We start from the raw sequence: 57,671 nt of genomic DNA on the forward strand, positions 1-57,671 counted from the left end.
AAGGTCTGATTATAGCTAAATATCCGTGAAATACCTTCTTTGGGAGTAATTTTGTTGAGTAATGAGCTAACTCCTGGCAATAAAGCGCCTGTTCCCAAACCAAATAAAAAACGTAGAATCCCTAATTCTATCGGTGTTCTTGCCCAAGCACAGAGAAAGTAAATGACAAAGCTATATAAAAGAGCCATGAGTAATAAACGATGGTTTCCCATTTTATCGCCCAGTTTTCCTAAATGACTAGAAGCTAGAATACTTGAAATCCCCATAGCTGAGACGATTAAGCCTGATATAAACATTAAGTTCTCACTTTGTCCCATGGATCTAATATAAAGCGTCAGTATAGGAGCAATGGATTGCGCTACCATCTGAATAACCATACTTGTTAAAAATAAGCCAAACAAGATTGATTTTTGTGGAATTTTGGCTAACAGTTCTTTGGTGCCTAACTGTTTTTCTTTGCTCATCGGTTGAAAATCCTCTCTGACTCCAAAGATCGTCAACAAAGTAACAAGCGCAAGAAAGAAACCAACTAATAAAAAGACATCCCGCATCCCTAATGTTTGTGCAATAACTCCTCCAAGCAGAGGCCCCATTAAAGTTCCTGCTACCACTCCCGTTGATAATGTACCCAAGGCATAGCCGGAGTATTTCTTCGGCGCTTGACTGGCAATTAATGCTGTACTATTTGGGACATAGCCCGAAAATACACCATTTAAAAGACGTAAAGCAATAAGCCAAAAAATATTTGGCACAAAGGCCATCCCTCCCATAGTAAAAGTCATGGCTAAAGCAGCTCGGATCATCATTGGTTTTCGTCCATACTTATCTGCTAAACTTCCCCAAACTGGCGAGAGAAAGGCAGCTGTCATAGCTGAACTAGATACAGCAATACCTGCATATAAATCAACCATGTGTCCTTTCACACCCAATTCTTCTACAAATAAGGACATAAAAGGAATGACCAAAGAAAGACTTGCACCTACAAAAAAGTTGCCCAGCCAAGCAATCCATAAATTATGCTTCCAATTGATTTGACTTGTTATACAATCATCCTCTTTCTAATTTCTGCAAAGCATCGCGAATCTGCTGTCGAGTTTCCTCAAGCGAGCCATTATTATCTATCAGCACATCCGCTCTTTTTCGTTTTTCTTTGAGAGATAGCTGAGCTGCTATGCGTTTTTCTGCTTCTTCCTGACTAAGAGCATTTCGAGACATCAGGCGACTGAGCTGAGTTTCTTCCGTCACATCCACCAGCCAAATCTGGTCAAACCAGTTCTCATAACTCAGCTCAAATAAGAGAGGAATATCCATGAAAAAGATATCTTCCGTCTCTGCCAGCAAATCTCGTCTGTCAGCCAGTTCCTCTCGGATTATCTGATTTTGGATTTGACTGGACTGTGCCAAGAGTTCGGGATTCCCAAAAATCATAGCTCCTAGCTTGGGCCGATCCAAGTGGCCATTTTCCTGTAAGATAGCTGATCCCAAAGCAGATAGAAGAGCTTGATAGAGGCTACCACCAGGCTCTTGCAGCTCATGCACTACCTGATCCGCATCAATGACCTGATAGCCTTGCTGCCTCAAAAACTCTGTCACTGTTGACTTACCCGAGGCAATGCCGCCAGTGATACCAATAATTCTTGCCATGACAGCTACCTCGCTTTCTGGCAATGAGGACAGAGATGTGTACCTCGACCGCCCAGTTTTATTTTTTCAATCGGGCTGCCACATCTAGCACAGGGTTGTCCAGTCTTTCCATAGACCTGCAGAAAATCCTGCATCGTGCCATCTTCACCCAAAGCATTGCGGTAGGTCCGAATGGTCGATCCCCTCTTTTCGATCCCAAGTTGCAAAACTTCTATAATCTGCTCACGCAACAGCTTGACTTCAGCAGGCTTCAGACTAGCTGCTGGCCTTGCTGGATGAATCCGCGCCCTCCAAAGTGCCTCATCTACATAGATATTGCCCAGACCAACGACCAAGGTCTGCTCCAGCAAATAGGGTTTGATGGGCTTCTTGGAGCAACACAAAGCTGCTACAAAAGGCGACAAAAGAAAGTCCGCCTCTGTCGGCTCAGGACCAAGCTTTCTGGCAGCGAAATAAGCCTCTAGCTGATCCTTTCTCAACAGCTCCATAGTCCCAAACTTTCGGACATCCTCATAAACAAGCGTCCCACCATCTGTCATCTGGAAAAAGACATGAGCATGCTTACGCTCAGGCACCGCATCAGCATAAAAAAGATACTTGCCTTCCATTCGCAGATGGGAAACCAGCACCCCGCCTGTCAGGTAAAAGAGCAAATATTTGCCCCGACGACCGATCTTTTCAATGGTCTGACCTGGTAAATCATGAATGAAGCCATCCACTCCCGTGCCAATCATCTTGGCATAGCGAACCCGCACCTGCTCAATCGTCTTCCCAACAACCAGACGCTCCAAACCACGCCTAACCGTTTCCACTTCAGGTAATTCAGGCATAAAGCTCCCTTCTTATTCTTTCTTATCTCAATGCCCCATAGCAAAGCTATCCGAGAAATACTCATCCAGCATCAGGCGGTGTTTATCCGATACATTTTCCAGCTCTGCTATTTCTTCTTTAGAAAAAAAGCCTAAACGCAGTGTTTCCTCATTGTGAAAATTGGAAATATCAACATTCTCCAGCGCCTGCAATTTATACAGAAAGACAACCGTCTGCACTTTGTCACCATTAGGATAGGATTCATTAAAATTCGTATAAACATTCAGCAAGCGCTTGGCTTCAACAGCAATGCCCGTCTCTTCGTAAAATTCACGCACGGCTGCTTGCAGAGAAGACTCCCCGAGCTCCATAACTCCACCAGGAATCGCCCATGTTTTCTTATCGCCTCGCAACTGCAGAAGCACACGACCTTCCTCGTCTGCCAGAATCCCACCAGCAAAATTCAGAATAACCTTATCATGCCCCACCTTGGAGCGAATATAGGAAATATAGTCTTGATTCATTCCATCTTCCTATCTACGATTCAAACAACCATCAAAAATAAAAGTTCCAGCTATTTTAATATTCCTTCTCATTATAACCAAAATCCGCCAAGTCCAGCTTCTTGTCCCGCCAGTTTTTCTTGACCTTGACCCAGGTTTCTAGGAAGATCTTGTCCCCTAGCATGAGCTCAATATCGCGCCGAGCCATGGATCCGATTTTCTTCAGCATGGATCCGCCTTTACCGATGATAATCCCTTTTTGGCTGTCACGCTCCACCATGATAGTCGCTCGGATATGAACCTTGTCTGTCTCCTCGTCTCGCTTCATACTGTCAACAACAACAGCAACAGAGTGAGGAATTTCCTCTCTCGTTAGCATCAAAACCTTCTCCCGAATCATCTCTGACACAAGAAAGCGCTCTGGGTGGTCAGTAATCTGGTCTTCTGGGAAATACTGGAAGCCTTCCTCCAGATTCTCACTAAGGATGTCAACCAGATGAGAAACATTATTGCCCTGCAGGGCTGAAATCGGCACAATTTCTTTGAAGTCCATCTGCTGACGGAAATCATCAATTTGTGCTAAGAGTTGATCTGGATGGACTTTATCAATCTTATTTACCACCAAAATAACGGGTACCTTAGCCGCTCTCAGGCGCTCGATAATCATGTCATCTCCCTTACCACGTGGCTCATCAGCCGGCACCATAAAGAGAACGGTATCCACCTCACGCAGGGTGCTGTAGGCTGCTTCTACCATAAAATCTCCCAGAGCAGTCTTGGGCTTATGGATTCCCGGCGTATCGATAAATACAATCTGCTCCTTATCTGTCGTATAAATCCCCATAATCTTATTGCGAGTAGTCTGAGCCTTATCACTCATGATGGCAATCTTTTGTCCCATAACATGATTCAAAAAGGTTGATTTCCCAACATTAGGGCGTCCCAAAATAGCTACAAAGCCTGATTTAAATGTCATTATTTTACCTCTATTAATTTCATATAAAAGATTTGAAAATCGGCAGTCTCCCCCGATTTTCAAATCTTTAAAAAATCCAGTCCCAAATCTTAGGAACAAAAATGATTAGTCCCGTGATAACTGCAAAACCAGAAATCACCAAAACAGCGCCAGCAGCCATGTCTTTTGCGTTCTTGGCCAACATAGAGAAGTGATAGTCACTAGCCAAATCCACCACATTTTCAATAGCAGAATTGATAATCTCAAACGAAACGACCAAAAAAACACTTAGCAGTAAAAACAGCCACTCTACTGCTGAAACCTGAAAAACAAATCCAGCAATAACAACAAGAAGCGCAGAGAGTGCGTGCTTTTGCATATTACGCTCTTCTTTGATTGCTGTGAAAATTCCAGTTAGAGCAAATTCCAAACTAGATACTAGATCACGGTTTTTCCATTTACGTTGATTATTGTCTTGTGAGTCCATAAGCCGTTAAAATTTCTTCCTGTAAACCAAACATTTCTGCCTCTTCTTCTGGCGTATAGTGATCATAGCCATTAATGTGCAGAAATCCATGCACTGCCAAAAATCCCATTTCCCTCTCAAAGCTGTGACCATACTCTTCAGCCTGCTCACGCGCTTTATCCACCGAAATAAATAGCTCACCGATATAAGCGTCAAAATCCTCCAGCATCTCAGCCAACTCAGGATTCTTTAGCAAATCCTCTTCATCAACCGCAATGTCCAGCTCTGGTTTATACTCTAAGCTGATCACATCCGTCGGCCGATCGGTATCTCTATATTCCAAGTTGAGTTCATGGCTACGCTCATTGGTCACAAAAGTCACAGCCATTTCCTTCTTTTCCTTGCCCGTCTTCTGAGCTGCAAATTCCAAAATTTCCTGAGTCTGCTTGAGAATCTCTTCTGAGACCTGACCCGTTTCATCTACCATTTCAATATACATACTACACCTACTTTACTTATATCACTCTTATTATATCATAATCAAGGCCAGATAATAGCTCAGAATTTTCATTTTTCAAAATAGCAGAGCAGCTAGTTTCCCTTAGCTACTGATATAAAAGAATACTAGTTTACTAATCCCATCTTTGGCATTTTAAATCTCATATTAAATCTAACTCATTTTTTAAGAAATAGCATCTAGCTTCACAAAACTTTCATTTCAGCACTACCAAGGATTTCTTCTACTAATAAATCGATGATTTTTAGTAAAACATTTCGCTTCCAGTGACTACATATGGTTTCTCTCCCTATCTGGTAGAGTAGTAAAAAAGTATAAGTCCATCAGAAATATTTCCCAAAAATTTAGGAACATATTTAGGTGAATTCATAACAAAAGAGAGTGGGACAGAAATCGGTAATTCGTTAGAATTCGATTTCGTCGTCCCACCTCCGCACAGTTGAGTAGGGCTGTAAAAGCTGATGGAATCAGCGTAATAGAGCCCACTCAACCACTGCGTCTTGCTCGACAATCCAAAGACAATTAAGAGGCTAGGACCTTTGTCCCAGCCTCTTAATTATGGATTTATGCTAATTGCCGGGATCGAACCGGCGACCTCATCCTTACCATGGATGCGCTCTGCCAACTGAGCTAAATCAGCGTACCTATCTACTATACCATGCAGATAGGTGCTTGTCAATACTTGCAAACTCATTTATCCGCAAAATATTGCTCTTTGGTAAGACCATAGTATACTCGCGTCACTAGGCGGCCTTTTTCATGTTTGTCCAAGCTTGCATAAGGTTCCTCGTGAGAAAAAACCATTCCGGATTTTTGCATCACACAGCCAGAGGCCGGATTATCTTTATCATGGACTGCTACTAGTTTATTCATTCCGATTTCTTCAAAAGCCAGCCTTATCACAGCACGAGTTGCTTCTGTCGTATACCCTTTATTCCAGTAAGCCTTATGGATGATATAACCAATTGCTCCTGTTTTCATATCCAAGTTAAGTTTATGGAGGTCAATGGTCCCTATGAATCTTCCACTATCTTTCAATTCGATTCCCCAACGGCCCAAAGGACTAGCCAAGTAAAACTGCGCAATATTATTACGGGTTTCTTCTAAGCTGGTATTGGTCGCAAAAGTATAACGAGTATTTTCCTTGTCTGAAGCATACTCATACATTGCTGGCGCATCATCCAGAGTTACCGGACGTAAAATAAGTCGCTCGGTTTCTATTTTAGTATGACGAGCTAATCTGACATAGATATTTTCCATTAAAGTCTCCCTGTAGTATTTCTCTCAAAAATCCTATAAAAAAATGCAGATTTGTTTTATACTCTTTTTATCACTCAGCTTCTTCAGAGTGCACAGATGCTACTTTTACAGGGCTTGTTTCATAAGCCCTGATAATCTCCGCCACAACTGGATGGCGAACGACATCCTTAGCTGAGAAATGCACAAAGTCAATCTGGGAGATATTCTTCAATTTCTCCTGAGCATCAATGAGGCCCGACTTAACATTGCGAGGCAGGTCAATCTGACTGATGTCTCCATTGACAATCATCTTGGACTGGAAGCCCAGCCGCGTCAGAAACATCTTCATCTGCATGATAGTAGTATTTTGTGCCTCATCTAGAATCACAAAGGCATCATCCAGCGTCCGTCCCCGCATATAAGCTAGAGGAGCAATCTCAATGATTTCTCGCTCCATGAGACGCGTTGTCTGATCCTTCCCCAAAATCTGGTACAAAGCATCATAAACTGGACGAAGATAAGGATCTACCTTTTCCTTAAGGTCACCAGGCAGAAAGCCCAAACTCTCACCAGCTTCCACTGCTGGGCGTGTCAGGATAATTCGTTTGACCTGACCTCGCTTGAGAGCTGTCACCGCTAAGGTCACCGCCAGAAAGGTCTTCCCTGTACCAGCCGGCCCGATACCAAAGACAATATCGTGATTTTTAACACTATCCACATAGATTTTCTGACCGAGTGTCTTGACCCGAATTGGCTTGCCATAGCTGTCCTTGATAATCTCTTCTTCGTAAAGAGCTACAAACTTATCAATCTCATTATTTTTGACCATGGTAATCGCTGTCACTACATCAGGCGTACTGATGGTCATACCACGATTGACCAAGATCAAAAGAGCCTGAATGACCTGTCGAGTCTCTTCACAGGCAGTCTCTTCTCCTAAAATCTGCACAATTTCAGTACGAGCATGAATCGTCACCTTTAATTCCTGCTCCATCAGACGCAAGTGTCGTTCATTCGAACCAAAAAGATGAAACGAATCATCTGGATGAGTCAATTTAATTTCTACTGAATGTTCTTGCAAACAAAAAACCTCTCTTACCGTTTTTTATATTATAGCAAAGCAACTAAAAAAATACTATTCTTGCCTTTCTAATGATCTTGGTATTCTTCCCAAATGGCATCAAAATCGCCTAGATTAAAAGAAAAATCAGCATGCTCTTCCAAGAAACGGCTGACCTCATCAAAATCATCCGTGTGCTTTGGAAAAGCTGTGTCCTGAAAAGCTAGATCAGCTAAAATGGCTTTTGGTGTATTACTCTTTGGGTTTCGCTCAATCATGAGCCAACTATAAAATGATTTTCTCACATGAATCCTTTCTGTCATCATTCTATCGAATTGCGCCTATCTCAAATATACTATCTATTATATCAAATAAATCAAAAGAGGCTGGGACAAAAGTCCTAGCCTCTCAATTGTCTTTGGATTGTCGAGCATGACGCAGTGGTTGAGTGGACTCTAATACGCTGATTACATCAGCTTTTACAGCCCTACTCAACTATGCGGAGGTGGGACGACGAAATCGAATTCTAACAAATTACCGATTTCTGTCCCACTCTCTTTCTCTGATTATTTACCAAGGTAGTACTCTTTTACTACGTTCAATTTTTCGTCGAATTCAAATACCAATGGTGGGAAGTTTGGAATTTCCACATCCATGATTTCATCGTCAGAAAGTTGTTTGATGTGTTTCACAAGGGCACGGATAGAGTTACCATGAGCACCTACGAATACATTTTTACCATCTTTAAGCGCTGGAGCGATTTTATCTTCCCAGAATGGAAGGGCACGTTCCAAAGTTACTTTCAAGTTTTCAGCATCTGGAATAACTGAGTCATCAAGTGAAGCGTAACGACGGTCAGTATGTGCTGAGTACTCATCATCACGTGGCATTGCAGGAGGCAATACATCGTATGAACGACGCCAGATATGTACTTGCTCATCACCAAATTGCTCAGCTGCTTCCGCTTTGTTCTTACCAGTCAAACCACCGTAGTGACGTTCGTTCAAGCGCCATGATTTTTCAACTGGAACCCAAAGTTGATCAGCAGCTTCCAGTGCCAAGTTTGTTGTTTTGATTGCACGTTTCAATACTGAAGTATAAGCTTGGTCAAATTCGATACCAGCTTCTTTGATCAATTTACCAGCGTCAATCGCTTGTTGTGTCCCTTTTTCAGACAAATCAACATCAGCCCAACCAGTGAAAAGGTTAGCTTTATTCCATTCAGACTCACCGTGGCGAGCAAAAACCAATTTTACCATTAGATGGATTCTCCTTTAATTTTTGAAAACTGTCATACAGTTACCATTATATTTTACAAAATTTTTCCTTAAAAAGCTAGCTGTAAACATGGATTTTTATTAAGTTCTAATCTGTAAACTCTTTTAAAAACTACAGATAAATAGACCATTTATTATCCTTATTTACGATTGGCAATTTGGACAAATACCATAGACAACCATCTGAGATTTTGTTATCTGGTAACCTGTCTGCTCAGAAGCTTCCTGTCCAACATCAGGAAGGTCTATATCCATATCTGCAATACGACCACACTTTTCACAAATGACATTGAGGTGCTGATGCCCCATAAAATCAAAATAGGTCGTTGTGTCATTGCGGACCTTGAGTTCTGAAACAAATCCCTCATCAATCAAAACCTTGAGATTATTGTAAACCGTCGCTAAGCTCATATTGGGGAAATTTGGCAAGAGTGCCTGATAAATCATCTCCGCACTTGGATGATCCTGGCTATGAATGATAAAATCAATCACCGCTTTTCGAGTTTCTGTGATGCGGACACCTTTTTCTTTCAAATGGTTCAACACATCTTGATAATACTGTTTATTTTTACCTGCATGGTGGTTACATTCTAGCATAATTTTGTCTTCTCTATTTCTTACTAACTACCTACATTATAACACTTATGAAGAATCTTGACTATTAAGAATAATTGTAAATAAGAAATTTCATTTGCAAAGCATCCTCTTTTAGAACTAATAGCAGTTTATATGCATTACTTGATTAATGAAATTAATTCTAACATCTCTTGCTCTTAAGTATATGATAAAATTCTAATATTCAATTTAAAGCGTATTTCAGTCTCTTTAAGGAAGGAAGATATAGCTCATTGAGGCAAAATAGAGGTAAAAGCCTAAAAATAAGGATGTATAAGCAGTAAACCTATTTCTACTATAAAAATACAAAAGTTTCAAACTTATGCCCCCTTTTTGCCCCTCCTCTCCTGCTCATGCATCAAAATTGAATGATGGATAATATCCCGTCGTTTCCACTCTCTTATGTACTTTGGTTAATACCTGCTTTTTTTGATAAAGCATACATTGTTAAATTTCTACTTTTCATTAATTTTTCAATTTTTATCCACATTTTCTCTCCTTATACCATATATTGTATTTTGGTCTGAAATAAAGTTTCAAAAAACACAACATATTGACATTTAAATATATTTAAGCTATAATATAATTATGATTAACAGATAAACCAACTTTAACTACCAATAAAATTTTTATGTGCTAATCAAATCCAAAAGAAAGGAGGTCGAGTTATGTACTTTGTAATCTACAAATCATCTAACAACCAATATTACTTTGTAATTAAGGGTGCTAATCACGAAGTTGTCGCAACTAGCGAAACTTATATTTTAAAGTCATCAGCCAAGAAAACGATTGAATCAATTAAAAATAGTATCAATCCCGATTCAACGGTAATCGATGTATCCGATTAGCAAGACTTGTCAACTCTGCTGCATATCCCAGTAGAGTTTTTTCGTATAACTCTAGGCTACTTATATCCTGACTTTCACCTTCAAAGCAGAATAATTCCAGCTCATGAGCTATCTCATTTAGCTCTTGGGCTTTTTGACTGATTTTTTTAACCAATGATTGAAACTCATCCGCTATATTGACTTGATTATTTTTCATCCCCTTACCTCCTTTCTATCCAATTCATAAGTTAAAGAGTTAGTTTTAACAAACAAAAAAACGTTCCTATTCAATCAAATAGAAACGTGGTATACTATAAAATGGCACTAACGATACGGCCTCTGAAAGGAGGTGGATTCGTTGGAGTTACTTTTCACCCTAATCTTTGCCCCGCTCATGGTCAATTTAGCAACTAAATTGATCGGCGACTGGCTGGATAGCAAGCAGGACAAGAACAAACGTTAGTGTCCGGCCCACAAAAAAATCCCCTAGTATTGTGGTACTAGGGGATTTGTGTTCCGTTGGAACTACTTTTCACTTCCCCTTAAGTTTACCACGTTTTTATTTAATTGTCAAAGAACTAGTTAAAGAGCTAGTAAACTATTTTATAAAATACTTGACAATTTTAAATAAATAATTTAAAATGAAAGCATAATTAAAAGCCTTGATAAAACATTATATCTATCAACTTATTCGCTCGCCAAAGCTATTTATTTTTAGATAAGTTTTAACTTCGTTTTTTACTAACTAATTAACTTACAAAAACTATTTTAAATTATTTATCTAATTTTGTCAACGCTTTTAAATAAATAATTTAAATATTTTTTGTCAATCTCTCAGAAAGGGTGATTAATCAATGTTTCCAACATTTGAAAAAGTTAGAGAATTGGCTCGAAAAAAGGGCTTATCTCTAAATCAAGTTGAAGAAAAATTGGGATATAGCAAAAATACACTTTATTCCTTAAAACGACAAAGAGTAAGTTCTGAGCGATTACAAGAAATCGCTGACTACTTCAATGTTTCGACCGACTATCTGCTTGGACGGACGGATAATCCTGCTATCATTGGGGAGAAAGTCGTCAAAACAGAAATAGATCTAAAAAAAGATGCATCAGAAAGCTTCTTTTACGATGGGCACGAACTCAATGACGAGGATATAGATCTCATCTCCTCGCTACTAGAAGCACGTATGAGAAATAGAAAGTAATACTTGCCTATGATAACACCCGAGCAGGTCTGCTTTGAACAAGGTATTGATCTTGTTTATTTTGATGGCAGAGATGCCTACAACAAAGGGCTATACAACCAACCCCACAATCTCATAGCGGTAGACACCTACCTAGATGAAATCGAGAAAAAGAAAGTTATCTATCATGAGATAGGACACAAATACCACAACCCAGACCAATACAAACGCAGACGAGAAGAATACGAACTCCAAGCAGATAGAAACATGATCCACTACCTGCTAAAAGAAGAACTCGAAACGATGGATGACACCGCTAATTTTAACTATCTCCATTTTATGGAGAAATACAACCTCAAAACCGTGACAAATGAAATCATGGTAAAAGAGGAATATGCAGCATTAGTAAATTAAAAAAGGAGTATCAATATGGAAATTGATAAAGTAAAAGCCGATTTAAAACAAGTCGGCAAACGTGTAGCAGAACTCAGCCAAAGCATTACAAATGAAGAACAAACAAAGAATGCCTTCATCATGCCATTCTTCCAAGCGCTTGGATATGATATCTTCAACCCACTTGAATTTGTCCCAGAATTTACTGCTGATGTAGGCATTAAAAAGGGCGAAAAAGTCGACTATGCAATCATTTTGGATGGTGAACCGCAAATTCTAGTTGAATGTAAATCGATCACAGAAAACCTTACCAAGCACGACTCTCAACTATTCAGATATTTCGTAACTACTAAATCAAAATTCGGTATCTTGACAAATGGTAGAGAATATAAATTCTTTACTGATTTAGATGAACCAAATAAAATGGACACAACTCCATTCTTAACAATTGATGTGACTGATATCAAAGAAAACCAATTTACTGAGATTATCAAATTTTACAAAGAGAATTTTGATATTGATAATATTGTTTCATCTGCTTCTGAATTGAAATATCTCAACAGTCTTAAAGCGTTTCTAGCCGAAAATATAACTAATCCATCAGATAGTTTCCTCAGATATCTAACATCAGAAATCTATGAAGGCCGTGTAACTCAAAACATTTTGACGACATTTTCTCCCATCATTGTGAAAGGATTTAGTCAATTTATCACAGAAAGAGTTAATGAAAAATTAAGTGCAGCGCTTAATACAAGTGTTGAAACAAAAGTAACAACCGACATTCCAAAAGTTGAAACAGAACCAGAAGAAATTGTTGAAGCAACTGACGAAATCATCACAACTCCTGCTGAATTAGAAGTTTATACCGTTGTTAAAATGCTTGTTAAGGATGTAGTATCTCCAGAACGTGTATTTTATAGAGATAACCGAAGCTATTTCAATGTTTTGGTTGACGACAATATCAAAAAATGGGTATTGCGTTATCGTTCAAATTCAAAGAGAAGCACTATCGAAATCCGTGATAAAGGTATCTTCCCGGTATCTACTCCTCTCGAAGTCGCAAATTATGCCAATGAGATTTTAGAAGTAATCAAGAAATTATCGTAACAAAAAATCCTCACACTCTCAACTTTGGCGAGTCCGAGTGCGAGGAAATCATGTATAGGAAACAACCATTCAATGGGTCGTTTTCTTGTACTCATTTTACCAAAAATGAGGAGAAAATACAATGTGGATTGAAGAATTACCGAACGGGAAATATAAATTTTTTGAAAGATACAAAGACCCTTACACTGAAAAATGGCGCAGAGTCTCGGTCACTTTAGACAGCGGATCCAGTCGAGCCAAAAAGGAAGCTCAGAAACTACTGGATGAGAAAATAGAAAATAAATTATCTAACTTAAAAGCTCTGATATATTTTTTACAGACCTCTTTAACGATTGGTGGGGATTTTATCGGCAAGGACTGAAAAACTCTTCTATAGCGTCGTTAGAGGGCAATATACGCGATATACGAAACACTTTCGGAGTGAATATCAAGATTAATAAGGTTGACCCGCTTTACGTCCAGCGATATCTGGATAATCTAGAAGGAACTCGCAGTAAAAAAGAACGGCATAAATCAATGCTTAATCTCGCTTTTGATTATGCGGTAGAAAAAAATATTATTTCTGACAATCCTTCCCGGCGGGCAAAGCTCCCTAAAAATAAAAAAACTCTGGATGACTGGCAGAAAGTCACTCAGAAATATCTTGAAGAATACGAGATTAAACCCTTGCTAAAAGAGCTTTACAGACGACCAAATACCTACAGAGTAGGATTACTCGCTGAATTTATGAGCATAAACGGTGGACGTATCGGCGAAGTGATAGCCATCAAGCGCGAAAATAGAGATTACAACACTAGAAAACTGCAACTAGTCGGAACGATGGACAGAACAAACGGCTATAGGAATGGAGTGAAAACAAGCCCTAAAACGGTAGCGGGATATCGAACAACAGATATGACAGCGCGAGAAATAGAAATCATGCAAGAATTGGAAAGCCTAAACGAGTTAGAGCAAACCACTAATCCAAACTATCAGGATATGGGATATATCTTCACGACTAAGAACGGTGTGCCTATACAGATTAACTCTTTCAACTTGGCCATTAAACGAGCTAACGAGAGATTGGTCAGTCCCATAAACAAGACTCTAAGCAGCCATATCTTCCGCCATACGCTGATTAGCAGACTAGCTGAGAAGAATGTACCACTAAAAGCCATTATGGAGCGTGTGGGGCATTCTGACGCTAAGACAACGACACTCATTTATACGCATGTAACGGATAAGATGAGAAAACAAATTATTGACGCCCTGGAGGATTATTAGAGCACTTGCCCCTTCCTTGCCCCCTTAGACACAAAAAAGCCTATTGTACAACGCCGAAGCGTTGATACAATAGGCTTTTTGTTTTGCAATTATTTAACCGCTTCTTTAAGAGCTTTACCTGCTTTGAAAGCTGGAACTTTAGAAGCTGCGATTTTGATTTCTTTACCAGTTTGTGGGTTGCGACCTTTACGTGCTGCACGCTCACGAACTTCAAAGTTACCAAAACCGATCAATTGAACTTTTTCACCTTTTGAAAGGTATTCAGTTACTGCTGCAAATACTGCATCTACAGCTGCTGCTGAATCTTTTTTAGTCAATTCTGTAGCTGCTGCTACTTTTGCGATCAAATCTTGTTTGTTAGCCATTTAACAAATCCTCCAAAAATTTTATCGGGTAATAAATACCCTAACAGTACTATGATAACTTAAAAATGCTTTTAGGTCAAGCCTAAAACTGCGTTTTTAATATTTTTATAGCTTGATTTTTTTAGTTAGTTATATCGAATTAAAATTGCCCAGGCATTTTCACCTGTATGAGTTTGAATGATAGAGCCTGTTTCTAAGACAGAAATCGGTTTTTCAACAAAGACTTGCAATCTTTCTTTTATTTCATTTGCAAATGAGGCTGTACCAGCATAAGAGATACCAATTTCTGCGACCTTAGCCGTTTTTAACTTTTCTTCTAGTTCTACTAGCCATTTTTTAAAAGTTTTATCCCCACGACCTTTTGCAATCGGTTGTAGCTGATGATTGTCCATTTGCATGACAACACGAATATTTAACAATGAGCTGATCAGACCAGTCACTCGACCAATTCGTCCGCCTTTTACTAAGTTTTCAAGAGTAGACACACCTATATAGAGTTCTGTTTTTTCTCGAACTTCTTCTATTTTTTTTAGAATTTCCTCAAGCTCTGCTCCTTCTTTAGCCAACTTAGCTGCTTCAACTACCTGAAACTTGAGTGCTTGATCCGTAAAAGAGCTATCAATAACTGTAACATTTGCATTGGCTAGAGTCGCTCCTTGACGTGCCGCTTCAATCGTACCTGACAAAGCGTGCGACATATGAATTGCTACAATATAATCTGCCGACTCCGAAAGCTCTTCAAATACCTCTGCAAAAACACCGACAGGTGGCTGACTAGTCTTAGGCAAATTTGTACTTTCTTTCATTAATCGTAAAAATTCACCCTCTTTTAGATCAGCATCAGAATAGAGCACCCCATCCACCATAACAGATAATGGAACAATTGTAATATCTAAAGCATTCACTAATTCTGGTTCAATCGTGACGGAAGAGTCTGTTACAATTTTAATTTTTGCCATTTTTTTCCTACTTTAATTCATTTATTTTTATTATATCAAAAAAATTTTATTTATGGAAAGACTAATCTTCTGCTACCAAACCGTCATTTGGGACATAAAAGTGCTCTGTTATCCCAGAATCATCTAACACTAGCCCATGCAAGACACCACCATAAACAGCACCACCATCCATACCTATTTTTCTATCATCCGTTTGCCAAAGCTTGGTTGTTCCTGGTTTTTCAGAAAACAGATGAAAGGTTGGGGTGTGCCCAAAAACAATCGTTTTTCCTGTATGATTTTGTCCTTCATGAAACGGGCTTCGAATCCATACTTTCTGATAGTCTGATGTATCATGCCAATCTTCTAAGTCTAAATCAACCCCTGCATGCACAAAGATATATTGTTCAGTCTCTACAACAAAAGGCATGTTCCGAATGAAAGTCACGAGATCTGGAGCAACATCTAAAATAGCCTGTGCGTCTAGAACACTGTCAACAGGAGTATCTAACGGTCTACCTAATATCGAGTTGATTGTCGTATCTCCACCATTTCGGCGATAGTGATCATAAGATTTCTCGGGATTGTCCAGCCAGGTTAAAAACATATACTCATGATTTCCAGATAGGCAAACTGCCCCTTTCTTTTCCACCAAATTTTGGACCATTTCTAAGACCGCTCGGCTATTTTCACCTCGATCGATGAGATCTCCTAAAAATATTAATTTCGCTTGTCCGTCCCAATGATGCAGCAGCTCTTCAAGCATACCCGCTTTTCCATGAACATCTCCAATTACAAAGTATTCGGCCATCACGTCGTCCTCCCAGAAACAAAATCAGATAAACTTACTTTCTTAACAATTCTCGTGCTTGAGTCAAAGCAGCATCCGTCACATTTTCACCAGCCAACATCTTGGCAATTTCTTCTACTCTCTCATCCATATTCAAAAGTCGAACTTTTGAAACAGTAGAGCGCTCATCAGAAATCTTTTCAATAAAGAATTGGTAATCCGCAATTGCAATGACTTGTGGCAAATGAGAAATTGCCAAAACTTGACCATTACTTCCAATCTTATGGATCTTTTGTGCAATCGCCTGCGCTACTCGACCGGATACTCCGGTGTCTACTTCATCAAAAACAATGCTTGTTTTTCCTTCTTTACGCGAAAAAGCAGATTTAATTGCCAACATCAGACGAGATAACTCTCCTCCTGATGCCACCTTAATTAATGGTTTGAAATCTTCTCCTGGATTGGTCGAAATATAAAATTCAACCTGTTCATTGCCTTCTCGATTAAACTTACTCTTGGTAAACTGCACCTGAAAATTGGCTTTTTCCATATAGAGTTCCTGTAATTCTTGCTTAATCTCTGATTCTAACTGTTTAGCCAAAAGATGTCTTGCCTGACTAAGTTGCCCAGCTAACTCGACTAAAGTCTTTTCCAAAGCTTTAAGCTCTACTTCTAAATCTTCTGAAGACGAATGATTACCTGTTAGTAATTGATATTCTTTAGAAATTTGAGCGAAATATTCTAAAACATCATTCACATTACCGCCATATTTGCGAGCGATACTATTAATCAAGTCAAGTCGAGCCTCAATCTGCATGAGGCGATTCCCATCAAAATCTAGACCATCTATAATATCTTCCAAACGTTTGGTTACATCTTCTAAAACATAATATGATTCAGAGAGGTTCGAAGATAATTCTTTGTAGCTAGGATCGTACTCTTCTATAGACTCCAAATCATTCATTGCTGATCGTACATTAGACAGACTAGAAAAGTCTTCGTTGTCCAGCATAGCATAAGCATTTGTTAAAGTATCAGCAATTTTCTTGTGATTCAGCAAGCGCTCACGTTCCTGATGGAGAGTCAAATCTTCACCACTTTTAAGATCTGCACTCTCAATCTCCGCTATCTGAAACTCCAGCATCTCAATTCTAGCCTTATGTTCCTGCTGATTTTTTTGGAGAGTTAGCACCTGTTTGCGTAGACCTCGGTAGCGATCAAAAGTTTCATAATAACGATCTTTCAAAGTCAGGAACTCTTGATCTCCAAATTCATCTAGCATGGCTATATGTAGTTGGGGTCTCATCAGCTCTTCTTGGTCATGTTGTCCATGAATATCGACCAAATGCTGTCCGATCGCTTTTAAAACAGAAAGGTTGACCAGCTGGCCATTGACACGACTGACACTTCGTCCATTTTGTAGGATTTCTCGGCGAATAATTAATTCATCCGTCAGCTCCAGTCCCTGTTCCTCAAAGATGGGTTTAAGAGATCTACTATTTTCCAAAGAAAAAAGTCCCTCAATCTCAGCTTTGGAAGCCCCATGTCGAATAACATCTGTCGTAGCTCGACTACCTAGCATCATGTTCATAGCATCAATGATGATGGACTTTCCTGCGCCAGTTTCTCCTGTTAGGATCGTCATTCCTTGATCAAAATGAAGGGATACTTCCTCTATAATGGCAAAATTTTTTATAGAAATTTCTAATAACATGGTTTTCCTACCAATTCTTAATCACTTTTAAAATAGCTTGCAGGTTCTTTTCATCTTTTAAGATTAGCAATATACTATCATCATCCGCAATAATACTAAAAATCTCTTCTGCAAATGCCTCGACAATCTGGCGTTTAATCACGGCTGTACTACCTGGAACCAGCTTTAGATTGATCATATTGCCTAGAAAACTAACATCTAAGATTGTATGTTCTGCCAACTTCAAACTACTCGTTGCAGATTTAGGTATCTCATAGATATAGGTATTATTTTTCAGAGGCGTTTTGACAATACCTAGTTCTTTAATATCACGAGAAACCGTTGCCTGAGTAGCTTTGATACCTGATTGTTTTAGATAATCAACAATTTCTTCTTGTGTGCCAATTTCATATTCACTAACAAACCGTCTAATCTTTTCTAGTCTTTCTTTTTATTCATTCTTAAATTCCTTATGTGCTGTTTCAACTAAAGATTCGATCTTATTTTCTACTAGATTCTCTGGCTGGTTACTTTTTTCTAAATAAGCTAAAAATTCGATATTTCCATGTCCACCTTGAATGGGAGAGAAATCTAAATCTTTAACTGTAAAACCGCATTCTACCATGAGAGATGTCACTTTTTCTAGTACAGATAGATGGACTTTCTTATCTTTGATAATACCATTTTTCCCAATTTGCTCACGACCTGCTTCAAATTGTGGTTTGATCAAAGCGACGACTTGACCAGCATCTGTCAAAATTCCGTGCAAAGCAGGCAAGATTAAATTCAACGAAATAAAGCTAACATCAATACTGGCAAAGCTTGGTTTTTCTTCAAAGTCTTCCACTGTAGCATATCGAAAATTGAACTGTTCCATGCTAATAACCCGTCCATCCTGTCTGAGTTTCCAGGCTAGTTGATTGGTTCCAACATCAACCGCATAAACAAGGCTAGCTCCATTTTGTAACATAACATCTGTAAAACCACCGGTGGAGGCTCCGATATCCAGTGCTATTTTATCTTGCACAGAAAGATTAAAGACTTGTAGAGCTTTTTCTAATTTAAGTCCACCTCGGCTGACGTATTTTAATTTATCACCTTTTAACTTAAGCTCTACTCCCTCATCAATTTTTTCACCCGGTTTATCAAAACGTTGGCCACTGATGACAGAAACCACCAAACCAGCCATTACACCTCTCTTAGCCTGCTCCCTAGTTTCAAAAAGCCCCTGTTTATAGGCTAGTACATCCACTCTTTCCTTAACCATTCAGTCTCAAACTTTCTACTATCTTTTGAATTTCTTCGCCAGAAAACTCTGTCTTTTCTTCCAAGTCTTTCAGTATTTCCAAGGCTTCATCAAGGGTTTGATTGAAAAAGTTCTTAGCACCATCAATGCCCAGAAAAGCTGGGTAAGTTGACTTAGCAGTAGCCAGATCTTTCTGCGGAGTTTTGCCCAATTCTTCAAAACTTGCTGTCACGTCTAAAATATCATCTCGTACTTGGAAGGCCAAACCCAAAAGTTCTCCAATTCGACGAAGTTTCTCCTGAACGAATTGCTCAGACTGAACAATCAAACCAGCTGCGACAAAAGGATAGGTCAGTAGCTTACCAGTCTTATTGGCATGGATAGTTTTTAAATCTTCCAGACTAATTACTTGGCCTTCACCCTGCATATCCAGAACTTGTCCTGCGACCATACCAAAGCTACCCGCTGCCAGAGACAACTCAGAAATCAAAGCTACCTTGACCTGACTAGGTAAATCGGCCATGGCAATCAAGCCAAACGGATCTAAAAAAAGAGAATCTCCGGCCAATATAGCCATTGCTTCACCAAACTTTTTATGATTCGTCAAACGGCCACGTCGATAATCATCGTCATCCATTGCAGGTAAATCATCATGAATGAGGCTTCCAGTGTGAACAAGTTCCAGCGCCGCAGCAACTTGAAAGTGTGCCTGCTGAAGCTCTTGACCAAATGCTTCCACCAATTCTAATAAGATTAAGGGTCGGATTCGTTTTCCTCCTGCCTGAACAGAATAGAGAATGGCCTCTATTAGAGAGTCTGAAACTGAAGGCTGTGCATAAAAATTATTTATAGCTTGTTTGATCTGTTCTAATTTTTCTGCTTGTTTCATTCCATTTCCGTACCATCTTCCTGCATAACCTTAACCAAGGTCTTTTCTGCCTTGTCCAGACTAGCCTGGAGTTCCTTTGAAAGCTTCATCCCCTTTTGAAATTCCGCAATCGCCTCTTCCAAGGCTACATCACCATTTTCCAGCTTTTGGACAATGACTTCCAAGTCTGCTAAGTTTTCTTCAAATTTCTTTTCTTTGGACATGTTTTACCTCTACTTCCAGCTGCCCATCTCTCATAATTAGGGTCAGCTCATCTTTTTCTTTAATGCCTGCACTTGACTCGACAACCTTTTGATTCTTTTGGACAATAGCATAGCCACGCGCCACGATTCGGCTGGTATCCAGCATAAGCAAGGCCTCGGACAATCTCCTGACTTGAGCTACCTTGTTATCATAAATAACCGCCATATTGCTGCGCAGCAAACGCTCCAGCTGGGCAGTCTGCTCTTGAAAACGCTGAACGCGACTGAGCGGATTCAAGATCTCTAAACGATGTTGCAAGATTTTAACCCGCTGTTGCTCTTGACTATAATATTCGCGAATTTTTTGCTTCAATCGCAGGTTGAACTGGTCTAACTTCTGCAGATGACCATCGTAAAGACGCTCTGGCTGTCGGAAGATAACCGACTGGGTCAGTTTATTCAGTCGCTCTCGATAATAGCTCAGGTGATTGGAAATCGCTCGAGACATGCGGTTTTCCTGCTGCTGCAAATGGCCCAGTAGGTCTAGCTTGGTAACCGGTGTTGCTAGCTCAGCCGCAGCCGTCGGAGTCGCAGCCCTGCGATCTGCTACAAAGTCCGCCAAAGTCGTATCAGTCTCATGGCCGACACTAGAAATAATAGGAATCCGAGACTCAAAAATAGCCCGAACTGTTTCCTCTTCGTTGAAAGCCCAGAGATCTTCGATAGAACCCCCACCTCGACCAATAATCAACACATCCAAATCCGACCGCTCATTGGCCAGTCTGATGTGGTCAGCAACCTGAGCTGCAGCCCCATCTCCCTGCACTTTTGTCGGATAAAGGACAATCTCCACTCCCGGAAAGCGACGGCTAACCGTCGTGATAATATCCCGTATGACCGCTCCACTAGGACTGGTTATAACACCGATTTTCTTAGGAAATTGGGGTAAGACCTGCTTGAATTTCTCTTGAAAAAGTCCTTCTTCGCTCAGTTTTTTCTTTAACTGTTCAAACTGGACAGCTAAAGCCCCGATACCATCTGGCTCTGCCTTTTCAATGATGATAGAATAGGAACCGCTCGGCTCATAGAGCTGTACCCGGCCAATCACATTGATCTTCATGCCTTCTTCCAACTCAAAGCCCAGCTTCTGGTAAACTCCAGACCAAACCGTAACCTGAATGACGGCCTTCTCATCCTTCAGTGAGAAATACTGATGGCTGGGGCGGCGGCGGAAATTGGACACCTGGCCAGTTAGATAGACCTGCTCCAAATAAGGATCCCGCTCAAACTTCATCTTCAGATACTTGGTCAAGGTCGAAACCGACAAATACTCTGGCATGTCCTTTTCCTTTCATTTCTAGTTTTTCCGTAACTTTTATTATAACAAAAAACTGCATAAAAAACCGATTACAAAGTCTAAAAATCCCCTGAAAAGCAAGAAAAAAACTGGGCTTCCACAAAAGAAACCCAGCTGACTTAAAACCCAAGGAAAAGTCTACGGAGTCATCTTCTTCATCCACCTTGGAATGGCTCTGCTGATTGTCGTTGGCAGGACGACATAAGCTTCCTGACTCAGTTCATCAGCGATAAGGGAGTGAAGAAGGGTTGCAGCCGCCACTCGCTCAAAGAGACTACTTGACTTAAATTGACCTGCAAAAGCAGCGATCATACCAGCCAATGTATCCCCCATACCACCAGTTGCCTGATAAGGTCCGCCTGCTGTCAACTCAAAGGCTTGCTCTTTCCCACTTTGATAGATAGTCGTTCCATGTTTTTTCTGCACGACAATACAGCCTAGAGGCAACTGATTGACCGCTGTCTGATTGGCTGCCGCTGTCTGATCTGACAAGCTTAACCCCGATAAGCCTTCCCACTCCTTTTGGTGAGGGGTAAAAACTGTTTGGGCTTTTGGAAATGGCAAAGCTCCTTTGCTAAAGAGTGAAATGGCTCCGCCATCCATAATGAGAATCTGCTGTTCTGACACGGCATGGACTACCTTTTGTAGAGTGTCTAGTCCAAGTTGATTTTCTGCTAGACCTGGACCAATCAAAACTAGATCTGATTTAACCAGCTGCTCTGTCAATCGGTCTTGCTCCTCTAGGTCAAAGGCCACGGCCTCCGGTAAATGACTGTGCAGAGGGGCGATATTGTCTTTATCTGTAGTAACAGTCACCAGACCAGCTCCGCTATTGACCGCCGCTAAAGCAGCCATAATGATGGCGCCCCCATAAGGATAAGTCCCCCCAATCAATAAGAGACGGCCGTAATCGCCCTTGTGGCTATCCAAGGGGCGTTCCCTAATGACTCTTTTTAAAATATTTTCAGCGTTTTTTAACATGATATTCTCCTAGACCAACTTCATCCTGCACTTGTCTCAAGATGACCAAACCTATCTTCATTATACACCAAAAGGCACCTAAACAGGTGCCTCGTATCGCAAGAAAGTTATTTTCTTCGGAAATCTGCAAATTTTTGTAAGATTCTTGCTGCGACTGCCTTGGGTAAATTTTCCTGAAAGGCGACCTGCTCATCCGCATAATCGCTCAAGCCTGAAAAATCCCCAACCTGCACAGCATAGAGAGAATTCTTAAAGAGCTGGATATCGTTTTGATCATTACCAAAAGCCACATAATCCGAACCGCATAATTCCTTTACAGTTGAAGCTTTATTGGTTTCAGCCGGATTGATATAAAAACATTTCTCATGCTCATGATAGTCTAGACTCAGATTAGGCAAGTTTGCAAAACGAGCCTGTAAATCGTCTAAGAGCTGCTCATGATTCCCCATGTAAATAACAACCTTAATAGGATGCTGGAGTTCAGTCACTTCCAGCCGTCTTGCCCGCTTAAGAGGATCTACACTGGCAATAAAAGGGATTTTTTCTAAAATCTGGCCGCTGTAGTCAAAAGTATTATCGACGAAAAAAGGCAAATTATAGGTCAAACAAGTATCTAGAATGGCTTGATAACTTGACTGATGCAGCTGACGTTCAAACATCAGCTGTCCCTTCTGATAAGCTACTCCGCCGTTCAGGCCAATCACTATTTGCTGGCTCAATTCCGGACCTAATAGTCCCAGACAATCGCGATAGGAGCGCGCCGAAGCAAATAGAACTTCATGCCCAAACTGAGGAGCCGTCAGCAGAACCTGCTTAATCTCCTCATCAATCGTCATATAATCAAAGGACAAGGTCCCATCCAAATCAAAGACAAATTTCATGATTCAAGACTCCGTTTAAAGGCTTGGTAGGTCTGCTCCATCAGCATGGTAATAGTCATAGGCCCAACGCCTCCAGGTACTGGGGTAATCAGGCTGGCAATTTCAGCCACTTCATCAAACTTAACATCGCCAATCAGCTTGCCATTTTCATCTCGGTTCATACCGACATCAATGACAACAGCCCCTTCCTTGACAAAGTCCTTGGTAACAAAATGTCCACGTCCGATAGCCACTATTAAAATATCAGCTTGCTTGGCAATCTCCGCTAAATGATGCGTCCTCGAATGTGTCAGTGTTACCGTAGCATTTTTAGCTAAAAGCAACTGAGCCATGGGTTTACCAACTATATTGCTCCGCCCGATAACAACTGCTCGCTTACTTTCAAGCTCTACATTATACTCCCGAAGCATCTCCATAATCCCAGCTGGAGTACACGGAATCATAACAGGATGGCCACTCCATAATCGTCCCATATTCGTCGGATGAAATCCGTCCACATCTTTTTCCGGATCAATCGCTAAAAGTACAGCCTCCTCATCAATATGAGCTGGTAGAGGGAGCTGTACTAAAATACCATTCCAAGCAGGGTCTTGGTTATAGCGACCAATCAAAAAAAGCAACTCCTCTTGCGTGATAGAGTCCGACACTCTTATAACTTCACTCCTAAATCCTGCAGCAATAGCTGAACGCTCTTTATTTCTGACATATACTTGACTTGCAGGATTTTCTCCAACTAAAATTACAACTAAGCCTGGGGTTTGACCACTTTTTTCTTTTAGTTTAGCTGTTTTTTCAGCCAACTCTGCCTGCATTTTCTGAGCTAAGGCTTTCCCATCAATAATTGCCATCTTCTCTCCCTCTTCTCTTCATTACTATTTTTATTATAACAAAAAACCAGTCAAACCGTCTTATATCTTTTCTTTATACCTTACCATAGCTTTCCATTAGCAGATGAACAATTACAAAATAAAAAGCACTAGAGCGTGCTTCTTAATACAATAATTCATAGATTTCCATCGCAATTAAATCGATACTATCAAATGTGAACGTCTCACGAGCTGCAACATCACGAAGAGTGAAAATAGATCCGTTTTCTTCATCATAGCTATATGCGACTTCAGCAACCACAACACCATCACGTTCAAAGTTTCGTTTCAAACTACCGCCATCGCTGGCCATACTTTCTAAACGATTAATAATTCTTACTAAATGTGATTCCATTTTTAGTTCTCCTATTTACTTTATCGTTACTATTTTACCATAAATAGAAAGTGAACACCTAATAAAAGTTAAATTTTTTGTGATTTTTTAACAAAAACCTATTTGAAAGAGGGCACATTTTTAAAATTTAAAAGCTCATTTTAATACTTTCTTCTTGCATTGCTAGAGAATATTGTTATAATGAAATTATGAATTTGACTATTTTTGACCAAATGATTTTCACTTTATAAATTACAAAGAAAGAGGTAAAAATATGCTCTGCCAAAATTGTAAAATAAACGATTCAACCATTCATCTCTATACAAATGTAAATGGAAAAAAACAGCAAGTTGATCTTTGCCAAAACTGTTACCAAATCATGAAAACCGATCCAAATAATGCTCTCTTTAACGGATTGACAAATATGGCAAAAAATCAAATCGATCCATTTGAAGACTTTTTTGGAAATTTGAGTAATTTCCAACATTCACAAGATCCAACTCCTCCCACACAATCAGGTGGCAACTATGGTGGCGGTGGATATGGACACGGCTCTAATAACCAGCGTCCTCAGTCCGCAACTAAGCCCAAAGGCTTGTTAGAAGAATTTGGTATCAATGTCACAGAAATTGCTCGGCGTGGAGACATTGACCCTGTCATTGGTCGAGACGATGAGATTCGTCGTGTCATAGAAATCCTCAATCGCCGTACTAAAAATAATCCCGTTCTGATTGGGGAGCCCGGAGTCGGAAAAACCGCTGTTGTTGAAGGACTAGCACAAAAAATTGTGGATAACGATGTCCCGCAAAAATTACAAGGAAAAGAAGTCATTCGCTTAGATGTTGTCAGCCTTGTTCAAGGTACTGGTATTCGAGGACAATTTGAAGAACGCATGCAAAAACTAATGGATGAAATTCGCGACCGTGATGACATTATTCTATTTATCGATGAAATCCATGAAATTGTGGGTGCAGGCTCTGCAGGTGATGGCAATATGGATGCTGGAAATATCCTCAAACCCGCTCTAGCTCGTGGTGAACTTCAACTAGTCGGAGCTACCACTCTCAATGAATACCGAATTATTGAAAAAGATGCTGCCTTAGAGCGTCGGATGCAACCAGTTAAAGTGGAAGAGCCTTCCGTTGAAGAAACTATCACGATTCTCAAAGGGATTCAAAAAAAGTATGAGGACTATCACCATGTCCGTTATACGGATGAAGCCATTGAAGCAGCAGCGATCTTATCAAATCGTTATATCCAAGATCGCTTTCTTCCCGACAAAGCCATTGATCTTCTAGATGAATCTGGTTCTAAAATGAACTTGACTCTTAACTTTGTTGATCCGAAAGAAATTGACAAACGCTTGATTGAGGCTGAAAATCTTAAAACTCAAGCCACTCGCGATGAAGATTACGAAAAAGCGGCCTATTTCCGAGATCAAATTGCAAAATATAAGAAAATGCAACATGCTAAAGTAGATGATCAAGACACTCCTATCATCAGCGAAAAAGAAATCGAAGCGATCGTGGAGCAAAAAACAAATATCCCTGTTGGCGATTTAAAAGAAAAAGAACAGTCACAACTTATTCATCTATCTAGCGATCTGAAAGCCCATGTTATTGGCCAAGATGAAGCCGTTGACAAGATTGCCAAAGCCATCCGCAGGAATCGTGTTGGACTTGGATCACCAAATCGTCCCATCGGAAGCTTTCTTTTTGTCGGACCAACTGGTGTCGGAAAAACAGAGCTCTCTAAACAACTAGCCATCGAACTCTTTGGATCCGCTGATAGTATGATTCGCTTCGATATGAGCGAATACATGGAAAAACACAGTGTCGCCAAGTTAGTCGGTGCACCTCCGGGCTACGTTGGATACGATGAAGCAGGACAACTCACTGAACGCGTTCGTCGCAATCCATACTCACTCATCTTATTAGATGAGGTCGAAAAAGCCCATCCTGATGTCATGCACATGTTTCTTCAAGTGCTAGATGACGGCCGTCTAACCGATGGACAAGGCCGAACAGTCAGCTTCAAAGATACCATTATCATTATGACTTCAAATGCAGGAACCGGTAAAGTAGAAGCTAGCGTTGGCTTTGGAGCTACACGTGAAGGTCGAACGAACTCTGTCCTAGGAGAACTAGGGAATTTCTTCAGCCCAGAATTTATGAACCGTTTTGACGGCATCATTGAATTTAAAGCTCTAAGTAAAGAAAACTTATTACAAATCGTTGATTTGATGCTAGAAGATGTCAATAATCGACTCGCGACTAATGACATCCACCTTGACGTAACAGATAAAGTCAAAGAAAAACTAGTCGATTTAGGCTATGATCCGAAAATGGGCGCTCGTCCACTACGTCGCACCATTCAAGACCATATCGAAGATGCTATCACCGATTACTATCTAGAGAATCCAACAGAAAAAGATCTCAAAGCTGTCATGACCAGCAATGGTAAAATCATCATAAAAAGTAAGTAAAATGATTTTCTGACGCTATCATGGGCTAAATACAACAGATTCTAAAAAGAACTCCAGTCTATATTTTAGTCTGGAGTTTTTCTATTATTCTATCGGATAACGAAGGATTGTTTTTAATTTATCTGGTGCTGTTCGATTGAAATTATTCAGGTAAATCTCTTTATGACAAATAGACTTTCGCTTCAAATCATGTTTTCTACAAAAATCATCCATCTCGGCAAATGATTGCGGTTCATCATCAAAGGGACCAACATGAAGCATTGATACACTTCTTTCTTTTGCTACTGTCTCAAACCGAATATCATCATAATATGGACTGGGCTTTTTAAGCTTGACATTTTCCAAGGCTTCCATCACCATTTCTTTTGTAATAAAATTGGGCTGCGCAATCATAATAGTGTAGATGAGGTCATCTTTTATTAAATTTCCTTGTACTTTCTGTTGCCAAATACCTTCTAGAGGATAAACAACAAAGTCATTTATTTCCCGCTCTGAAAAAGCTTTTTTATAGTACATTTTAATTGCATAAGCTAATGTATACAGTGCAGAAACTTGATCAGTGAACATCGCTTTGTTGGGATCGCCCTCTCCATCTATCATGATAAACGACTGTGCTGGTATATCCACAATTATGGGTCTATCTTTTACTCCATAAATTGTTTTCTCCATTTTTCTCCACTCGTATTTCATTTTTATCTCCTTTCATTTTTCTATCTAAAGTCTAACAAATAAAACATGACATCTTCTGTCATGTTTTATATTTTTTTAAAATATCGTTCAGCTTTGTTTGGAATTCCTTCCGAATCTCTATCGGTTCTAAAACTTCCACCCCATCAAGAAATGATAAAAGGTACGAATATAGACTGATGTGTTTAGGCAAATCAACTTCCACCAATAGACTTCCTTCTTTATCTTCCGTAATCAACCCTGTAAATTCTTCGTAAACTCGAAACGCTTGACTTTTATCAAATTTTAATCTGAGCTTTACCAACTCTTCTTTAAGATCATTTGCTTCTATAGGTTTACTGACTACTTTTTGATCAAATCTTTCATCCAATAACTCACACTGACTCATACGACTCAATTTAAAAAGACGAAAATCTTGCCTTTCTATACAAAAACCATAAATATACCAATCTTGATTTTTAAAAATTAATTGCAATGGTTCCAAATTCCGTATTGCTTCGCATTGTTGACTTCTATAGATAAACCGAACTACTTGTTTTTGAAAAATACCTCGTTTCAGTATTTCAAAAAGATTTTCTTGATATTTTGTCCCCCTCCAATCTGAAAAGTCAATTCGAATCCAATCCTCAGCCTTTATTTGAAAGAGTGCTCGTAGTTTTTCAGCTACTTGACCATTACCTTTTAAAGCGTCTAGGCCTTGAATAGCTAACATTAACTCTTCTTTTTCATCAGTCGATAGTAAACCTTTATCCAAGATAAAGGAATCTAACAAAAAAATGCCCCCTCCCTTTCCTGGATTACAATAAACTGGAATCCCTGCACCACTCATCCACTCTATATCACGATAAATTGTGCGAATCGAAACATTCAGCTTTTTTGCAAGTTCTGGTGCCGTCGCTTTTCTTTTTTCAACCAAATAATACAATATGTCAAATAAACGCTTTGTAGCCATTATCTCACTTCCTTTTCTCATATTGTAACATACTTTTTGGGAAAGAACCTAGCGCTCAAATAACTCTTCTTAGCCTTATTTTCAAAATTATCAGAAAATTTCTATTTTTCTATTGATTTTTTCTAAGAAGATGTTATAATAGACAGCAAGAAAAATAAAAAGGAGCTACGTTATGTTGATTATTACTATTATTGTCGTCATCATTATATCTAATCATCTAACAAGGCGTAGCCAGTATTCTCAGATTGGGTAAAATGTACCCATTTTCTCTGAACTTCGCCTTATTCTCTTTGGAATAAGGCGATTTTTATTTTTCAAATATAAAAGGAGTTGTCTATGACAAAAGAAAATACACATTCATCACTCACCCCAAAAACTTTTTTACATAAAGTTCTAAACGGAACAGCTATTGGTGTTATCGTAGCCTTGCTACCTAACTGTATCTTTGCCATTCTCTTCTCTTTGGAATTTTTTAAAAATAATGCTTTCTTTGCTACTTGGAATGTTGCAAATGTCCTCTTCCAATGTACATTACCTGCAGTCATCGGTACACTAATTGCCTTAGAGTTTAATTTCAAAGGTATGAAGGCAGCTCTACTAACTGCTATCGCATTTGTCAGCTCTGGTGTTTCTAGCAAACTCGTCGGCGCAACTGCCTTACTAGCGCATTTACAAAATCAAAAGGCTCCTGCAGAGATCACTGCAACAGCAACAAAAATGGTTGCTGGCTTCTATACAAATGGAACTGGCGATATTATAAACGTTATGTTAGTATGTGCACTTAGCGTTTTAGTCTTGCTCTGGTTAGAAGGTAAATTTGAATCATTTAGCTTTGTATTGCTTCCAATCGTAGGATCACTTCTTGCGACTGCTGGTCTCTTTACACTGCCTTATGTAAAAATGATTTCAACTTTAATCGGTCAAGGAATTGTTCATTTCACTGAATTGCAACCTTACCTAATGAGTGTCTTGATCTGTGTAACTTTTGGTGTTCTGATTGTCGCTCCAATCTCTACAGTAGCCATCGGACTAGCCATTGGACTAAATGGACTATCTGCTGGGGCTTCTGCCATGGGAGTTGGTACAACCTGTATTGTACTTGTTGTACACTCATTCTTTGTAAACAAGCCAGGTGTCACAGTTGCAGTTGCATTAGGTTCTATGAAAATGATGATGACCAATGTCTTTGAACATCCTATATCCTATGTCCCAATTATTGCGAGCTCTGCTGCTACTGGGCTTCTCGTCCCACTCTTTACTATAACCGGTACACCAGCATCAGCAGGTTTTGGACTAGTTGGCTTAACAGGATTATTTGCATCTGTGTCTGGTGGACTCTCAATTGGACTTGCTGTACTTGCATGGCTAGTTATTCCCACAGTCGTTGCCATTCTCTTCCGCTTACTCTTTGAAAAAGTTCTAAAGCTTTACACAGCTGATATTTTCAAATTTGAATCATAAACTACTATAAAGAGGCTGGGGAGCACCCGCCTCTTCTATTTTACAGCTCATATATTATATAGAAATTCTTGACATAAAAAGCATTCTGCTTTATGATAAAAGTAATAGAATGGAAGGGGAACAGATGACAGTAGCAACATTTGGAAACAAAGTAGAAGGCGTTGAGTATAACAATCGCTATGGTGTATATGCCATCATTTCTGATGAAACCAACAGTCAAATCATTCTCGTTCAAGCTCCTAATGGAGCTTGGTTTTTACCGGGCGGAGAAATTGAAAAAGGCGAAGATCATTTATCGGCTTTGAAACGAGAGTTAATAGAAGAATTAGGGTTTACTGCGCAAATTGGACAATATTATGGTCAGGCAGATGAATATTTTTATTCTAGTCACAGGGATAAATATTTTTATAACCCGGCCTATCTCTATGAAATTGTCTCTTTCGAGAAAAAACAAGACCCCCTTGAAGATTTCAATCATATCGCCTGGTTCCCTATTGATGAAGCTATTTTAAAACTCAAACGAGGGAGCCATAAATGGGGAGTTGAAATGTGGAAAAAACAACATCATAAATGATAAATTATAATAGTCCATCTTATTTTTTACGTTCATTTCATTAGAAATTTAACAAATTATCTGATAAGTGTTATAATAATAAGTAGTCATCATACAGGAGGAGATCTTATGAAGCTTATTAATACGACTAACAGCCATGCCGCACTTGTCCAAAGTCAGCTTGAAAGTACTGATGCCACACTAGTGGAGACCTATTCAGCTGGTAACACAGATGTTGTATTCACACAAGCGCCAACACATTATGAAATTTTGATTGCCAACATGCATCGAGCAGTTCGCGAGCAAGAAATTGAAAAAATTCGTGAGTTCTTCCTTAAAAGAAAAGTGGATCCGAAGATTATAAATACTTCCGCTATTCAAACAATCTACGCAGACAAACTAATTGAAATTTCAATTCCAATTAAATAAGTGAATACAAGAAATCGAAGAAGATGAAATGTGTTCTTTTCATATAAAAAATGGCTCGCCACTATAAGGCAGAGCCATTTTTATTTTTTAATTCACTAATTACTTTGTTTCAAATCCTTCTGCAACTGCTTGAGCAAAATTTTCTTCTAAAATTTCTGCACAGTGGTCACAGATTAGAGCATGATAGCTACGTTCCGCTGTAGTGGGATCGATACGGCGGCAACGGTCGCAAACCTCACCACTTGCACGCTCTACAGTAAATGCGACATCTTCAAAGCTAACTGCAGTATCTGGAGCAGATCCTTCTGCGATTGTCAATTTAGATACGATCAAGAGCTGGGCTACATCGCTGTTTACTGCTTCAAGCAAAGTTTTAACTACTTCATTTGGATAAACAGTCAAGTGTGCTTCTAGAGATTTACCAATAACTTTTTCGTTACGAGCTTCCTCCAAGGCTTTTTGAGCTTGGCCTCGGAAGTCCATGAATGCTGACCAAGTATCCAAGATTTCTTGCTGATTTAAGAAAGTCTGAGCTTCTGGCAATTCAGACAATTGAACGAAGTCTTCAGCTTCAAACTCAAGATATGACCAGATTTCCTCTGCAGTATGCGGTAGAATTGGTGTCAATAACTTAGTAATCTTGACCAAAATATCATAGAAAACGGTCTGCATTTGGCGGCGTTCTAAAGATTTAGCGCCTTCAATATAGACAACATCTTTCGCAAAGTCAAGGTAAAAGGCTGACAAATCAACATTGATAAAGTTCACTAAAGCCTTGTAGATTGTCAGGAATTCAAAATCCGCATAAGCATCACGAATCGTTTTCACAAGCTGATTAAAGCGAATCGTCATATACTTATCGACAGAACGAAGTTCATCGTAAGCTACAGTATCTTCAGCTGGGTTAAAGTCAGAAGTGTTCGCCAACAAGAAACGAAGTGTATTACGAATCTTGCGGTAAGTCTCAGAAACTTGACTCAAGATATCCATAGAGATACGAACATCATTACTTGAATCAACACTAGTGACCCAAAGACGAAGAATTTCCGCACCAAATTGTTTTTCAACATCACTTGGAGCAATAGTATTGCCAAGAGATTTAGACATCTTTTCACCTTTACCATCAAGGGCAAAACCTTGAGACAAGATTTGTTTGTATGGTGCTTTGCCATGATTCGCAACAGAAGTGATGAGTGATGAGTTAAACCAACCACGGTATTGATCTGAACCTTCAAGGTAGAGATCTGCTGGGTAGGTCAACTCTGGACGATTAACCACTACACCATTCCATGATGAACCTGAGTCAAACCAAACGTCCATGATATCTGTTTCCTTCTTGAATTCACCATTTGGTGAACCTGGATGAGTAAACCCTTCTGGTAAAAGATCCTTTGCATCGCGTTCCCACCAAACAATCGAGCCATGTTTTTCAAAGAGCTGCGCTACGTGTTCGATGGTTTCAGCCGTCATGATTGGTGTTCCATCTTCAGCATAAAAAATTGGAAGAGGAACTCCCCAAGCACGTTGCCGAGAGATAACCCAGTCACCACGATCACGTATCATGTTATAAAGGCGTACTTTACCCCATTCTGAGTGGAATTTAACTTTTTCAATCTCATCCAAAATCTCTTGACGGAATTTAGAAACAGAAGCAAACCACTGTGGAACTGCCCGCCAGATAATTGGTTTCTTGGTTCGCCAGTCAAATGGATATGAGTGAGAGATTTCTTCCTGAGCAAGGAGTAAGTTACCAAGTTTTTCAATAACCGTTGGCACAACTTTGTCGTAGAATTGCCCTTCAAAATCAGGACCTGCATTCTCCATCATGATACCACGTTCATTGACTGTGACAAATACTTCCAAGCCATTTGCAACACCGACATTATAGTCATCCTCACCAAAGCCTGGCGCTGTATGGACAATACCAGTACCTGAGTCAGTCGTAACGTGGTCACCAAGGATAACCAATTCATCAACAGTCGTATCCCATGGGTGAGCTGTTACGATATGATTCAATTCTGCACCACGGTGAGTTGCCAGAACCTGAACATCAGTCCAGCCAAATTTTTCGGATAAGCTGTTCAACAATTCTGAAGCGACCACAAACTTACGTTTCTCACCTGCTGGTTGTACTACAACGTAGTCAATATCCGCACCAACTGTTAAACCACGAGAGGCAGTAATCGTAAATGGTGTTGTTGTCCAGACAGTAATGTAGGTATCTGTATCTAAAACACCTTTTCCATCTTTAACTCGGTTAGCATAGTACAAAGAAGTAGAAAGTAAGTCATGGTATTCAATCTCCGCTTCTGCCAAAGCAGATTCAGAAGACCAAGACCAGTAAACAGGCTTAGCACCACGGTAAATATAGCCTTTTTTAGCCATTTCACCAAAAACTCGAATCTGAGCCGCTTCATAATCAGGAGTCAAGGTTACATACGGATTATCCCAGTCACCAGAAACGCCCAAACGCTTGAAATCATCACGTTGTTTATCAACTTGAGAAAGAGCATACTCACGGCAAAGTTTCAAGTACTCTACTAAATCCATTTCTTTACGCTTAACATCTTGTTTTGCCAAGACTTGCTCAATTGGCAATCCATGTGTATCCCAGCCGGGGATATATGGTGCATAGTAGCCAGACATAGATTTAGAGCGAACTATGATATCTTTTGAAATCTTATTCATAGCATGGCCAACGTGAATGTTTCCATTTGCATAGGGAGGTCCATCATGTAGGATAAAATGAGGCTTGCCCTCATTCAACTCCTGACGGAGTTGATAAAGTTTAGCATCGTCCCATTCTTTTTGCCAGACTGGCTCTTTTGTTGGCAAGCCAGCACGCATAGGGAAATCCGTTTTCCCAAGGTTGAGTGTTTCTTTTAATTTCATAACATAGCCTTTCCAAATTTAATGAATGTAACTAAATAAAAAGACCACAAATTTTCAAAAAGGACGAAAATTCGCGGTACCACCTTTGTTTAGATAAAAATAAAATTAACTATTTTTATCCCTCTTGTTCCGTAACGTGGAAAAGACGTCATATCCTACTGTATTCAGATATAATTTTGTAAAATGATAAGTTAGACAACAGTGATTGCAAGTCTTTCACCCTCACCTGCTCGCTGTAAATGTATTGTACAACTTGTGTTTTTACATTTGGTTTTTATAAAATTTCAATGTCTTCAGAAGAATTTTTTTCTTCAGATACGACTTCCACCACTTTTGTATCAGATAAGTCCGCATTTGATTCTGCAATCCGTTGTTGTAAATCAGCCATTTCTTCTGGAGAAAACTGACGAGTCACTTCCGATTCATCATCAGTAACTGGCATCACGGTTTCACCAAGGGCTTCCTGAACAACTTCCTTGAAAGCATCATCACTTGTTTGGAGATAAGTAGCTGTCGGACGAAGAATTTCTTCCCATTCAGAAGAATCAACAATACTTAATTGACTTTCAATTGTTGATTTAAGGCGTTGATGGAATAAACGAGCCTTATTTTTCAATTCCTCTGTTTCAATCGCTACTTTTTTAGCATTGTCAGTTGATTGGCGCAAAATATCGTTTGCCTTAAATTTTGCATGGTCTAACAAATGCTGCGCTTCTTGTTCAGCTTGACGCAAAACATTATCCGACTTTTCTTGTGCAGCTTGTTTTAGCTTTTCAGCTGTATCTTGCGCAATTAAAACAGATTGACTAAGTGAGTCTTTCATCTCATCAAAATAAGTCAGACGTTCTTCTAAATTTTTAATGCGAGCTTCTTTATTATGATTATCACGCACCAAAGCTTCATAATCACGCACAATAATGTCAAGAAATTCATCTACTTCTTCAACATCGTAACCTCTAAATTTTGTATTGAAAGATTTATCTTTAATTTCTAATGATGTAAGAGCCATATTTTTTCCTCATTTACTAGATTGTATTTCAACTGTTAACTTATGCTTCCCACTTTTTGAGAAGCCATTTTCTTTCATTACCTTAAATCTTCCATATCTCCTCACACTGACCAAATCTTCTAACCCAATCACCAAACTAGGGTTATCAATAATAGCGTAGTTGACCTTCACTTGTTTACTAAAAATCAGCTGTGAAGCAATGTTTCGAGATAGTTTAAAAGTACTAGCTACCAACTTATCCAATCTCATACTGGATACCAAGATATCCTTAGAATCAGAAGACTCATGTGTATGCAATATTTCACTTAAAGAAATTTCTTTTAGCGTGACTGGTACTTTAGCAATTTTTGTAATATTGTCAATAAAAAACTGGGTAAATCTTTTATCAACTAAAACCTGTGCTCTAGTTTCTTCTACTAGAATGTCACCAAATGTTCGACGATCTAAACCCAAGCGATTCATCAGCGTTCCAAAGATTTGAGCATGTGTAAGCTGATGAAACTTACTAGGATAATTCACCTCAAGTAAGCACAATTCAAAATCTTCTAATTCAAGCTCATAATATGCCGGAGCCAGTATTACTTTTGCCCATTCGCTGGGAAAAAAACGACTGCTGACAAAAATTTGTAATTGATATTTATTCGCTAAATTTTCAAGAATACTAGCTTGGTGGGGGTTAACAAAGGATGTCACCACTCTACTATACGTATCTTCTACTCGCTGAATCAATTCCAAACTTTTATCCAGAAAAGTATGATCTTCTGCCGTAAAATGTTGATAGAGATCTTTATATTCGTTTATCATATGAAAAATAATGAAACAAGCAAGCGAACAAGCAAATCACTACCAAAGTGTATAAGAAGCAATGCTACATACACCGTCCAGTCTAAACCTGCGAATTGAAGTGGTAGTCGACGAAAAGGTTTCAAAATAGATTCTGCAATTCTAAGAACTAATCGACCTAGCGAAGTTTGATAAGCACCAGGGAACCAAGACATTAAAGCGTAGACGACGAGAATTAAAGAGAGAACTCTCGCTAACAATAAAATAAAACTTACAAATACCATCTCTTTATCTACGTTTCATATCAAAATCAAAATCACTATGTACACCCTCAGGTAGCTTAATGTCTTCAATATTGACTACTACATTGACTGGTGTCAAGAGATACATGGTTCCTGAAACTTTTCTAAGATTTCCCATCAAAACTTGCTTCGCTCCGTCTAAATAATCGATACAACGACGAGCTTGCACCTCGGTCATATATTGAAAATCAATTAATACACTCTCATTTGCAAGCAAGAGGTTAACTATCGTAGGTGCATCTTCATATTTTTTGGGATAACGAACATCAATTGTTACCTTATCAGAAGTCACAACTGTATGGTTTTGTGCTAATTCTTGTTGGCGAGCATGCAGACGAGTAATGTTCTCGTTATGCAATGGAGTAGTGCTTGATTGAGACGTCGAGCTAGCTACCATGCGCGATTGGGGTTGTTTCACTTCCCGAACAGGCTCTTGGTATGCTGGTCTTTGAGTTGGAGTTTTGACGGCTTGTGGTTGCGCCTGAGGTTGTGCAACCTGCGTTTCATCTCCATCTTCTGTAAAATATTCTATAAATTTATCGAATCTATCTTTTAATGACATGGTTCTTTCCTATTTAAAAAATGATGACCCTATCCTAACGAAAGTTGAGCCATGTTGAATTGCTAATGCATAATCCTGACTCATACCCATACTTATATCAGAAAAGGGCATATTGGCAATTTGTTTACTTTGTAGCTTTTGTTGAAGATTATGAGTGGTTTGAAAGATATTCTTTAGTTCATCTTCAGAGGCATCTATTGGCGCCATCGTCATAATTCCTACAATCTGAATACGCTCCAGATTCTCTAGAGATTTCAGTGTAGCTTCTACTTCTTCGATAGCAAAGCCGTGCTTACTTTCTTCACCAGAAACATTGACCTGTAAAAAGCATTTAACAATATGAGTCGCGCGCTTATTGATTTCTTCAGCCAATTTGACTGAATCTAGAGCATGAAAATAATCAACATAGTTAATAATATCTTTTACTTTTCTACGTTGAAGTGTTCCAATTAAGTGCCAAGTCAAGCCTTCATCTTTCAGCTCCTGATATTTTTCCAAAAATTTATCCACTCGATTTTCTCCAATGTGGCTAATCCCTGTTTTTATCAGCTCTTTAGTAGTAGAGCTGTCAACATATTTGGTGACAGCTACGATACTTACGGAGTTTTCTGGACGATTTGCTGTTCGAATAGCATTCTCTACCGCAGCAAAGACTTGATCCTTATTCTTTTGCAAATCCATTCTTAACGGTTTCTAAAGAATGGTGGTGTTTCTAACTCATCGTCTTCTGATGAATGATCTGCATAACGTTCAACTGCTGGACGTGACACAGTTTGATTCTCACGAACAATATTATCGCGACGCAAATCCCAGTCACCGAAAGCTGAAGCTTGTGGTTTTTCAGGTTGCGGACGACTTGTTCTTGGAATTTCAACTGTCTCAGTCAAATCAAAGCTACGATCATATGCATGATGCGGACGCCCTTCACGAATTGGTTCTCCTTGTGAACGACTAGCTGAACGAATTCCACTTACTTTTTCAACTCGATCTTGGCGAACTCCAGTAGCTACTACTGTCACACGAATTTCGTCTTTCATGCTTTCATCAATAGAAGTTCCTAACCAGATATTTACACCATGACCAGCCGCTTGATTGACAATTTCTGAAGCCTCTTCAGCCTCAATCAAAGTCAAGTCAAGACCACCTGTCACGTTGACAATAACATCTTCTGCACCATCGATCGTTGTTTCAAGAAGTGGAGAATAAATAGCTTTACGAGCTGCTTCAATAACACGCTCTTCACCACTACCGATACCGATACCCATGAGAGCATTTCCCTTATCTGCCATTACAGTCTTCACATCTGCGAAGTCTAAATTGATCAGGCCTGGGCTAGTGATCAAATCAGTGATACCTTGTACACCTTGACGAAGAACATTGTCAGCTTCACTTAAAGCCTCTAGAAGCGGAGTTTTCTTATCAACAATTTCAAGTAAATTATTGTTAGAAATAATCAGTAAAGTATCCACATGCTCACGAAGCTCATTAATTCCTTCTATTGCAAAATTTCCTCGTTTGCTTCCTTCAAAGCCAAATGGACGAGTTACTACTGCAACAGTCAGAGCACCAAGTCCTTTTGCAATACGTGCAATAACTGGAGCTGCTCCTGTACCAGAGCCACCTCCCATTCCTGCAGTGATAAAGACCATATCAGCTCCTGATAGAGCTTCTGACAATACTTCTTCACTTTCTTCTGCAGCCTTACGACCTACTTCAGGTTGACCTCCAGCACCAAGTCCACGTGTCAATTTTGGCCCAAGTTGAATAACAGTTTCCGCCTTCGTACTGCTTAATGCTTGCACATCTGTATTGGCAGCGATAAATTCAACACCTGCAACACCTTCTTCAACCATGCGGTTAATAGCGTTACCGCCACCGCCACCGACACCGATTACTTTAATGACTGCACCTTGTGCTGCAGCTGTGTCAAATGAAAATGTCATATTTTTACCCTCTCCTTAATCAAACAGATTGCCCAACCAATTACGAGCACGATCTGTTAATGTTTCTGTCTTTGTATCTTGTTCTTGAAGCGTTGGCACTTCAATTCGAGGTTCTACTCGTGGTTCAACTTCCGCCTGCGGTTGTTTTTCTTTCGGAACAGCGAAGCGAGGAGAAGCCATTGTTTGTAATGGACGAGCAAAATTACTTGGTTGCTGACGTAACAACTCATCACCTTGGACAGCTGCTTGTGCTAATGCATCTACATCTGTTAGGTTACCAGCGTATTCTGACAAGCTAATCACATGCGCAAAAGCTGGATTACGGATACCAATCTGATTTGGCACAAATAATTTAACTGGCACGCCAAGCACTTCTTGAGCCAACTCTACAACTCCTGGTAGAATTGCTCCACCACCAATAATGACAATCCCTCCTGGCAAATCCAAGAGATGTCTTCTTTCTAAATCTTGTTTAATTTGCTCAAAAACATGTTTAATGCGCGCTGAAATGATTTCAGCTAAATATTTTTCTGTTACTTCAACTGGCTCAACTTCACCAATTACTTCAACTTGAAAAGTTTCTTGGCTCGCAGCTGGTGGATAGGCTTCCCCGTAGTTAAATTTCAAACTTTCTGCCAATTTTTGTGAGGTTTTCAAAACTTTTGAAATATCTTTTGTGACATAATCGCCGCCTTCTTGATAAATATTTGTATATTGAAGTTCTTGATTTCTCACAGAGGCAACTGTTGTTTGCCCACCACCCATATCAATAACGGTTGCACCAAATTCGCGTTCACCTTCATTCAAAACTGACTTAGTCATTGCTAATGGTGAGATAATGATATTTTCTACTTGAACACCTGCACGCTCCACTGTTTTACGTAGATTGTGTAGAATCGTACGAGGTCCGGTATACAGCAAACCACGCATTTCTAAGCGAATCCCCATCATACCACGTGGGTCACGGATTCCTTGAAAACCATCAACGATGAATTCTTCAGGGATAAATGTGATCACTTCACGATCTGGCGTCATACTTTTTGTCAAGGCAGAGCGAACGACATTTTCAACATCAATATCTGTGATTTCCTTTGCATCGTTCGTTACCGGAATCATTCCCTGAGAAGGTTCAATTTGTAGTAAGTTTGCAGGCAAACCAACGTTAACTACCTTAATTGAAATTCCAGCTTTTTCTTCTGCTTGCGCAATAGCAGCTTTGATCGCTCCTGCCGCTGCTTCAATATCTACAATAATTCCGTCTTTTACACCAGCACTTTTAGCGTTACTTACGCCAATAACATTCATTTCATTGTTGACATGTTCTGCTACTAACACTTTAATGGAGCTAGTTCCTATATCTAATCCTGTAAAAAAGCCATCTCTAGCCATTCCATCATTCCTCTCTATCTTCCGAGTTTCAAACTTATCCGATAACTCTTTAAAAATACAGTTATCCATTGCCTATTATAACACAAAAAAAGCAAAAGTGGTGAGATTTTCTCTGTTTTCTTTAGTAATTTACTTCACTAGTTGTTTCTTCAGAAGTTTCTGCTGTTTCAGTTTGAGCATTTTCTTCAGAATTTTTCTCTTCTTCCGACTCTTTTTGAGCTAAGCTAGCTGGATAACTAAAGATTCCGGCCTCCATGTCCACAATACTCGGTTCAGTCAAAAGAGACTGTACTCGGCTATAGTGGGGAAGCTTCTTATGGATATCTGATAAAGGAACCAAAATCTTATGACCATCTCTCATTGTCAAAGTTAAGAGATCTTTGGTTGCTTTACTAGGCGTTAAATCAACAGTTTGAATGTTATTTATTATAGTTTCTGAAACACCTTCCAATTCTTGTACCAATTTTTTAACTTTTGCTTTATCTGACAAATTAAAACGGAGATAATTCTCAGGTAGATTCTCTTTTTTCACAGGTTTATTAATCAGACTACCATTGCTAATTACTGGATAAATATTCCCACTAGAAGCCTCATAAGCAATCACCTTATATTCTTTGATTTTGATAGTGAATGTGGCAGGAAATTGATATAAAATCTCCGCTTTTTCTATCCAAGGATTTGCTTGTGTGAGTTTTTTAGCATGTTTAGAACGATTCAAAAACGTTGTCAATGTATAATCTCGATTGTCGATCTGAGTATTTTTGATGACTTCTTCCTGACTCACACGTTCATTTCCAGAAACGACTATATTTTTTATCGTACTTAAGGGAGTGATGAAGTATAGAGAGCTCAATGCAAGTAATGAACTAACAATAAGAATAGGTAACGCCCGGTAGAGGTGAATCTTCTCAATTTGCTTTTTTTCTGGTTTAGAAACTTCTTCCTGTTCTAAAGTTGATTCATCACCTTCTTCAGCAACTTCTGATTTTTCTGCTTGGTCTGTATCCAATTCTTCCAACTCGTCTAACTCTTCATTTTTAGTTTTAGACTCATCCTCATCATCATTTTTGACTGTTACATCTGAAGACATTGGTTCCTGTTGATTTTCTTTATCATGAATCCCTTCTTCTTGTTCAGAAGTTTCTTGTGATTTTTTTTCTAGATATTCTTCATGTCGTTTTTGCCATTCAGACAAATAAGTTTGAAGTTCTTTCTGTTCGTCTTTATCTTTTGTCGTCATTTTTTTCCTTTGCTTATATCATTTTTCAAGACAGCATAAAAATCCTCCACTGACTTGATTTCATTGGAATTTTGCATAGCTTGATAATAAGAAGTCTGATTCGCCAAAAGGTCATCAAGTGCTGCCTGTAGATTACTCATATCCAGCTGTTCCTCAGGCAACTGTTTGGCGTATCCCTTTTTCACAAAATAATCTGCATTTTCGATTTGGTCACCACGACTCGCTTCTCGACCCAAAGGAACGATAATATGCAACTTAGCCATAGCCAAGAGTTCAAAAATTGTATTGGAACCACCACGGGTCACCACCACATCTGCCAAGTCCATCAAAGGCTGGTAGAGGTCCGTCACATAGGCTCTGCGAAAGAGACGATCAGACAAAACATCCAAACTCTCATCGCCTGTCAGATTGATAACGTTATAACGCTCGGTCAGCGTAGCTTGATTCTGGCTGACAAAGTCATTAAAGACCTTGGCACCAGCAGAACCACCGACAAAAAGCAGGGTTGGCAGTTCTTTATCAAAATACTGACGGATTTCTTCTAGTTCCCGCGGTAGGACTGACTTTTGGCCACCGACCTTGGTCACAGCTCCTATATGCTCAATCTTGGTCAGACTGGAAGGTTGCTCAAAGGTTGCATACATCTTGGTCGCACACTTATAGGCGATTTTATTGGCCAAGCCAATGGATAGATCCGACTCATGAACATAGACAGGCACTCCGGACAGCCGAGCTGCAATCACGGGCGGAACGGATACAAAGCCTCCCTTCGAAAAGAGGGCCTGCGGCCGTACCTTGAGCATAATACCAAGCGACTGGAAAATTCCCCAGACGACCTTAAAGCCATCTAAGAGATTCTGCCATGAAAAATAGCGACGAAGCTTGCCCGTAGCTATAGAATGGAAGGTCACATCCAGTCCTGACTTTTGGATTTCCTGATACTCAATACCATGCTTATCACCAATATAGTGGACCTGCCAGCCTTCTTTGATAAATTTCGGAATCAGGAGAAGGTTGAGGGTTACATGCCCAACCGTTCCTCCACCTGTAAATACAATCTTTTTCATTTTAACCTTTTAATTCTTCAAATGCAGCGAGAAATTCATCGCCACGGACTTCAAAATTACTATACATATCCCAGCTGGCATTGGCAGGACTGAGCAAGACAATATCTCCCGGTTCTGCTTGAGCAAAGGCCTTCCGAGCTGCATCTCGGACATCAGTCGCATCCAGATAAGAAACACCAGCCTGATCAGCAGCTCTCTTTACACGCGGAGCTGATTGTCCTAAGATGACCATCTTCTTGAGCCCTTTGAGGTCAGGCACCAATTCGTCAAATTCATTGCCTCGGTCCAAGCCGCCTGCAATCAGAATCACCTTGCTATTGTCAAAGCCAGACAAGGCTTTCTGGGTTGCCAAGATATTGGTAGACTTACTGTCGTTGTAAAAGGCAACCTCATTTACCTGCCCTACATACTGGAGGCGGTGCTTAACACCCCCAAAAGCTGACAAGACTTCTTTGATCGTCTGATTGTCAATGCCACGCAGTTTGGCCACAGCAATCGTAGCCAGAGCATTTTCGACATTGTGGCTGCCAGGAACGCCGATCTCAGCCGCCTGCATAATCGATTCACCACGGAAGGTCAAGACATCACCTTCTAGATAGGCACCATCCACCTTTTCAGTCGTTGAAAAAGGCACAACAGTAGCCTGAGTCTGACTAGCCATTTCCTTGGCCCAATCTTGATTGAAATTCAAAACCAGATAATCATCAGCTGTCATATTTTTCTGGATATTCCACTTGGCAGCTGCATAGTCCTCAACAGAACCGTGATAATCTAAATGAGTCGGCATGAGGTTGGTGATCACAGCGATTTGCGGATGAAAAGCTTCAATTCCCATTAACTGGAAGGAAGACAGTTCCATGACCAGCGTATCTTTGCTGCTGGCTGTTTGGGCTACCTGACTGGCAGGAAAGCCGATATTACCTGACAAGAGGCCATTTTGACCACCAGCTGTCAAGACTTGCGCAATCATGGTTGTAGTCGTTGTTTTGCCGTTTGAACCCGTAATACCAATAATCGGCGCTTCAGAAATCAGATAAGCCAGCTCGACTTCAGTGATAACAGGAATCTTCTTCTCCAGAGCTCGAACGACCATGGCATTGTCATAGAGAATACCTGGATTTTTCACCATTAGTTCAAAGTCTTCATCCAGCAATTCCAAGGGATGACCTCCTGTCACCACTTTAATGCCTTCTTCTAGCAAAGATTGGGCAGCAGGATTTTCCTCGAAAGGTTTACCGTCGTTAACTGTCACGATGGCTCCTAATTTATCTAAAAGGCGAGCTGCTGACTCACCCGACTTGGCCAATCCCAGGACCAAGACCTTCTTATTGGCAAAATTTGTAATACGTTTCATACCAAACCTTCTTTGTTCATTCTATACTCTATATTTTACCTTTTTTGTAGAAATAAAAAAGCCATAGGCGACTTTTATTTACTTCTGTTATCAACTTGTGAAAAAATTGTGATTTTCTCTCAAATTTGCAAAAATTTGTAACAAAAAGCAAAATTGTTATAAAAAAACAGTTTGATACCAAGTTTTACCTTGACTATCAAACTGATACTTCTTATTTTTGATCATTTGAAAAGTCAAACAATCCCGTTTTTTTCTCCATTCGAGAGATGTCTCGTAAAGCAAAGTAACCCACAACTAGCATTGCTACTACAACAAATAATTCTCCCGGCATCTGAAAAATTCTAAAAATAGCTAGAACCAAGAGGATAATCAAAAGAACCAAAGACAACACAGCTGACAGAACATTAAAAGTCCCTTTAATACTTTGAGGAGCAGCAAAAATGTAATATAAGAGAATGAGAATCCCTATAATTAAATAAACCATTTTTGCTTTTCCTTTCTAGCATTATTCAGCCGATTTTTTCTTTTTATTAGCTTTTTCGCGTTCTTGTTTGTTCAAAATTTGTTTACGTAAACGGATAGATTCCGGTGTTACTTCCATGTACTCATCATCGTTCAAGAACTCAAGAGACTCTTCAAGTGTCAAGATACGAGGTGTCTTGATAACAGCTGTTTGGTCCTTGGTAGCTGAACGAACGTTTGTCATTTGTTTAGCCTTAGTGATGTTAACAGTCAAGTCGTTTTCACGAGAGTTTTCACCGATGATCATTCCTTCGTAAACCTCAGTACCTGGGTTGACAAAGATAGTACCACGCTCTTCGATAGACATGATAGAGTAAGTCGTTGCCTTACCAGCGTCAATGGAAACAAGGGCACCACGGTGACGACCACCGATTTCACCTGGGATCAATGGCAAGTATTGGTCAAAGGTATGGTTCATAATACCGTAACCACGAGTCATAGATAAGAACTCTGTTGAGTATCCAATCAAACCACGCGCAGGAACGAGGAAGACCAGACGAGTTTGACCATTACCAGTTGAGATCATATCCAACATTTCACCCTTACGTTCAGAAAGACTTTGGATAACAGATCCTTGGTATTCTTCTGGTGTGTCGATTTGTACACGCTCAAATGGTTCACATTTAATACCATCGATTTCTTTCACGATAACTTCTGGACGAGATACTTGTAACTCATACCCTTCACGACGCATGGTTTCGATCAGGATTGACAAGTGCAATTCTCCACGACCTGAAACAGTCCACTTATCTGGTGAGTCCGTTGGGTCAACACGAAGGGATACGTCTGTTTGCAATTCTGCTTGCAAGCGTTCTTCAACTTTACGAGAAGTGACCCATTTTCCTTCACGACCTGCAAATGGAGAATTGTTGACTAAGAAAGTCATTTGAAGAGTTGGTTCATCAATATGGAGAATAGGCAACGCTTCTACCGCATCTGTCGGTGTGATAGTTTCTCCAACAAAGATATCTTCCATACCAGATACGGCAATCAAGTCACCGGCTTTTGCTTCTTGGATTTCACGACGCTCCAAACCAAAGAAACCAAAGAGTTTTGTGACACGGAAGTTTTTCGTTGTACCGTCTAGTTTAGAAAGGGTAACTTGGTCCCCAACTTTCACACTACCACGGAAAATACGTCCGATACCGATACGACCTACGAAGTCATTGTAGTCCAAAAGAGAGACTTGGAACTGCAAAGGCTCATCTGAGTTGTCTACTGGAGCAGGGATATGGTCGATAATCGTATCAAAGATTGGTGCCATTGTTTTTTCTTGATCAGCAGGATCGTCAGAAAGTGAAGATGTTCCGTTAATTGCTGAAGCATAAACAACTGGGAAGTCAAGCTGGTCATCATCCGCACCAAGCTCGATGAAAAGTTCCAAAACTTCGTCCACTACTTCTGCTGGGCGAGCTGAGGGTTTGTCGATCTTGTTGACAACAACGATTGGGACAAGATCTTGTTCTAAGGCTTTTTTCAATACGAAACGAGTCTGTGGCATGGTTCCTTCGTAGGCATCTACAACCAAAACAACACCGTCAACCATTTTCATGATACGCTCAACTTCTCCACCGAAGTCCGCGTGTCCAGGTGTGTCCATGATATTGATACGAGTTCCATTGTAAGCAACGGCTGTGTTTTTAGCAAGGATGGTAATTCCACGCTCTTTCTCGATATCGTTTGAGTCCATAGCGCGCTCTGCCAATTCAGTACGGGCATCGAGAGTTTCAGATTGTTTCAATAATTCGTCAACGAGGGTTGTTTTCCCGTGGTCAACGTGAGCAATAATGGCGATATTTCGAATATCTTCTCTTAATTTTGTCATGATTTCCTCTAATAATATTTATTTCTAACTGAACAATTATACCATAGTCTAAAGCAAAAAACACAGTTTATCTAAGTGTAAATGTTTTCATTGAAAAACCATTTTCTCTATCATTTGTTTGCATTTCAAGTCAGTAGACCTTATAATAAGAATAAACTCAACGAAAGGATACAAATGAGACTCGATACTTTGCTTGCCCAGTCATCTATCAGCCGAAAAGATATGAAACAAGCCTTGCAAAGAAAAGCAATCCTTGTAGACAATATTCCTGCACAGAGACTCAGCCAAAATGTAGATACTGGATTACAACAAATTAGACTGGATAATCAAATCATAGTCGCTCCAGCCCACAAGTACTTCATGCTCAACAAACCACGTGGTTGGGTCAGTGCTAATTCTGATACGAATAAAAAAACAGTACTGGAGCTCATTTCTCCTAAAGACTTCAATGAAAAACTATATTGTATAGGACGCCTAGATCGAGATACTGCGGGATTACTACTAATCACAGATAATGGACCTTTAGGGTTTCAATTACTCCACCCTCAATACCATGTTAACAAAACTTATTATGTTGAAGTAAATGGCTTTCTTGATGAGCAAGCAATTTTTGAGTTTCAAAAAGGTGTCCGTTTCTTAGACGGTACACTGTGCAAACCCGCTCAGCTCAGAATTCATTCTGCTACCTTTGACTTCAGCAGTGCTTCTGTAACAATCTCTGAAGGAAAATTTCATCAAGTCAAAAAGATGTTTCTGTCTGTAGGCGTTAAGGTGACTTATCTCAAGCGCACACAATTCGGAGAATTTCACCTAGATAATTCTTTGCAAGAAGGACAATATCGACCATTGAATCCAGAAGAATTAAAGAAAATCAAAAATTATCTAGAGAAAAATAGATAAAGCCTCTTAAATGTTTATTCAACGTGATAACTGAAGAAAATTCCTTACATATCTTCATCCACTTCACCATACTTTCTCATTTGTATGAACATCTATTCATCCATAACAAAAAGCGCAAATGGTTACTGACCTCCAAAAGATAGACAGAAAAAATCTAACTTTTGGAGTGCCGTTCACATTTACGCTTTCTTTTTTATCAAGTTTTAACTCGTCTTCACTTTCCCTTTCCAACTATCTAGTCCATAAGATAAAATGTAAATGTCAGAAAAACCATTTTTCTTTAAGAGAAGCGCTGCATTCATAACTCGCTGACCACGAGCATTTTCATAGAGTAAGACTGGTTTGTCTTTACGAAGTGCTCCCAAATTACCTTTTAATTGTGTTGATGGAATATTTCGAGCTCCCAGGATATGCTTGCGATGAAAATCAACAGGCTCCCGCAAATCCACTAATTGACCTTGACGAATTAAAGATTCAAACTCAGAATTTTCAACAACTTTTGCTGCACGTCGCAACCTAAAATAGTTAAAGGTCATCCAAGCCACTATACCTACCAAAATCCCCATCAAAATCCATGTCATCTTTTTCATTCTCCATTCTTTTCAATATAAGCCAATTCTGATTGATGTTCTCGGCGCAATACTGCCTCGGCTTCTAAATATTCTATTTTATCCATCAAGCCCGCATCATAAATCCGTTTCAATTCAATCTTCATCAATTCAATATCATACAGACGTTTTCCCATATAAATAATAATGCCGAAGTTTTTAAGAAACTGCTGAACATCATAAAGTGTCTTCATGAGCACTATTTTATCAGATTTTCTAGCACTTTTCAAGATGAAAAAAGCAGAAAGGAAAGCTTGTCTCCTTTTCTGCTTTGTAGGAATCATTCTTTTATAAGCCTGGTGCTTGGCCAATTTCAGCTGTCAGCATCCAGATTGTCTTTTCAAGGTCTGCCTTAGCACCGACAAATATATCATTTGTGACATCATCTCCTTCTTCATCAGTCACTTCCAAAGCTTCTTGGTAAAGACCTGTCAGATAGCGGAAAATTTCAATCACACGCGCCAGACTTTCTTCTACATCCTTGCTAAATTCACCAGCTTTTTCTTCAATATTACTGTGTTGGATAAACTCGGTCAACGTAGAATAAGGCTTGCCTCCCAGTGTAATCAAGCGCTCGCTGACTTCGTCCAAGGTTGTATCCAAAGTTTCCATGTATTCATCCATTTTTGGATGCCAAACCATGAAGCCTGCACCACGCATATACCAGTGAACTTGGTGAAGAGCGATATGAGCTGTATAAAGGTCTGCCACTACTTGATTAAGAATTGCCTTAGTCTTTGGCAAAGCCTTTTGATTGCTGAAAGTTGCTACGTCAGTTGCTGCACCATTTTTTATTTGTGTCATTGTATCTACCTCTTTTATTTATAATAATTCTAATCTTTTTAGATTATAGTTTAATTATAATGCTTCTAAATAACGAAGTCAAGATAAAAGATTCAAAAAAGGACTTTATTAGAAAAGTTGCAAAATTTCAGAATTTTTCTATTCAACATTACGAATAAATAGGTATGATTCATCTATACATTTTTCTAATTGGTAGCGTTATTGCTTCTTTTCTGGGACTAGTGATTGATCGCTTCCCAGATCATTCTATCATTAGTCCAGCAAGCCATTGCAATATCTGCAATCAAAGACTAGCTCCGCGTGATTTAATTCCCATTTTTTCTCAAATCGTGAATCGATTTCGTTGCCGCTTCTGTGGAATCAAGCTTCCCTTACGCTACTTATTTTTTGAATGTACCTTGGGTAGTCTTTTTCTGGCCACTTCACTTGGTACAATTTCTATCAGTCAACTCCTACTACTCACCATGGGCTTGACTCTAGCCATCTACGATCAAAGAGAGTTGCAATACCCCTTAATGATTTGGTTAGTTATTCAGCTTCTACTAACGATGATTACCGGCATCAATCCACTCATGCTCTTCTTTTTAGCCTTAGGACTTCTAGCCTTCTTTTATAATCTCCATATCGGAGCTGGCGACTTTCTCTTTCTTGCTTCCTGTTCAGCTATTTTTAGTCTAACAGAGATTCTCATTCTTATCCAAATCGCTAGTCTCTCCGGCCTTGCCTGTTTTTGCTTTAAAAAGAAAAAAGACAGGATGGCTTTCATCCCCTGTCTTTTACTAGGCGTAGCAGTCATTATTTTTTATCAAATTTTACTCTTTTACTGAAGCGGAATCCAAAGCTCAACTTCAGCATCCATAGGATTACTATTAAATAGGATTTCTATAACAATGCTATCTTGATAAAGAGAACTATTTTCTTAATTAAATAAGAACTTAACCAATCTTTCTTATATTCTTTTTGCGAGTTGAAAGCTTTTGTTGATAGTATTGGATACTTTCAGATTAATTCGAAAACACGACTCTATAATTTCTGTAGTGGTTCAAACTAATGTGAAATTATGGAGCCTATTTTGTTGTAGAAAAAAGTTCCATAAGAACTATAATGAAAGCAACTAAACTACCATTGAAAAAGATATTGCTGGAACACACAAAGAAATTATCACTAAGCTTGAATTATCCTGCGCCTAAATACCCTTACTATACGGGAAAATGACTTAATATGACTTCCAGAAAGACCCAAAAATAACTTACCCATAATACGAGAGATATAAAACTCTCATTCACTTAAAAACAACGTTTTCTCTGTAAAGGCTGCGGAAAAATTGCTTTTTCAGAGATTTCCTTAGTCAAGAAGAAACGCCAAATTACATCTATCGCTAAAAAACTAATCGATAAGGCCCCCATGACTACCATCACTGAAACCTTAGCCGTTTCAACTTTAACTGTCATCCGAAAACTGAAGAAGTTTGACTTCAAGACGGACCTAAACTGTCTTCCAGTACACATGGCTTAGTATGAATACTACTTCATGCAAAGGTAAATGAGCTTTATTGTACAAGATTTCGATTCAAGAAAGATCATCACTATCTTAAGATGGACGAACTCAAGTGACTACTCTCAATCACTTCCTAAGAGTATTCTAGATAAGTCAGAAATCAAGTAAAAACCATTACCATGGATATATTTACTCCTTACTACGACATTGCTAGAAAACTATTTCTAAACACTAAAATCGTTCGCAATCAATTCCATATTATACAATATATCAGTCGAGCTATGAGTCGTCTTCGCATCCAAATCATGAACCAATTAGAGCGAAAATCTATTGAATTTAAGGCATTAAAACGTTACTGGAAACTCATCGCTTTGAACATCAAAAAGGAGAGAACCAATTTGGTCCTCACCAGGTTGTAACTTTTCATCAACCCACTACAAGTTGACAATGGACCCCAAAAAACTCAAAACATACGTTCTGGGCTCTCTATATCAGAGAACAGAAAGATTTGTTGCAGTCAAATCAAATAAAACGTTCGCATTCTCAATGCATAAGAATCGTCATTCTTACTACCAAGAACTTTCATTTTATTCATCATTTCTTTTCTTTTTAGAAGCAAATGCAACGATACCTGTTACTAGAACAGTCCAAGCAATAGCCGGAATGAATGGCTGGATTTCTTGCCTTCATTCAGAAATTTCTTTTGAAAATAGATTGAGACGTTCATTCATTAAAGAATAAGCGTCTCAAATCTCTATCCCCAACCTCCTTTTCCGCGAGAATAAGTTAAAATTTGATACAAATTGACAGTGGTATTACCAGTGTAAATTTGCTTAGGAGTATAGTTAGCGATATTATCCATCGGCGCTGCTCCCTCTACAAAGTCACTCATGAATTCTCTAAACTCTTCAAAACCATGTAAGACGATGCCATCTATCTCAAAGGTTAGATTGGTCAGGATTTCTTCTTTAGTCGGAGCTTGTGTAGCTGAACCAACCGCTCCCTCACCATAGAAGAGTTTGCCAGAAGCGACGAAACTATGACTTTCTTCATCTCCGACATTCATAGTTGTTAATTCTTGGCCCTTGTAAAAGACTTTAAAAGTCGAATAGTAAAAACCAGTAGTATTGAGGTTAAAGGTATAATTAATGGTATGCTTACCAGTCATCTCTGTCTCCGGAAAATCGTAGTCATAGTAGTAAGTGACCGTCATATCATTCGAATCCAACTGACCAATTTCAGGCTGGTCTACTGTCATCGTCTGATAGGCAGCCGGATTAGACAGGCCAGTTGAAAATTCACTCGGATCTTTTCTGTACTTGAGTGTATTATAGAGACCACCACTATATGGCAACGTTACTGACGGCGCTAATTCTTGCCCCGTCTTTCTAGAAATATAACGAACTTTAAGGTTTCCATACATTGACTCATAGATGTAACGAAGAACTTGGCGTCCTTCCTGTAAGGTACCCTTCTCATCTCCAACGACTTCTACTAAGCGATAAGCTCTGTTCCCATCTTTATAATCGATCATAGTTTTGTAAACTAAGCGGTTCATGGTCACATCGTAGGTTCTGCCAGTATCCCCAAACGGAAGAATCTCAGCCTCACCTCTTAGTTTTTTACCTAAGCGCGTCTCAAAAACAGCCACTAAGTAGCCTTGGTTAGCTTTTTGATTAGCTCGATAAACAAGAGAGACTTCTTTTGTTCCTTCTTCAATCATACCATAAATCAGACTCATAATCTGTTCTTGTGTAGAAATAAGTTGATAATGGCGTCCTGTATTGTCCGTTATCGTATTTCTTGGATAATCACTAATATTATAATATCTACCTACAGGTTCATTATCAACAGCTGTCACTGATGGAATGATAGCATGTCCAGCTTCATCCACGTATTTGACGATGACAGAGCCTTTGGGCGATTCATAAACAAAAGCAATCGTTGTCGTACCCTCAACTACTTGACCAGTCTCACTGCCAATCACAGACTTATAGCGATACATCCGACCACTCGGTCCTGTGATGGTTATCATTGGCAATTTTTTATCCGACACATCATAATGAGTACCAGGTGGAACGTTAGTTAAAGCCGTTTCGCTCGGCCAGATCTCTTGACCAGTTTCATCAACATATTTGACAATGACAGTTCCCTTTCCCTCTGCCGAAGGTGTCTGTACCTTTTCCTTATAAACATAAGTAACGGTGGTTGTACCTTCACTTACTTGACCTTGCTCGTTACCGATCGTGGACTTGTAACGGTAGGTCTTGCCATCAGTACCAGTCAGCGTTTCATCGCGTAGACTGCGAGTATCATATGCTGTACCTAATGGAACGTCTGTTTCAACAGTCGCCTGTGCCTTAATTTCTTGGCCAGATTCATTGACGTACTTAACAAGGACAGATCCCTTAGTCTCTTTGTAGACGTAAGTAACGGTGGTTGTACCTTCACTTACTTGACCTTGCTCGTTACCGATCGTGGACTTGTAACGGTAGGTCTTGCCATCAGTACCAGTCAGCGTTTCATCGCGTAGACTGCGAGTATCATATGCTGTACCTAATGGAACGTCTGTTCCAACAGTCGCCTGTGCCTTAATTTCTTGGCCAGATTCATTGACGTACTTAACAAGGACAGAACCTTGTTTCACTACTGGCGGAATAACTGGTGGGGGGGTTGGATTTTCATCATAGATATAGGTAATCTCCGTCACACCCTCAGCTACAGTGCCTGTCTCCACACCTGAAGTGGAGGCATAATGATACGTCTTGCCATCTTTCTCAATAGTCGCATCACGCAGAGAACTGGTATCATAACCCGTACCGACATTAGCATTGGAAACAGCGATCACAGATGGTTTCAACTCTTCGCCTGCACTGTTTCTGTAGTGAACTTGGACAGATCCTTGTTTCACTACTGGCGGAATAACTGGTGGAGGGGTTGGATTTTCATCATAGATATAGGTAATCTCCGTCACACCCTCAGCTACAGTGCCTGTCTCCACACCTGAAGTGGAGGCATAATGATACGTCTTGCCATCTTTCTCAATAGTCGCATCACGCAGAGAACTGGTATCATAACCCGTACCGACATTAGCATTGGAAACAGCGATCACAGATGGTTTCAACTCTTCGCCTGCACTGTTTCTGTAGTGAACTTGGACAGATCCTTGTTTCACTACTGGCGGAATAACTGGTGGAGGGGTTGGATTTTCATCATAGATATAGGTAATCTCCGTCACACCCTCAGCTACAGTGCCTGTCTCCACACCTGAAGTGGAGGCATAATGATACGTCTTGCCATCTTTCTCAATAGTCGCATCACGCAGAGAACTGGTATCATAACCCGTACCGACATTAGCATTGGAAACAGCGATCACAGATGGTTTCAACTCTTCGCCTGCACTGTTTCTGTAGTGAACTTGGACAGATCCTTGTTTCACTACTGGCGGAATAACTGGTGGAGGGGTTGGATTTTCATCATAGATATAGGTAATCTCCGTCACACCCTCAGCTACAGTGCCTGTCTCCACACTGAAGTGGACGACGATAATGAGGTACGTCGTTGCCATCTTCTCAATAGTCGCATCACGCAGAGAACTGGTATCATAACCCGTACCGACATTAGCATTGGAAACAGCGATCACAGATGGTTTCAACTCTTCGCCTGCACTGTTTCTGTAGTGAACTTGGACAGATCCTTGTCTCACTACTGGCGGAATAACTGGTGGAGGGGTTGGATTTTCATCATAGATATAGGTAATCTCCGTCACACCCTCAGCTACAGTGCCTGTCTCCACACCTGAAGTGGAGGCATAATGATACGTCTTGCCATCTTTCTCAATAGTCGCATCACGCAGAGAACTGGTATCATAACCCGTACCGACATTAGCATTGGAAACAGCGATCACAGATGGTTTCAACTCTTCGCCTGCACTGTTTCTGTAGTGAACTTGGACAGATCCTTGTTTCACTACTGGCGGAATAACTGGTGGAGGGGTTGGATTTTCATCATAGATATAGGTAATCTCCGTCACACCCTCAGCTACAGTGCCTGTCTCCACACCTGAAGTGGAGGCATAATGATACGTCTTGTCATCTTTCTCAATAGTCGCATCACGCAGAGAACTGGTATCATAACCCGTACCGACATTAGCATTGGAAACAGCGATCACAGATGGTTTCAACTCTTCGCCTGCACTGTTTCTGTAGTGAACTTGGACAGATCCTTGTTTCACTACTGGCGGAATAACCGGTGGGGGGTGCCCACTTCTTCATAGACATAGATGACATTTGCTACGCCTTCTGACAGCGTACCTTTTTCCTCCCCTTGCGTTTCTACCCAATTATAGGTCCTCCCATCCTTTTCAATACTTTGTCTAAAGAGGGACTTAGTGCTATACGGCTGACCAACCGCGCCATCTTGCGCTGCTGTTTCCATCGGTGCTAGAGAATTTCCCGCCCTGTCACGATAATAGACATTAACCGTTCCCTTTTGAATAGCAGGCAGTTTACGGCGAATATAACCAATATATTGATAATTTGATATCTCAGAAGGAGTCAGCACCTGGCTAAGTTCCGCATCTGTTTTGACAATCTTTGTGACTTGTTCAAGAAGTGATTGGTAGTCATCTGCAACTATGACATGACTGCCTAGAACCATTGTTCCTAAGATGGTCATAACGAAGAAAGTATGACGTCCTTTTTTAGATTTGCGCAAATAAACAGCTGCGCCTAAAGTCGCACCTGCCAAGCCTACTTCTACTAAAAGGTTAGTTCTGGAACCCGTTTTTGGAAAAACTCTCTTCCCATTTACTCGCTTATATACCAAGATGATTTCTTCATCAGACGAAACTTTCCCACTTGGAACCCCTTCAATAATCAAAGAACGCTCTGTTGCTGACAAATTATTAATGTCAATAAAGTTGTAATTCACTTTATGATCTGCTAGTGTCTCCGTTGCTGTTCCAAACACTAAAAGAGTAGTCCCGATTAAAGCCGGAAGCACTCCTATTTTATATTTTCTTAATGAGAAACGTTGACGTATTTCTCTTTCCTGTCGTTTCATAAAAAACTCCTTAGATCAATATAAATTAGCAATTCAATTATACTACAAAATTTTTGAAGAATCAAAAAAATTGGCTATCAAAAAACATAAGTTATCCAATCCCCACTTGTCAAGTTGGGTGCAACAAAGTATCCATCTAAGTAAGTCAGTAGTTCTTATGCTGTTTGAACTAGCTCAAACAGTTTTTTATCAGATTGATAGTTGTGCATTCTTCTTAGTCTGTTATTTATGGCTTGAGTATTCTTCTTGAGTTAGTTCATATAGTGATATACCTTTAGGCACAAACTCTCTGAGCAAGCCGTTAAAGTTCTCATTGGTTCCACTCTCGTGGGATGAGCAAGCATGTGCGGAATAGATATCTATACCCTCTAGTTCACTTAATAAAGCGAACTCACTCCCATTATCAGCTGTTATAGATTTGATTGAATAGCTTTCTACATAGTTTAAACCAGCCTGATTAACGTATTCAGCTTTCTTTTCGGGAAGTTTGATAGTAAAGGTATAACTGGCTTGTCTTTCAATCCAAATTATAATAGAAGATTCACCAGCAGGCTTCAAACCAAGAACGGAGTCAATTACCCAGTATTCAAAGGTTGAACGGTCGTTGATGGTGTCAAATCGCTGTTCAACGGAAGTTTCGAGACGCTTCTTAGTCCTTTTGCGAATACAAACGAGTTTTGGCAGATCAATAGGTTTGATGTTCGATAAGCCTTGATGAATATAGTTATAAAGAATTTTGGTACATGGAATGATTTCTTCGGGGTGCCCAAGTTTGTATAATACATGAATAAAAGTATCTACACTATGGATTCTAGGCTTAGCATTCATCAATTTAGTAAATGGCAAAATGACTAAACACAACTTCCAGAAAGAACCAAAAATAACTTACACAGAGTGCTCGTAATATAGAACTCTCATTCACTTAAAGAAACAGCATTTTCGCTGTAAAGTCTGCGGAAAAATAGCTATTTTAGATACTTCCTTAGTCAAGAAGAGTCACCAAATCACATCTATCATCAACCAAAAATCGCACATAAATTAATCGAGAAAGTCACTATGACTACTATCGTTGAAAAAAGCCTAGCTGTCTCCACTTCAACAGTCATTCGTAAATTGAAAGAATTCGAGTTCAAGACGGACCTCAATTACCATCCAGAACACACGAGCTGGGCTGTGGAAACAGTCCGGGGGATGACTGTTTCAATAGGCAGATAGAGACGAGCTTCATTGCTCAAGATTTCGATTCAAGAAAGATCATAACTATCTTGGATGGGCGAACCCAGGCAACGATTCGCAATCACTTCATAAGGTATTCCAGACAGGCCCTAAACGGGGTTAAGGTTATCACTATGAACATGTTTATCCCCCACTACACATCGCTTTAAAGCTCTTTCCTTCTACGAAAATCATCCTCGTTCGCTTTCACATTGTACAACATCTCAGTCGAGCTATGAACTTGCTTCGTATCCAAATCATGAATCAGTTGGATAGAAAATCGCACGAATATAAAGCATTCAAACGTTGCTGGAAACTCATTCAACAGGAGAGTCGTAAACTCAGCCATAAATGATTTTATCGCCCGACTTTTCGCATGCACTTAACCAACTGAAAAAATTCTCTCTTATTCGCAAGAACTCCGATAACACTATGAACTTTACCAACTTTTGCTTTTTCAAGAGAAATAGGCTGAGCAGGTCTTTAGCCTCATTGAAGATACAATTTCTTGTGTAAATCTTATCTCTCCCACTGTTTTTAAGAACTTTTTGAAAGATAAGGACAAGATTACAAACACACTATTCAAACGCAAAAATAGAAGCTATTAACAACCTCATCAAGGTCATTAGGCGCAATGCTTTTGGCTTTCGGAACTTTGAAAACTTTAAAACTAGAATACTCATCGCTTTGAAGATCAAAAAAGGGAGAACTAAGTTAGTCCTCTCCAGATTGTAGCGTTTCATCAGCCTATTACAGTTGATAATAGGCCTTTTTTAGTTACTATTTTGTTTCAATAAAACCAAACTTTTTAAGTGGCGCTAGACGAAATGAAATGACACCCTTTATCTGGTTAGAAGAAATAAGCCCAAATTCTCGACTATCTTTTGTATCTTGACGATTATCATTCAAGATTAAATAGGAATCTTTCGAAATCTTTTTCGTATCTGACCCGGTCAACATAGATAGGGTAAAGTCATGAGTGAAATAACCTGTACTTCCTGGTGTTGCTAGGTACTTCTCCTTCAGTGGGGCTAAGTAATTTTCTGTCTGAATCTTGTTATTCAAGTAAAGGACATTGTCCATGTAAATGACTGAATCATTTTCTTTTGCGATAACTCTTCCAACGTACTCCTTTCCTTTTACCTCATAGAGCACAAAGTCTTCACGTTGGATTTTATCTTGTTTTGTAGCTAAGACCAAATCCCCCTTAGCAAGATAATGATTAGCATCCTCTGTTTTAATCGTATAAGGAGTGAAAACAAACAAGCGCAAGAGCACTAGGATAAAAATAACTCCCATTAAGATAAGTATATTACGAATTAAATCTCTCTTTACCATTCTCTCTCCTTCACCACCCTATTATATCATTTTTTGCAAAATAAAAAAGCCAATGACTTTTGGAAAGTCATTGCTTTCTTTTTAAAATTAGCGAACTGTACGGATACGCATTGTGTTTGTACGAACAGCTTCACCAAGTGGCACACCTGCAACGATAACGATATCGTCGCCAGATTCAACCAATCCTTGCTCAACCGCAATCTTTTCAGCGATTTCAAACATATCATCTGTGTTAGATGGAGTTTCAGTAGTCACTGGAATGACACCCCAGTTCAGCATAAGACCACGTTGAGTCAATTCGTCAAATGTGATAGCCAAGATATCAGCGTTTGGACGGTACTTAGAAATCAAGCGAGCTGTGTGACCTGTCTTAGTAAGGGTAACTACTAACTTGATATCCATTGAGTT

General features: G+C 39.6%; 58 protein-coding genes, 1 tRNA gene and 5 pseudogenes (2 of these 64 cut by a window edge). 13 read left to right on the plus strand and 51 right to left on the minus strand.

The annotated features are described in order from the left end of the window. The 13 genes from HMPREF9182_RS02875 to HMPREF9182_RS02935 all read right to left on the minus strand — a co-directional run. On the minus strand, positions 1-1,031 hold the 5' portion of the coding sequence (locus HMPREF9182_RS02875) for a multidrug efflux MFS transporter (RefSeq protein ID WP_176605755.1). The gene continues 169 nt to the left of window position 1, outside the view; 1,031 of the gene's 1,200 nt are visible here — the first part of the coding sequence; it begins with the start codon at positions 1,029-1,031; its stop codon lies beyond the left edge, outside the window. A 16-nt stretch (positions 1,032-1,047) separates the two neighbouring features. Further along, positions 1,048-1,644 carry a dephospho-CoA kinase gene (coaE, locus tag HMPREF9182_RS02880; RefSeq protein WP_009754957.1) on the minus strand — a complete coding sequence of 199 codons (597 nt, stop codon included), beginning with the start codon at positions 1,642-1,644 and terminating at the stop codon, positions 1,048-1,050. A gap of 5 nt (positions 1,645-1,649) precedes the next feature. Then, entirely contained in the window at positions 1,650-2,474 is an 825-nt protein-coding gene (gene mutM / locus HMPREF9182_RS02885) for a DNA-formamidopyrimidine glycosylase (protein WP_009754261.1), read from the minus strand. 27 nt (positions 2,475-2,501) lie between these two features. Then, a complete protein-coding gene (locus HMPREF9182_RS02890) occupies positions 2,502-2,978 on the minus strand; it encodes an NUDIX hydrolase (RefSeq protein ID WP_009443289.1) in 477 nt (158 codons plus the stop codon). 55 nt (positions 2,979-3,033) lie between these two features. Beyond that, a complete protein-coding gene (era, locus tag HMPREF9182_RS02895; protein WP_009755031.1) occupies positions 3,034-3,933 on the minus strand; it encodes a GTPase Era in 900 nt (299 codons plus the stop codon). Positions 3,934-4,000: 67 nt separating this feature from the next. Then, positions 4,001-4,399: a diacylglycerol kinase gene (gene dagK, locus HMPREF9182_RS02900; protein WP_009443801.1), complete on the minus strand. Its 399-nt coding sequence runs from the start codon at positions 4,397-4,399 to the stop codon at positions 4,001-4,003. Further along, positions 4,380-4,877, minus strand: a complete 498-nt coding sequence (ybeY, locus tag HMPREF9182_RS02905; RefSeq protein WP_009754203.1) for an rRNA maturation RNase YbeY — start codon at positions 4,875-4,877, stop codon at positions 4,380-4,382. Before ybeY ends, dagK begins: the two co-directional genes overlap by 20 nt. 585 nt (positions 4,878-5,462) lie before the next feature. Then, positions 5,463-5,535 (minus strand) — tRNA-Thr (locus HMPREF9182_RS02910). Between the two features lie 50 nt (positions 5,536-5,585). Further along, on the minus strand, positions 5,586-6,155 hold the full coding sequence (locus HMPREF9182_RS02915; protein ID WP_009754817.1) for a GNAT family N-acetyltransferase: 570 nt from the start codon (positions 6,153-6,155) through the stop codon (positions 5,586-5,588). Positions 6,156-6,225: 70 nt separating this feature from the next. Beyond that, positions 6,226-7,215 carry a PhoH family protein gene (locus tag HMPREF9182_RS02920; RefSeq protein ID WP_009443586.1) on the minus strand — a complete coding sequence of 330 codons (990 nt, stop codon included), beginning with the start codon at positions 7,213-7,215 and terminating at the stop codon, positions 6,226-6,228. 68 nt (positions 7,216-7,283) lie between these two features. Continuing rightward, entirely contained in the window at positions 7,284-7,499 is a 216-nt protein-coding gene (locus HMPREF9182_RS02925) for a YozE family protein (protein WP_037602620.1), read from the minus strand. Between the two features lie 261 nt (positions 7,500-7,760). Then, on the minus strand, positions 7,761-8,453 hold the full coding sequence (locus tag HMPREF9182_RS02930) for a phosphoglycerate mutase (RefSeq protein WP_002896114.1): 693 nt from the start codon (positions 8,451-8,453) through the stop codon (positions 7,761-7,763). A gap of 162 nt (positions 8,454-8,615) precedes the next feature. Beyond that, positions 8,616-9,068: a Fur family transcriptional regulator gene (locus HMPREF9182_RS02935; protein WP_009443265.1), complete on the minus strand. Its 453-nt coding sequence runs from the start codon at positions 9,066-9,068 to the stop codon at positions 8,616-8,618. A gap of 686 nt (positions 9,069-9,754) precedes the next feature. On the opposite strand from HMPREF9182_RS02935, the gene HMPREF9182_RS09855 reads away from it, so the two are divergent. Further along, on the plus strand, positions 9,755-9,934 hold the full coding sequence (locus tag HMPREF9182_RS09855) for a YegP family protein (protein ID WP_003069657.1): 180 nt from the start codon (positions 9,755-9,757) through the stop codon (positions 9,932-9,934). Here HMPREF9182_RS09855 and HMPREF9182_RS02940 read toward each other — a convergent pair. Further along, positions 9,897-10,130, minus strand: a complete 234-nt coding sequence (locus HMPREF9182_RS02940) for a hypothetical protein (RefSeq protein ID WP_009443813.1) — start codon at positions 10,128-10,130, stop codon at positions 9,897-9,899. The genes HMPREF9182_RS09855 and HMPREF9182_RS02940 overlap by 38 nt on opposite strands. A 637-nt stretch (positions 10,131-10,767) precedes the next feature. Between HMPREF9182_RS02940 and HMPREF9182_RS02945 the strand changes: the two genes are divergently transcribed. The 4 genes and pseudogenes from HMPREF9182_RS02945 to HMPREF9182_RS02960 all read left to right on the plus strand — a co-directional run bounded on the left by HMPREF9182_RS02945 (position 10,768) and on the right by HMPREF9182_RS02960 (position 13,860). Beyond that, positions 10,768-11,118 (plus strand): helix-turn-helix domain-containing protein, encoded by a 351-nt coding sequence (locus HMPREF9182_RS02945; protein WP_009443703.1) that lies wholly within the window; start codon positions 10,768-10,770, stop codon positions 11,116-11,118. A gap of 9 nt (positions 11,119-11,127) precedes the next feature. Beyond that, a complete protein-coding gene (locus tag HMPREF9182_RS02950; RefSeq protein WP_009754298.1) occupies positions 11,128-11,511 on the plus strand; it encodes an ImmA/IrrE family metallo-endopeptidase in 384 nt (127 codons plus the stop codon). 15 nt (positions 11,512-11,526) lie between these two features. Next, a complete protein-coding gene (locus HMPREF9182_RS02955) occupies positions 11,527-12,597 on the plus strand; it encodes a type I restriction endonuclease (protein ID WP_009443514.1) in 1,071 nt (356 codons plus the stop codon). Between the two features lie 121 nt (positions 12,598-12,718). Next, positions 12,719-13,860, plus strand: a pseudogene (locus tag HMPREF9182_RS02960) (tyrosine-type recombinase/integrase). 89 nt (positions 13,861-13,949) lie between these two features. On the opposite strand, the gene HMPREF9182_RS02965 reads toward HMPREF9182_RS02960, so the two are convergent. From HMPREF9182_RS02965 to HMPREF9182_RS03025, 14 genes and pseudogenes are all read right to left on the minus strand, one after another. Next, positions 13,950-14,225, minus strand: coding sequence for an HU family DNA-binding protein (locus tag HMPREF9182_RS02965; RefSeq protein ID WP_009443764.1), 276 nt, complete (start codon positions 14,223-14,225; stop codon positions 13,950-13,952). 125 nt (positions 14,226-14,350) lie between these two features. Beyond that, on the minus strand, positions 14,351-15,184 hold the full coding sequence (locus tag HMPREF9182_RS02970) for a DegV family protein (RefSeq protein ID WP_009754534.1): 834 nt from the start codon (positions 15,182-15,184) through the stop codon (positions 14,351-14,353). Positions 15,185-15,245: 61 nt separating this feature from the next. Then, entirely contained in the window at positions 15,246-15,974 is a 729-nt protein-coding gene (locus HMPREF9182_RS02975) for a metallophosphoesterase family protein (RefSeq protein ID WP_009443549.1), read from the minus strand. Positions 15,975-16,008: 34 nt separating this feature from the next. Continuing rightward, positions 16,009-17,667, minus strand: a complete 1,659-nt coding sequence (gene recN / locus HMPREF9182_RS02980; RefSeq protein ID WP_009755008.1) for a DNA repair protein RecN — start codon at positions 17,665-17,667, stop codon at positions 16,009-16,011. 7 nt (positions 17,668-17,674) lie between these two features. Then, positions 17,675-18,097 (minus strand): annotated as a pseudogene (locus HMPREF9182_RS11115) (arginine repressor); the annotation flags it as partial. Continuing rightward, the gene (locus HMPREF9182_RS02990) at positions 18,098-18,913 is read right to left on the minus strand and encodes a TlyA family RNA methyltransferase (protein ID WP_009754222.1); all 816 of its coding nucleotides are present in this window, start codon (positions 18,911-18,913) and stop codon (positions 18,098-18,100) included. Next, on the minus strand, positions 18,906-19,781 hold the full coding sequence (locus HMPREF9182_RS02995; protein ID WP_009443398.1) for a polyprenyl synthetase family protein: 876 nt from the start codon (positions 19,779-19,781) through the stop codon (positions 18,906-18,908). Before HMPREF9182_RS02995 ends, HMPREF9182_RS02990 begins: the two co-directional genes overlap by 8 nt. Beyond that, the gene (locus tag HMPREF9182_RS03000; RefSeq protein WP_009754451.1) at positions 19,778-19,984 is read right to left on the minus strand and encodes an exodeoxyribonuclease VII small subunit; all 207 of its coding nucleotides are present in this window, start codon (positions 19,982-19,984) and stop codon (positions 19,778-19,780) included. The genes HMPREF9182_RS02995 and HMPREF9182_RS03000 overlap by 4 nt, the downstream gene beginning before the upstream one ends. Then, complete coding sequence (gene xseA / locus HMPREF9182_RS03005; protein WP_009443829.1) at positions 19,962-21,302, minus strand: exodeoxyribonuclease VII large subunit; 1,341 nt, start codon at positions 21,300-21,302, stop codon at positions 19,962-19,964. The genes HMPREF9182_RS03000 and xseA overlap by 23 nt, the downstream gene beginning before the upstream one ends. Continuing rightward, the gene (locus tag HMPREF9182_RS11055) at positions 21,247-21,483 is read right to left on the minus strand and encodes an initiator RepB protein (protein WP_083819039.1); all 237 of its coding nucleotides are present in this window, start codon (positions 21,481-21,483) and stop codon (positions 21,247-21,249) included. Before HMPREF9182_RS11055 ends, xseA begins: the two co-directional genes overlap by 56 nt. Continuing rightward, the gene (locus tag HMPREF9182_RS03010; protein WP_009754698.1) at positions 21,459-22,301 is read right to left on the minus strand and encodes an NAD(P)H-hydrate dehydratase; all 843 of its coding nucleotides are present in this window, start codon (positions 22,299-22,301) and stop codon (positions 21,459-21,461) included. Before HMPREF9182_RS03010 ends, HMPREF9182_RS11055 begins: the two co-directional genes overlap by 25 nt. 107 nt (positions 22,302-22,408) lie before the next feature. Further along, positions 22,409-23,182, minus strand: coding sequence for an HAD hydrolase family protein (locus tag HMPREF9182_RS03015; RefSeq protein ID WP_009754242.1), 774 nt, complete (start codon positions 23,180-23,182; stop codon positions 22,409-22,411). Next, entirely contained in the window at positions 23,179-24,030 is an 852-nt protein-coding gene (locus HMPREF9182_RS03020; protein ID WP_009755026.1) for a bifunctional methylenetetrahydrofolate dehydrogenase/methenyltetrahydrofolate cyclohydrolase, read from the minus strand. The genes HMPREF9182_RS03015 and HMPREF9182_RS03020 overlap by 4 nt, the downstream gene beginning before the upstream one ends. 142 nt (positions 24,031-24,172) lie before the next feature. Further along, positions 24,173-24,403 carry a DUF1797 family protein gene (locus HMPREF9182_RS03025; protein WP_009754621.1) on the minus strand — a complete coding sequence of 77 codons (231 nt, stop codon included), beginning with the start codon at positions 24,401-24,403 and terminating at the stop codon, positions 24,173-24,175. Between the two features lie 253 nt (positions 24,404-24,656). Between HMPREF9182_RS03025 and HMPREF9182_RS03030 the strand changes: the two genes are divergently transcribed. Next, on the plus strand, positions 24,657-26,867 hold the full coding sequence (locus HMPREF9182_RS03030; protein WP_009443391.1) for an ATP-dependent Clp protease ATP-binding subunit: 2,211 nt from the start codon (positions 24,657-24,659) through the stop codon (positions 26,865-26,867). Between the two features lie 84 nt (positions 26,868-26,951). Here the strand turns inward: HMPREF9182_RS03030 and HMPREF9182_RS03035 are convergent, their stop codons facing one another. Further along, positions 26,952-27,557 carry a GyrI-like domain-containing protein gene (locus HMPREF9182_RS03035; RefSeq protein WP_009443385.1) on the minus strand — a complete coding sequence of 202 codons (606 nt, stop codon included), beginning with the start codon at positions 27,555-27,557 and terminating at the stop codon, positions 26,952-26,954. A gap of 58 nt (positions 27,558-27,615) precedes the next feature. Next, positions 27,616-28,506 carry a helix-turn-helix transcriptional regulator gene (locus tag HMPREF9182_RS03040; protein WP_009754468.1) on the minus strand — a complete coding sequence of 297 codons (891 nt, stop codon included), beginning with the start codon at positions 28,504-28,506 and terminating at the stop codon, positions 27,616-27,618. Positions 28,507-28,842: 336 nt separating this feature from the next. Here HMPREF9182_RS03040 and HMPREF9182_RS03045 point away from each other — a divergent pair, with 336 nt between their 5' ends. The 3 genes from HMPREF9182_RS03045 to HMPREF9182_RS03055 all read left to right on the plus strand — a co-directional run bounded on the left by HMPREF9182_RS03045 (position 28,843) and on the right by HMPREF9182_RS03055 (position 30,949). Then, positions 28,843-29,967: a PTS sugar transporter subunit IIC gene (locus tag HMPREF9182_RS03045; protein WP_009443211.1), complete on the plus strand. Its 1,125-nt coding sequence runs from the start codon at positions 28,843-28,845 to the stop codon at positions 29,965-29,967. Positions 29,968-30,091: 124 nt separating this feature from the next. Further along, complete coding sequence (locus HMPREF9182_RS03050) at positions 30,092-30,541, plus strand: NUDIX hydrolase (protein WP_037602957.1); 450 nt, start codon at positions 30,092-30,094, stop codon at positions 30,539-30,541. A gap of 108 nt (positions 30,542-30,649) precedes the next feature. After that, a complete protein-coding gene (locus HMPREF9182_RS03055) occupies positions 30,650-30,949 on the plus strand; it encodes a DUF1827 family protein (RefSeq protein ID WP_009755088.1) in 300 nt (99 codons plus the stop codon). Positions 30,950-31,048: 99 nt separating this feature from the next. On the opposite strand, the gene ileS is transcribed toward HMPREF9182_RS03055, so the two are convergent. The 13 genes from ileS to typA form a co-directional block, all read right to left on the minus strand. Further along, on the minus strand, positions 31,049-33,841 hold the full coding sequence (ileS, locus tag HMPREF9182_RS03060; protein WP_009443868.1) for an isoleucine--tRNA ligase: 2,793 nt from the start codon (positions 33,839-33,841) through the stop codon (positions 31,049-31,051). A gap of 274 nt (positions 33,842-34,115) precedes the next feature. Continuing rightward, positions 34,116-34,850 carry a DivIVA domain-containing protein gene (locus HMPREF9182_RS03065; protein WP_037602629.1) on the minus strand — a complete coding sequence of 245 codons (735 nt, stop codon included), beginning with the start codon at positions 34,848-34,850 and terminating at the stop codon, positions 34,116-34,118. Between the two features lie 9 nt (positions 34,851-34,859). Continuing rightward, positions 34,860-35,654, minus strand: a complete 795-nt coding sequence (locus tag HMPREF9182_RS03070) for a YlmH family RNA-binding protein (protein WP_009754995.1) — start codon at positions 35,652-35,654, stop codon at positions 34,860-34,862. After that, on the minus strand, positions 35,651-35,917 hold the full coding sequence (locus HMPREF9182_RS09865) for a YggT family protein (RefSeq protein WP_083819040.1): 267 nt from the start codon (positions 35,915-35,917) through the stop codon (positions 35,651-35,653). The genes HMPREF9182_RS03070 and HMPREF9182_RS09865 overlap by 4 nt, the downstream gene beginning before the upstream one ends. A 4-nt stretch (positions 35,918-35,921) precedes the next feature. Then, positions 35,922-36,497: a cell division protein SepF gene (locus HMPREF9182_RS03075; protein ID WP_009754692.1), complete on the minus strand. Its 576-nt coding sequence runs from the start codon at positions 36,495-36,497 to the stop codon at positions 35,922-35,924. Positions 36,498-36,506: 9 nt separating this feature from the next. Then, positions 36,507-37,178, minus strand: coding sequence for a YggS family pyridoxal phosphate-dependent enzyme (locus tag HMPREF9182_RS03080; protein ID WP_009443716.1), 672 nt, complete (start codon positions 37,176-37,178; stop codon positions 36,507-36,509). Positions 37,179-37,180: 2 nt separating this feature from the next. After that, complete coding sequence (ftsZ, locus tag HMPREF9182_RS03085; protein ID WP_009444029.1) at positions 37,181-38,440, minus strand: cell division protein FtsZ; 1,260 nt, start codon at positions 38,438-38,440, stop codon at positions 37,181-37,183. A gap of 15 nt (positions 38,441-38,455) precedes the next feature. Continuing rightward, a complete protein-coding gene (ftsA, locus tag HMPREF9182_RS03090; RefSeq protein WP_009443159.1) occupies positions 38,456-39,829 on the minus strand; it encodes a cell division protein FtsA in 1,374 nt (457 codons plus the stop codon). A 121-nt stretch (positions 39,830-39,950) separates the two neighbouring features. After that, the gene (locus HMPREF9182_RS03095) at positions 39,951-41,069 is read right to left on the minus strand and encodes a cell division protein FtsQ/DivIB (RefSeq protein ID WP_009754497.1); all 1,119 of its coding nucleotides are present in this window, start codon (positions 41,067-41,069) and stop codon (positions 39,951-39,953) included. Continuing rightward, complete coding sequence (locus HMPREF9182_RS03100; protein ID WP_009443225.1) at positions 41,066-42,136, minus strand: UDP-N-acetylglucosamine--N-acetylmuramyl-(pentapeptide) pyrophosphoryl-undecaprenol N-acetylglucosamine transferase; 1,071 nt, start codon at positions 42,134-42,136, stop codon at positions 41,066-41,068. The genes HMPREF9182_RS03095 and HMPREF9182_RS03100 overlap by 4 nt, the downstream gene beginning before the upstream one ends. A gap of 1 nt (position 42,137) precedes the next feature. Next, a complete protein-coding gene (murD, locus tag HMPREF9182_RS03105) occupies positions 42,138-43,490 on the minus strand; it encodes a UDP-N-acetylmuramoyl-L-alanine--D-glutamate ligase (RefSeq protein WP_009754791.1) in 1,353 nt (450 codons plus the stop codon). Between the two features lie 211 nt (positions 43,491-43,701). Beyond that, the gene (locus tag HMPREF9182_RS03110; RefSeq protein ID WP_009754814.1) at positions 43,702-43,974 is read right to left on the minus strand and encodes a DUF3165 family protein; all 273 of its coding nucleotides are present in this window, start codon (positions 43,972-43,974) and stop codon (positions 43,702-43,704) included. 21 nt (positions 43,975-43,995) lie between these two features. Continuing rightward, the gene (gene typA / locus HMPREF9182_RS03115; protein ID WP_009754959.1) at positions 43,996-45,837 is read right to left on the minus strand and encodes a translational GTPase TypA; all 1,842 of its coding nucleotides are present in this window, start codon (positions 45,835-45,837) and stop codon (positions 43,996-43,998) included. Positions 45,838-46,011: 174 nt separating this feature from the next. Here typA and HMPREF9182_RS03120 point away from each other — a divergent pair, with 174 nt between their 5' ends. Beyond that, positions 46,012-46,737, plus strand: a complete 726-nt coding sequence (locus HMPREF9182_RS03120; RefSeq protein ID WP_037602634.1) for a pseudouridine synthase — start codon at positions 46,012-46,014, stop codon at positions 46,735-46,737. A gap of 203 nt (positions 46,738-46,940) precedes the next feature. Here HMPREF9182_RS03120 and HMPREF9182_RS03125 read toward each other — a convergent pair whose 3' ends face one another. The 3 genes from HMPREF9182_RS03125 to HMPREF9182_RS03135 all read right to left on the minus strand — a co-directional run bounded on the left by HMPREF9182_RS03125 (position 46,941) and on the right by HMPREF9182_RS03135 (position 48,149). Next, a complete protein-coding gene (locus HMPREF9182_RS03125) occupies positions 46,941-47,327 on the minus strand; it encodes a rhodanese-like domain-containing protein (protein ID WP_128080233.1) in 387 nt (128 codons plus the stop codon). After that, entirely contained in the window at positions 47,324-47,539 is a 216-nt protein-coding gene (locus tag HMPREF9182_RS03130) for a YqgQ family protein (RefSeq protein WP_128080234.1), read from the minus strand. The genes HMPREF9182_RS03125 and HMPREF9182_RS03130 overlap by 4 nt, the downstream gene beginning before the upstream one ends. Before the next feature lie 94 nt (positions 47,540-47,633). Then, positions 47,634-48,149 (minus strand): Dps family protein, encoded by a 516-nt coding sequence (locus tag HMPREF9182_RS03135; protein WP_009754550.1) that lies wholly within the window; start codon positions 48,147-48,149, stop codon positions 47,634-47,636. A 164-nt stretch (positions 48,150-48,313) separates the two neighbouring features. On the opposite strand from HMPREF9182_RS03135, the gene HMPREF9182_RS03140 reads away from it, so the two are divergent. Together HMPREF9182_RS03140 and HMPREF9182_RS10900 are read left to right on the plus strand one after the other, a co-directional pair. Beyond that, entirely contained in the window at positions 48,314-48,976 is a 663-nt protein-coding gene (locus tag HMPREF9182_RS03140; RefSeq protein ID WP_009443494.1) for a prepilin peptidase, read from the plus strand. 393 nt (positions 48,977-49,369) lie between these two features. Further along, positions 49,370-50,032, plus strand: a pseudogene (locus tag HMPREF9182_RS10900) (transposase); the annotation flags it as partial. Between the two features lie 368 nt (positions 50,033-50,400). Here the strand turns inward: HMPREF9182_RS10900 and HMPREF9182_RS03145 are convergent. The 3 genes and pseudogenes from HMPREF9182_RS03145 to HMPREF9182_RS03155 all read right to left on the minus strand — a co-directional run. Further along, positions 50,401-53,880: a MucBP domain-containing protein gene (locus HMPREF9182_RS03145; RefSeq protein ID WP_037602637.1), complete on the minus strand. Its 3,480-nt coding sequence runs from the start codon at positions 53,878-53,880 to the stop codon at positions 50,401-50,403. Beyond that, on the minus strand, positions 53,880-54,710 hold the full coding sequence (locus HMPREF9182_RS03150; protein ID WP_009754778.1) for a YSIRK signal domain/LPXTG anchor domain surface protein: 831 nt from the start codon (positions 54,708-54,710) through the stop codon (positions 53,880-53,882). Before HMPREF9182_RS03150 ends, HMPREF9182_RS03145 begins: the two co-directional genes overlap by 1 nt. A 155-nt stretch (positions 54,711-54,865) precedes the next feature. Continuing rightward, positions 54,866-55,550: pseudogene (locus HMPREF9182_RS03155) on the minus strand (IS30 family transposase); the annotation flags it as partial. Between the two features lie 4 nt (positions 55,551-55,554). On the opposite strand from HMPREF9182_RS03155, the pseudogene HMPREF9182_RS09875 reads away from it, so the two are divergent. Further along, positions 55,555-56,660, plus strand: a pseudogene (locus HMPREF9182_RS09875) (ISL3 family transposase); the annotation flags it as partial. Positions 56,661-56,705: 45 nt separating this feature from the next. On the opposite strand, the gene lepB reads toward HMPREF9182_RS09875, so the two are convergent. Both lepB and pyk read right to left on the minus strand, forming a co-directional pair. Beyond that, positions 56,706-57,263 (minus strand): signal peptidase I, encoded by a 558-nt coding sequence (gene lepB, locus HMPREF9182_RS03165; protein WP_009443818.1) that lies wholly within the window; start codon positions 57,261-57,263, stop codon positions 56,706-56,708. A gap of 87 nt (positions 57,264-57,350) precedes the next feature. Beyond that, positions 57,351-57,671 carry the end of a pyruvate kinase gene (gene pyk, locus HMPREF9182_RS03170; RefSeq protein ID WP_009754798.1) on the minus strand. It continues 1,185 nt past the right edge of the window, so 321 of the gene's 1,506 nt are visible here — the last part of the coding sequence; the start codon falls outside the window, past its right edge — the gene reads right to left on this strand; its stop codon occupies positions 57,351-57,353.

Source organism: Streptococcus sp. oral taxon 056 str. F0418 (assembly GCF_000220065.1).
Lineage (GTDB): Bacteria > Bacillota > Bacilli > Lactobacillales > Streptococcaceae > Streptococcus.

Coding starts and splice junctions, on each gene's coding strand:
- HMPREF9182_RS02940 (WP_009443813.1), bottom strand. CDS start 10,130: ATGAAAAATAATCAAGTCAATATAGCGGATGAGTTTCAATCATTGGTT.
- ileS (WP_009443868.1), bottom strand. CDS start 33,841: ATGAAATTAAAAGAAACACTCAACCTTGGGAAAACGGATTTCCCTATG.
- HMPREF9182_RS03020 (WP_009755026.1), bottom strand. CDS start 24,030: ATGGCAATTATTGATGGGAAAGCCTTAGCTCAGAAAATGCAGGCAGAG.
- HMPREF9182_RS03050 (WP_037602957.1), top strand. CDS start 30,092: ATGACAGTAGCAACATTTGGAAACAAAGTAGAAGGCGTTGAGTATAAC.
- HMPREF9182_RS09865 (WP_083819040.1), bottom strand. CDS start 35,917: ATGGTATTTGTAAGTTTTATTTTATTGTTAGCGAGAGTTCTCTCTTTA.
- HMPREF9182_RS02975 (WP_009443549.1), bottom strand. CDS start 15,974: ATGGCCGAATACTTTGTAATTGGAGATGTTCATGGAAAAGCGGGTATG.
- HMPREF9182_RS03010 (WP_009754698.1), bottom strand. CDS start 22,301: ATGTTAAAAAACGCTGAAAATATTTTAAAAAGAGTCATTAGGGAACGC.
- HMPREF9182_RS02890 (WP_009443289.1), bottom strand. CDS start 2,978: ATGAATCAAGACTATATTTCCTATATTCGCTCCAAGGTGGGGCATGAT.
- mutM (WP_009754261.1), bottom strand. CDS start 2,474: ATGCCTGAATTACCTGAAGTGGAAACGGTTAGGCGTGGTTTGGAGCGT.
- HMPREF9182_RS02990 (WP_009754222.1), bottom strand. CDS start 18,913: ATGGTTAAGGAAAGAGTGGATGTACTAGCCTATAAACAGGGGCTTTTT.
- HMPREF9182_RS03000 (WP_009754451.1), bottom strand. CDS start 19,984: ATGTCCAAAGAAAAGAAATTTGAAGAAAACTTAGCAGACTTGGAAGTC.
- HMPREF9182_RS02930 (WP_002896114.1), bottom strand. CDS start 8,453: ATGGTAAAATTGGTTTTTGCTCGCCACGGTGAGTCTGAATGGAATAAA.
- HMPREF9182_RS03135 (WP_009754550.1), bottom strand. CDS start 48,149: ATGACACAAATAAAAAATGGTGCAGCAACTGACGTAGCAACTTTCAGC.
- HMPREF9182_RS09855 (WP_003069657.1), top strand. CDS start 9,755: ATGTACTTTGTAATCTACAAATCATCTAACAACCAATATTACTTTGTA.
- HMPREF9182_RS03030 (WP_009443391.1), top strand. CDS start 24,657: ATGCTCTGCCAAAATTGTAAAATAAACGATTCAACCATTCATCTCTAT.
- HMPREF9182_RS03095 (WP_009754497.1), bottom strand. CDS start 41,069: ATGACGACAAAAGATAAAGACGAACAGAAAGAACTTCAAACTTATTTG.
- HMPREF9182_RS02935 (WP_009443265.1), bottom strand. CDS start 9,068: ATGCTAGAATGTAACCACCATGCAGGTAAAAATAAACAGTATTATCAA.
- HMPREF9182_RS03110 (WP_009754814.1), bottom strand. CDS start 43,974: ATGGTTTATTTAATTATAGGGATTCTCATTCTCTTATATTACATTTTT.
- dagK (WP_009443801.1), bottom strand. CDS start 4,399: ATGGACTCACAAGACAATAATCAACGTAAATGGAAAAACCGTGATCTA.
- HMPREF9182_RS03075 (WP_009754692.1), bottom strand. CDS start 36,497: ATGTCATTAAAAGATAGATTCGATAAATTTATAGAATATTTTACAGAA.
- HMPREF9182_RS03065 (WP_037602629.1), bottom strand. CDS start 34,850: ATGGCTCTTACATCATTAGAAATTAAAGATAAATCTTTCAATACAAAA.
- HMPREF9182_RS03120 (WP_037602634.1), top strand. CDS start 46,012: ATGAGACTCGATACTTTGCTTGCCCAGTCATCTATCAGCCGAAAAGAT.
- murD (WP_009754791.1), bottom strand. CDS start 43,490: ATGAAACGTATTACAAATTTTGCCAATAAGAAGGTCTTGGTCCTGGGA.
- coaE (WP_009754957.1), bottom strand. CDS start 1,644: ATGGCAAGAATTATTGGTATCACTGGCGGCATTGCCTCGGGTAAGTCA.
- ftsA (WP_009443159.1), bottom strand. CDS start 39,829: ATGGCTAGAGATGGCTTTTTTACAGGATTAGATATAGGAACTAGCTCC.
- typA (WP_009754959.1), bottom strand. CDS start 45,837: ATGACAAAATTAAGAGAAGATATTCGAAATATCGCCATTATTGCTCAC.
- HMPREF9182_RS02955 (WP_009443514.1), top strand. CDS start 11,527: ATGGAAATTGATAAAGTAAAAGCCGATTTAAAACAAGTCGGCAAACGT.
- lepB (WP_009443818.1), bottom strand. CDS start 57,263: ATGGTAAAGAGAGATTTAATTCGTAATATACTTATCTTAATGGGAGTT.
- HMPREF9182_RS03035 (WP_009443385.1), bottom strand. CDS start 27,557: ATGAAATACGAGTGGAGAAAAATGGAGAAAACAATTTATGGAGTAAAA.
- HMPREF9182_RS02965 (WP_009443764.1), bottom strand. CDS start 14,225: ATGGCTAACAAACAAGATTTGATCGCAAAAGTAGCAGCAGCTACAGAA.
- HMPREF9182_RS03080 (WP_009443716.1), bottom strand. CDS start 37,178: ATGGATTTGCAAAAGAATAAGGATCAAGTCTTTGCTGCGGTAGAGAAT.
- HMPREF9182_RS03140 (WP_009443494.1), top strand. CDS start 48,314: ATGATTCATCTATACATTTTTCTAATTGGTAGCGTTATTGCTTCTTTT.
- HMPREF9182_RS03055 (WP_009755088.1), top strand. CDS start 30,650: ATGAAGCTTATTAATACGACTAACAGCCATGCCGCACTTGTCCAAAGT.
- HMPREF9182_RS02945 (WP_009443703.1), top strand. CDS start 10,768: ATGTTTCCAACATTTGAAAAAGTTAGAGAATTGGCTCGAAAAAAGGGC.
- recN (WP_009755008.1), bottom strand. CDS start 17,667: ATGTTATTAGAAATTTCTATAAAAAATTTTGCCATTATAGAGGAAGTA.
- xseA (WP_009443829.1), bottom strand. CDS start 21,302: ATGCCAGAGTATTTGTCGGTTTCGACCTTGACCAAGTATCTGAAGATG.
- HMPREF9182_RS02950 (WP_009754298.1), top strand. CDS start 11,128: ATGATAACACCCGAGCAGGTCTGCTTTGAACAAGGTATTGATCTTGTT.
- HMPREF9182_RS02915 (WP_009754817.1), bottom strand. CDS start 6,155: ATGGAAAATATCTATGTCAGATTAGCTCGTCATACTAAAATAGAAACC.
- HMPREF9182_RS02970 (WP_009754534.1), bottom strand. CDS start 15,184: ATGGCAAAAATTAAAATTGTAACAGACTCTTCCGTCACGATTGAACCA.
- HMPREF9182_RS03025 (WP_009754621.1), bottom strand. CDS start 24,403: ATGGAATCACATTTAGTAAGAATTATTAATCGTTTAGAAAGTATGGCC.
- HMPREF9182_RS03070 (WP_009754995.1), bottom strand. CDS start 35,654: ATGATAAACGAATATAAAGATCTCTATCAACATTTTACGGCAGAAGAT.
- HMPREF9182_RS03100 (WP_009443225.1), bottom strand. CDS start 42,136: ATGAAAAAGATTGTATTTACAGGTGGAGGAACGGTTGGGCATGTAACC.
- HMPREF9182_RS02995 (WP_009443398.1), bottom strand. CDS start 19,781: ATGAAACAAGCAGAAAAATTAGAACAGATCAAACAAGCTATAAATAAT.
- era (WP_009755031.1), bottom strand. CDS start 3,933: ATGACATTTAAATCAGGCTTTGTAGCTATTTTGGGACGCCCTAATGTT.
- HMPREF9182_RS03045 (WP_009443211.1), top strand. CDS start 28,843: ATGACAAAAGAAAATACACATTCATCACTCACCCCAAAAACTTTTTTA.
- HMPREF9182_RS03130 (WP_128080234.1), bottom strand. CDS start 47,539: ATGAAGACACTTTATGATGTTCAGCAGTTTCTTAAAAACTTCGGCATT.
- ybeY (WP_009754203.1), bottom strand. CDS start 4,877: ATGTATATTGAAATGGTAGATGAAACGGGTCAGGTCTCAGAAGAGATT.
- ftsZ (WP_009444029.1), bottom strand. CDS start 38,440: ATGACATTTTCATTTGACACAGCTGCAGCACAAGGTGCAGTCATTAAA.
- HMPREF9182_RS03040 (WP_009754468.1), bottom strand. CDS start 28,506: ATGGCTACAAAGCGTTTATTTGACATATTGTATTATTTGGTTGAAAAA.
- HMPREF9182_RS03150 (WP_009754778.1), bottom strand. CDS start 54,710: ATGAAACGACAGGAAAGAGAAATACGTCAACGTTTCTCATTAAGAAAA.
- HMPREF9182_RS03125 (WP_128080233.1), bottom strand. CDS start 47,327: ATGAAAAAGATGACATGGATTTTGATGGGGATTTTGGTAGGTATAGTG.
- HMPREF9182_RS03015 (WP_009754242.1), bottom strand. CDS start 23,182: ATGAAATTTGTCTTTGATTTGGATGGGACCTTGTCCTTTGATTATATG.